40 protein-coding genes, 1 other RNA gene and 1 pseudogene are annotated in these 44,329 nt (G+C 33.7%); 17 read left to right on the forward strand and 25 right to left on the reverse strand.

The window, feature by feature from the left end; all coding sequences use genetic code 11:
- On the forward strand, window positions 1–192 hold a 192-nt coding region (locus ACYSNW_RS17270), incomplete at its 5' end, for a transposase (RefSeq protein ID WP_461746632.1).
- Between the two features lie 372 nt (window positions 193–564).
- Here the strand turns inward: ACYSNW_RS17270 and ACYSNW_RS17275 are convergent.
- From ACYSNW_RS17275 to ulaG, 7 genes are read right to left on the reverse strand one after another with little or no spacing between them, the layout of a single operon-like run.
- A complete protein-coding gene (locus tag ACYSNW_RS17275) occupies window positions 565–1,269 on the reverse strand; it encodes an L-ribulose-5-phosphate 4-epimerase (RefSeq protein ID WP_461746634.1) in 705 nt (234 codons plus the stop codon).
- Complete coding sequence (locus tag ACYSNW_RS17280; RefSeq protein WP_461746636.1) at window positions 1,259–2,122, reverse strand: L-ribulose-5-phosphate 3-epimerase; 864 nt, start codon at window positions 2,120–2,122, stop codon at window positions 1,259–1,261. The genes ACYSNW_RS17275 and ACYSNW_RS17280 overlap by 11 nt, the downstream gene beginning before the upstream one ends.
- A 3-nt stretch (window positions 2,123–2,125) precedes the next feature.
- Window positions 2,126–2,767 (reverse strand): 3-keto-L-gulonate-6-phosphate decarboxylase UlaD, encoded by a 642-nt coding sequence (locus tag ACYSNW_RS17285; protein WP_461746638.1) that lies wholly within the window; start codon window positions 2,765–2,767, stop codon window positions 2,126–2,128.
- Between the two features lie 21 nt (window positions 2,768–2,788).
- Window positions 2,789–3,091: a PTS sugar transporter subunit IIB gene (locus ACYSNW_RS17290; RefSeq protein WP_461746640.1), complete on the reverse strand. Its 303-nt coding sequence runs from the start codon at window positions 3,089–3,091 to the stop codon at window positions 2,789–2,791.
- Between the two features lie 37 nt (window positions 3,092–3,128).
- Complete coding sequence (locus ACYSNW_RS17295; RefSeq protein WP_461746642.1) at window positions 3,129–4,628, reverse strand: PTS ascorbate transporter subunit IIC; 1,500 nt, start codon at window positions 4,626–4,628, stop codon at window positions 3,129–3,131.
- Window positions 4,629–4,643: 15 nt separating this feature from the next.
- On the reverse strand, window positions 4,644–5,102 hold the full coding sequence (locus ACYSNW_RS17300) for a PTS sugar transporter subunit IIA (RefSeq protein WP_461746644.1): 459 nt from the start codon (window positions 5,100–5,102) through the stop codon (window positions 4,644–4,646).
- A 15-nt stretch (window positions 5,103–5,117) separates the two neighbouring features.
- Complete coding sequence (ulaG, locus tag ACYSNW_RS17305; protein WP_461746646.1) at window positions 5,118–6,182, reverse strand: L-ascorbate 6-phosphate lactonase; 1,065 nt, start codon at window positions 6,180–6,182, stop codon at window positions 5,118–5,120.
- 374 nt (window positions 6,183–6,556) lie between these two features.
- Between ulaG and ACYSNW_RS17310 the strand changes: the two genes are divergently transcribed.
- Window positions 6,557–7,324 carry a DeoR/GlpR family DNA-binding transcription regulator gene (locus ACYSNW_RS17310; RefSeq protein WP_461746648.1) on the forward strand — a complete coding sequence of 256 codons (768 nt, stop codon included), beginning with the start codon at window positions 6,557–6,559 and terminating at the stop codon, window positions 7,322–7,324.
- A gap of 193 nt (window positions 7,325–7,517) precedes the next feature.
- A complete protein-coding gene (locus tag ACYSNW_RS17315; protein ID WP_461746650.1) occupies window positions 7,518–8,450 on the forward strand; it encodes a LysR family transcriptional regulator in 933 nt (310 codons plus the stop codon).
- Window positions 8,451–8,851: 401 nt separating this feature from the next.
- Here ACYSNW_RS17315 and ACYSNW_RS17320 read toward each other — a convergent pair whose 3' ends face one another.
- A complete protein-coding gene (locus tag ACYSNW_RS17320; protein WP_461746652.1) occupies window positions 8,852–10,624 on the reverse strand; it encodes an oleate hydratase in 1,773 nt (590 codons plus the stop codon).
- 335 nt (window positions 10,625–10,959) lie between these two features.
- Between ACYSNW_RS17320 and ACYSNW_RS17325 the strand changes: the two genes are divergently transcribed.
- Complete coding sequence (locus ACYSNW_RS17325; protein WP_461746654.1) at window positions 10,960–11,787, forward strand: LPXTG cell wall anchor domain-containing protein; 828 nt, start codon at window positions 10,960–10,962, stop codon at window positions 11,785–11,787.
- A gap of 245 nt (window positions 11,788–12,032) precedes the next feature.
- On the opposite strand, the gene ffs is transcribed toward ACYSNW_RS17325, so the two are convergent.
- Window positions 12,033–12,117: signal recognition particle sRNA small type (ffs, locus tag ACYSNW_RS17330), an RNA gene on the reverse strand.
- Window positions 12,118–12,157: 40 nt separating this feature from the next.
- A complete protein-coding gene (tadA, locus tag ACYSNW_RS17335; protein ID WP_461746656.1) occupies window positions 12,158–12,670 on the reverse strand; it encodes a tRNA adenosine(34) deaminase TadA in 513 nt (170 codons plus the stop codon).
- Between the two features lie 80 nt (window positions 12,671–12,750).
- On the opposite strand from tadA, the gene ACYSNW_RS17340 reads away from it, so the two are divergent.
- The gene (locus tag ACYSNW_RS17340; protein ID WP_461746658.1) at window positions 12,751–13,602 is read left to right on the forward strand and encodes a helix-turn-helix domain-containing protein; all 852 of its coding nucleotides are present in this window, start codon (window positions 12,751–12,753) and stop codon (window positions 13,600–13,602) included.
- 330 nt (window positions 13,603–13,932) lie between these two features.
- On the opposite strand, the gene ACYSNW_RS17345 is transcribed toward ACYSNW_RS17340, so the two are convergent.
- Together ACYSNW_RS17345 and ACYSNW_RS17350 are read right to left on the reverse strand one after the other, a co-directional pair.
- Entirely contained in the window at window positions 13,933–14,268 is a 336-nt protein-coding gene (locus ACYSNW_RS17345) for a hypothetical protein (RefSeq protein ID WP_461746704.1), read from the reverse strand.
- A 91-nt stretch (window positions 14,269–14,359) separates the two neighbouring features.
- The gene (locus ACYSNW_RS17350; RefSeq protein WP_461746660.1) at window positions 14,360–15,061 is read right to left on the reverse strand and encodes a zinc metallopeptidase; all 702 of its coding nucleotides are present in this window, start codon (window positions 15,059–15,061) and stop codon (window positions 14,360–14,362) included.
- Window positions 15,062–15,328: 267 nt separating this feature from the next.
- Here ACYSNW_RS17350 and ACYSNW_RS17355 point away from each other — a divergent pair, with 267 nt between their 5' ends.
- Window positions 15,329–15,688: a YxeA family protein gene (locus tag ACYSNW_RS17355; protein ID WP_461746662.1), complete on the forward strand. Its 360-nt coding sequence runs from the start codon at window positions 15,329–15,331 to the stop codon at window positions 15,686–15,688.
- 116 nt (window positions 15,689–15,804) lie between these two features.
- Here the strand turns inward: ACYSNW_RS17355 and ACYSNW_RS17360 are convergent, their stop codons facing one another.
- From ACYSNW_RS17360 to ACYSNW_RS17370, 3 genes are all read right to left on the reverse strand, one after another.
- The gene (locus ACYSNW_RS17360; RefSeq protein WP_461746664.1) at window positions 15,805–16,809 is read right to left on the reverse strand and encodes a nucleoid-associated protein; all 1,005 of its coding nucleotides are present in this window, start codon (window positions 16,807–16,809) and stop codon (window positions 15,805–15,807) included.
- Between the two features lie 145 nt (window positions 16,810–16,954).
- The gene (gene alaS, locus ACYSNW_RS17365) at window positions 16,955–19,594 is read right to left on the reverse strand and encodes an alanine--tRNA ligase (RefSeq protein ID WP_461746666.1); all 2,640 of its coding nucleotides are present in this window, start codon (window positions 19,592–19,594) and stop codon (window positions 16,955–16,957) included.
- Between the two features lie 387 nt (window positions 19,595–19,981).
- A complete protein-coding gene (locus ACYSNW_RS17370) occupies window positions 19,982–21,076 on the reverse strand; it encodes a DUF7278 family profilin-like fold-containing protein (protein ID WP_461746668.1) in 1,095 nt (364 codons plus the stop codon).
- Window positions 21,077–21,153: 77 nt separating this feature from the next.
- Here ACYSNW_RS17370 and ACYSNW_RS17375 point away from each other — a divergent pair, with 77 nt between their 5' ends.
- A complete protein-coding gene (locus tag ACYSNW_RS17375; protein WP_461746670.1) occupies window positions 21,154–21,603 on the forward strand; it encodes a GNAT family N-acetyltransferase in 450 nt (149 codons plus the stop codon).
- A 62-nt stretch (window positions 21,604–21,665) separates the two neighbouring features.
- Here ACYSNW_RS17375 and ACYSNW_RS17380 read toward each other — a convergent pair whose 3' ends face one another.
- A complete protein-coding gene (locus ACYSNW_RS17380; protein WP_461746672.1) occupies window positions 21,666–23,015 on the reverse strand; it encodes a DEAD/DEAH box helicase in 1,350 nt (449 codons plus the stop codon).
- A gap of 79 nt (window positions 23,016–23,094) precedes the next feature.
- A complete protein-coding gene (locus ACYSNW_RS17385) occupies window positions 23,095–24,258 on the reverse strand; it encodes a VanZ family protein (RefSeq protein ID WP_461746674.1) in 1,164 nt (387 codons plus the stop codon).
- A 153-nt stretch (window positions 24,259–24,411) separates the two neighbouring features.
- On the opposite strand from ACYSNW_RS17385, the gene ACYSNW_RS17390 reads away from it, so the two are divergent.
- The 3 genes from ACYSNW_RS17390 (at window position 24,412) to ACYSNW_RS17400 (ending at window position 26,223) form a co-directional block, all read left to right on the forward strand.
- Window positions 24,412–24,744 carry a hypothetical protein gene (locus tag ACYSNW_RS17390; RefSeq protein WP_461746676.1) on the forward strand — a complete coding sequence of 111 codons (333 nt, stop codon included), beginning with the start codon at window positions 24,412–24,414 and terminating at the stop codon, window positions 24,742–24,744.
- An 881-nt stretch (window positions 24,745–25,625) separates the two neighbouring features.
- Entirely contained in the window at window positions 25,626–25,904 is a 279-nt protein-coding gene (locus tag ACYSNW_RS17395; RefSeq protein ID WP_461746678.1) for a hypothetical protein, read from the forward strand.
- Window positions 25,905–26,133: 229 nt separating this feature from the next.
- The gene (locus ACYSNW_RS17400) at window positions 26,134–26,223 is read left to right on the forward strand and encodes a putative holin-like toxin (RefSeq protein WP_461746706.1); all 90 of its coding nucleotides are present in this window, start codon (window positions 26,134–26,136) and stop codon (window positions 26,221–26,223) included.
- Window positions 26,224–26,481: 258 nt separating this feature from the next.
- Here ACYSNW_RS17400 and ACYSNW_RS17405 read toward each other — a convergent pair whose 3' ends face one another.
- The 4 genes from ACYSNW_RS17405 to ACYSNW_RS17420 form a co-directional block, all read right to left on the reverse strand.
- Window positions 26,482–26,826: a zinc ribbon domain-containing protein YjdM gene (locus tag ACYSNW_RS17405; RefSeq protein ID WP_461746680.1), complete on the reverse strand. Its 345-nt coding sequence runs from the start codon at window positions 26,824–26,826 to the stop codon at window positions 26,482–26,484.
- 544 nt (window positions 26,827–27,370) lie between these two features.
- Window positions 27,371–28,327 carry a DHH family phosphoesterase gene (locus ACYSNW_RS17410; protein ID WP_461746682.1) on the reverse strand — a complete coding sequence of 319 codons (957 nt, stop codon included), beginning with the start codon at window positions 28,325–28,327 and terminating at the stop codon, window positions 27,371–27,373.
- 12 nt (window positions 28,328–28,339) lie between these two features.
- Window positions 28,340–29,671: a DRTGG domain-containing protein gene (locus tag ACYSNW_RS17415; RefSeq protein WP_461746684.1), complete on the reverse strand. Its 1,332-nt coding sequence runs from the start codon at window positions 29,669–29,671 to the stop codon at window positions 28,340–28,342.
- A 411-nt stretch (window positions 29,672–30,082) separates the two neighbouring features.
- Entirely contained in the window at window positions 30,083–30,511 is a 429-nt protein-coding gene (locus tag ACYSNW_RS17420; RefSeq protein ID WP_461746686.1) for an ArpU family phage packaging/lysis transcriptional regulator, read from the reverse strand.
- A gap of 369 nt (window positions 30,512–30,880) precedes the next feature.
- Between ACYSNW_RS17420 and ACYSNW_RS17425 the strand changes: the two genes are divergently transcribed.
- From ACYSNW_RS17425 to ACYSNW_RS17445, 5 genes and pseudogenes are all read left to right on the forward strand, one after another.
- Complete coding sequence (locus ACYSNW_RS17425) at window positions 30,881–31,255, forward strand: helix-turn-helix domain-containing protein (RefSeq protein ID WP_461746688.1); 375 nt, start codon at window positions 30,881–30,883, stop codon at window positions 31,253–31,255.
- A 7-nt stretch (window positions 31,256–31,262) separates the two neighbouring features.
- Complete coding sequence (locus ACYSNW_RS17430) at window positions 31,263–31,940, forward strand: ImmA/IrrE family metallo-endopeptidase (protein WP_461746690.1); 678 nt, start codon at window positions 31,263–31,265, stop codon at window positions 31,938–31,940.
- Between the two features lie 295 nt (window positions 31,941–32,235).
- Window positions 32,236–33,366, forward strand: coding sequence for a baeRF6 domain-containing protein (locus tag ACYSNW_RS17435; protein WP_461746692.1), 1,131 nt, complete (start codon window positions 32,236–32,238; stop codon window positions 33,364–33,366).
- A 472-nt stretch (window positions 33,367–33,838) separates the two neighbouring features.
- Window positions 33,839–34,039 carry a cold-shock protein gene (locus ACYSNW_RS17440; RefSeq protein ID WP_069698145.1) on the forward strand — a complete coding sequence of 67 codons (201 nt, stop codon included), beginning with the start codon at window positions 33,839–33,841 and terminating at the stop codon, window positions 34,037–34,039.
- Between the two features lie 140 nt (window positions 34,040–34,179).
- Window positions 34,180–35,582: pseudogene (locus ACYSNW_RS17445) on the forward strand (IS3 family transposase).
- Between the two features lie 112 nt (window positions 35,583–35,694).
- On the opposite strand, the gene icd reads toward ACYSNW_RS17445, so the two are convergent.
- The 3 genes from icd to acnA form a co-directional block, all read right to left on the reverse strand.
- Window positions 35,695–36,972 carry an NADP-dependent isocitrate dehydrogenase gene (icd, locus tag ACYSNW_RS17450; protein WP_461746694.1) on the reverse strand — a complete coding sequence of 426 codons (1,278 nt, stop codon included), beginning with the start codon at window positions 36,970–36,972 and terminating at the stop codon, window positions 35,695–35,697.
- The gene (locus ACYSNW_RS17455) at window positions 36,969–38,114 is read right to left on the reverse strand and encodes a citrate synthase (protein ID WP_461746696.1); all 1,146 of its coding nucleotides are present in this window, start codon (window positions 38,112–38,114) and stop codon (window positions 36,969–36,971) included. Before ACYSNW_RS17455 ends, icd begins: the two co-directional genes overlap by 4 nt.
- A 131-nt stretch (window positions 38,115–38,245) precedes the next feature.
- Window positions 38,246–40,957, reverse strand: coding sequence for an aconitate hydratase AcnA (acnA, locus tag ACYSNW_RS17460; RefSeq protein WP_461746698.1), 2,712 nt, complete (start codon window positions 40,955–40,957; stop codon window positions 38,246–38,248).
- 594 nt (window positions 40,958–41,551) lie between these two features.
- On the opposite strand from acnA, the gene ACYSNW_RS17465 reads away from it, so the two are divergent.
- Window positions 41,552–42,760, forward strand: a complete 1,209-nt coding sequence (locus ACYSNW_RS17465; protein ID WP_461746700.1) for a YdcF family protein — start codon at window positions 41,552–41,554, stop codon at window positions 42,758–42,760.
- A 16-nt stretch (window positions 42,761–42,776) separates the two neighbouring features.
- Complete coding sequence (locus tag ACYSNW_RS17470) at window positions 42,777–43,832, forward strand: AI-2E family transporter (RefSeq protein WP_461746702.1); 1,056 nt, start codon at window positions 42,777–42,779, stop codon at window positions 43,830–43,832.
- A 305-nt stretch (window positions 43,833–44,137) separates the two neighbouring features.
- Here the strand turns inward: ACYSNW_RS17470 and ACYSNW_RS17475 are convergent.
- Window positions 44,138–44,329 (reverse strand): transposase (locus ACYSNW_RS17475; protein ID WP_461746632.1); only part of this gene is annotated, 192 nt, incomplete at its 5' end.

Consider the following 44,329-nt stretch of genomic DNA (forward strand, 5'->3'; position numbering starts at 1 on the left):
AAACTCACCTTCTTTAAGAAACACAAACAAGGAATCACAAATGCGTTCTGTCATCCTTTTTCAAATGGCATTACAGAAGGACTAAACAACAAAATCAAGGGAATTAAAAGAGTGGCTTATGGGTATCTTAACTTCTATCATTTTCGTTCACGTATTTACATTATTCAAGGTCTTATTTTTTCACAAGAGTAAAGGAGGATATAGCCAACATCTTCGCAGCTACAAAGGCAAATCGGGAATTAGCAGCTGTTTTATAGGGTTAAGTACAGCTGGTTTGACTCGATTTAGGAATGGAATTGGCGCGGGTTTCGCCAAGTCGCTTCCGGCCAGCTGCTCTGATAATTGGCGAAATCTTCATATACTACTACAAAAGCTCAGAACAAAACCAGAAGGTCTCTGATTTTTATTCCAAGCTTTACGATTTTATTCAGTTGTTTATATCACCAACACAATTTGACATAGAACCAAAAGAATTCAGCACATAAAATAAATTTAGTGTGAATTCTTTTAAGGTTCAAAACTAGCATCTGACTGAGTTTGTACAACAATTATAACTCAACAATTTTATTGCCCGTAATATGCATTTGCACCATGTTTTCTAAAATAATGCTTGTCTAATAAATATTGAGGAATTGGTTGGATTGTTTGATTAATATTTTCTGTTATAAATGCCATTTCGGCAATTTCATCTAAAACAATACTGTTTTCAACCGCTTTTTTCGGTGTTTCTCCCCATGTAAAGGGCCCGTGTCCATAAACTAAAACACCAGGAACCGCTAATGGATCGATCGCTTGTTCCATAAAAGTTTCTACAATCACTTTTCCTGTCTCTAATTCATACGCTCGTTGAATCTCTTCATCCGTCAACTGACGTGTACATGGCACTGGTCCATAAAATGCATCTGCATGAGTGGTTCCATAAGAAGGGATTTCGCGCCCTGCTTGTGCCCACATTACAGCATTTTTAGAGTGCGTGTGTACTACTGAATTGATTTTAGGAAATTGTTTATAAAGCTCCACATGTGTTGCTAAATCTGAAGAAGGTTTTAAGCCAACTTCAATCAAATTACCATCTAAATCAGTAACAACCATATCTTCTGGTTTCATCGTTTGATAGTCAACGCCGCTTGGCTTAATCACGATAATCCCTAAATCACGATTGATTTCACTTACATTTCCCCATGTTAATTTAACTAAACCTGCTTTTGGTAAAGCCAAATTTGCATCAAAAACACGTTGTTTCATTTCTTGTAAAATCTCATTGTTCATTTAGATAACCAGCCTCCTTTAGATAGGGCAAGAGAAATTCTTTTGCCGCTTGGATTTCTTTTTCTGGTTCTGTACTAGTTTCGCTCCACATTTCGATTAAAAATGGACCATTATAGGCTAAGCGTTTTAGTGTTTTTAAACAGCCAAGAAAATCAACACAACCTGTCCCAAAAGGAACTTCTTTAAATTTCCCTGCAAAGTCATCTGTTACAGCTAACGTATCTTTTAAATGAATCGCAGAAATCTGATCAATTCCTTGTTCTAACTCAAAAACAACATCATTTTCAGGCCATGCTGACAAGTTTCCTAAATCAGGATATACTTGCAAATATGGTGAAGGGATTTGTTGTTTAATCTTTAAAAATTTACTAATGGAATTGATAAACGGATCATCCATGATTTCAATTGATAAAACCACTTCTTTTTCTGCTGCCATTGCTACAGCTTCTTGCAAGTTTTCAATAAATAATTCTCTTGATAGTACCGTTTTCTCTTCATAATAAACATCGTAACCAGCAAGCTGGATTGTTCGTACACCTAAATCTGAAGCTAAATCAATCGCTTGTCGCATAATTAACAAGGCTTTTTCTCTCTTTTCAGGATCCTTTGAGCCAAAAGGAAAACGGCGGTGACCACTTAAACAAATTGAATAAATTTTGACACCTGTTTCATAAATCGCTGCAGTAATTTCTTCTCTCTGATTTTGAGTCCATTTTAAACGAGCTAATCTTTCATCTGTTTCATCAATAGACATTTCAACAAAATCAAAACCTAATTTCTTGGCTAACATTAACCGCTCTTGCCAACTGATATTTTTGGGTAATGCTTTTTCGTAAATTCCTAAAGTAGCCACTATTTACTGCCCCCAAATACGAATGATTTCAGCTTGAAAATCTTTTGCTGCTTGCTTCGGATCTTTAGCTGCAGTAATGCCACGTCCTGTAATAAATGTATAGACTTCTACTCCTTCAAATAATTTAAGAGTATCAACATCTAAACCGCCAGTAACAGAAACTCTGAATCCCATCTCGATTAATTTTTTCACACGATTTAAGTCTTTTTCACCCCAAGTTTCTCCTGCAAGAAGTGCATCGCGACTTTGATGATAAATGGCTTGAGAAATGCCCGCATCTAACCATTGTTGTGCTTGTTCATATGTCCAATCACCATAAAGCTCAACCTGTAATTCTTTCACTTCTTGAGCCGCTGCTTTCATTGTTGGGATTGTTGCGCAACAAATGACTGTCATCCAATCTGCTCCAGCATCCGTTACATTTTTAGCAACAGTTCCACCTGCATCCGCACATTTTGTATCAGCTACAACTCGTTTATCTGGAAACATACTGCGAATACAACGAATCGCTTTTTGACCTTCTTGTAAACACAAGATGGTTCCTACTTCTAAAATATCAACGATATCACCAACATTCATGACATCTGCTAACGCACTTTCTAAATCATTGTGATCTAACGCAATTTGTAAATTAGGTTTTGCCATTTTTAACACTCCGTCATTCTTTTATTTTTTTTGTGATTTATATAATTCTGATTCAGCAAATTTTTCGCCAATTTCTTTGGCTGACATAACATTTTTAATTCCGATAACCGTCACGCCTTTTTTCTCTGCCTGTTCAAACATATTTAAGAAATTTACTGGTGTAAAAACAACATCATATTGTCCAGCAGAACTTTTCCCTTCAGAAATCGCACAGTGATGAATTTTGGTGATTGGTACACTTAATTCCTTCATTGCTTTTTCCACGCTTCTCATCATCATTAAGCTTGTTCCAGATCCATTCGCGCAAGATACTAAAATTCTCATTTACATTTCCTCCTAAATAATTTTATATTTTTGTTTTTTACTCTGCTTCAGCTTTCATTTCTTGGTATTTTTCATAATCTTCAACAATCATGAAGTAACCTTCTTTATTACTACGGTATTGTAGTTGTGGAATCAATAATAGTAAGATCACAACAACCGCAATTCCGACATAACCTAACACTTTCATAATAACTCCGAATACTGGCCAAACGGTTGCCCAATCAAACATTCCAATGTAACCGCCATATTTTGCTAAACCAATCCATGAAGCAAATAATGCTGACCCTCCGACTTGAATAATTCCTGATAAGAATGGGAACAAGCAAGCAGCTTTAAAGCCACCACGGTTATTTGCGTATACCGCAATAACTGCATTATCAAAGAATAGTGGAATAAATCCAGCAATGACAATAGTTGGTGAACGGAAAATAATCAATAATGCAATCATTAAGAATTGACCCAATGCTCCAAATAAGAAGCCAAAAGTTACTGCGTTTGGTGAACCAAAACCAAATGTAGCTGCCACATCAATCCCTGGTACAGCTCCTGGTAAAATCGTGTTTGAAATTCCTTGGAATGATTGTGTCAACTCATCAACGAACGTACGAACACCTAATTGCAAAATAGCTAAGTATACCGCAAAGTTTAAAGAAGTAGTCATAATATAGAATAAGAAACTCTGACCTGGTTTCATAAACTCAGCTTGAACTAAATAATCTTGTCCTAAAACTAATAAAATAATACCGAAAAAGAATAACATTAATAATGAAGTCGCTACCATATTTTCATTAAACATAGATAGAAATCCTGGCAATTCGATATCTTCTAATTTTCGATCTGCTTTTCCAGATTTAGATTTTCTTTGATCACGTTTTTTCATCCATTCAGCTAATTTAGCAAAAATGAATACACCAAACATTTGTTGATGGGCAATCGCAAAACCAGCTCCCTCAGTTAAGTCTTGAGTAATATCAACCGTCAAGTTAGAAGAAACAGCCCAGTAGCAACCTAAAATTAGACCCATACATACTAATACTTGTATTCTACCTAAATCAGGGAAACAAAATAGTAAAATCCAAAAGGCCGTTGCAGCTTGTTGTACTTGAACATTCCCTGTTGTAAATACGGCACGTAACTTGGTATATTTTTGAAAACGAACTAATAAAATATTTAGTACAAAAGCAATCAACAAAAGAATCATGACGTCTCCAAATGTTTTACCAAAAGTTTCCATTAAGCCTGCATCCACTGCATTTTGCCCAAAATAAGGATCGGTAACCATCGCATCTAAGTTAAAACGTTCTTTTAATCCAACTAAGATTGGTCTGAAGTTATTGACCAATCCGCCAGAACCAACACTCAAGATAAAATACCCAACAGTCGCTTTCAAAAAGCCTGCGATACACTCATGAACAGGCCTTTTTAATAAAATGTACCCTAACAATACAATAAATCCGATTAAATAAGCTGGTTGTGTTAAGATATTCGTCGCGAAGTATTCCCATGCGCTAACTAGAAAATCTAAAATCGTTGACATTCTCTCCCCTTCTTTCTATAAATCAAATTCCGCCATTACTTTTTCATAGTCTGTTTGATTTTCAACTTCATTTAAGGCTTCGATTAAACCATCTGTCATTAACATTTCAGATAATTTAGCGATATTTTCCATATGCTCTTCACTATTCTTAGCTGCTAGAGTGAAAAATAGACGAGCATTTTTTTCAGGATTGCCTTCTTCAAAAACAACATCTTCTTTCATTTTAGTAAAAGAAATCGCCGTTCCTAAAACGCCTTGACTATCTTCTGAAGAATGCGGCATTGCAACTCCTGGAACAATTACAATGTAAGCCCCATGTTTTTTCACACAAGCAATGATTTCATCAACATATTCTTGCGTGATATATTCTTTTTCTAGTAATGTTTGGCAACTCAATTGAATTGCCTCCTCCCAATTACTAGGGGTTTCATCGCAAAAACGAACCAATTCATTTTCATGGAAATACTTTAACATGTTAAAACTCCTTTCTTATAAGAACGATGGGAACGGGGTATCATTGTCTCTTGTAAAGACATCATCAAAACCACGGTAGAAATTAAATTCTAATTTATCTTTATCATTTGGATAAGTGAATTTTCCGCCGACTTGCCAAATAAATGGTTTGAATCGATAATCTAAACGATCTTTTTTAAATTTCCAAATTTCAGTGATTTCTTTTGGATCCGCCATAAAGTTAGCCCAAATATCATAATGAACTGGAATTACAACTTTAGCATTTAATGATTCAGCCATCCTCAACATATCAACCGATGTCACTTTATCTGTAATTCCTCTTGGGTTTTCGCCGTAAGCACCTAGACAAACATCGATTTTATATTCATTTCCGTGTTTTGCAAACATATTAGAGTAATGAGAATCCCCTGCATGATAAATATTTCCACCACTTGTTTCGAATAAATAGTTCACTGCGATTTCATCCATATCTTGTGGCATGCTTCCTTTTAAAATGACTGAAGGATCTTCACAAGTAACTAACGCTGTACGGTCGAAAGCTTCTAAAGCAACGATTTCTACATCATTTACTTTTACACGATCACCAGGTCTTACAATTGTTGTTTTTTCTTCTGGAATACCCCAGCCTAACCAAGTATTTACCACTTCTTTTGGTCCAATGAAACGAGCTTTCGGACAATTTTGGTGAACGGCTGCTGCTGTGTTGATATCTAAATGATCCGAATGAATATGCGTTACAACTAATGCATCAACATCTTTTACTGCAAACGGATCAATCACAAATGGTTGCGTTCTCAAGTTAGGTTGCATATTTTCACAACCACTCATACGCATCATTTGATGACCTTCTTTCATTTTGCCATTGCCATGTGAACGTTTACCAGTTCCACACCATAAATCACATAATATATTTGTATTTTCGTGAGATTTAAGCCAAATACCTGTACAACCTAACCACCACATAGATACCGTGCCTGCTTGTACCTCAGTTTGTTCGATTTCTTCGTTTAAATAAGTGCCCCATTCTGGAAATGTGCTTAAAATCCAACTTTCTTTTGTTACGTCATTAATACTTGCCATTGATAAATCCCTCCGTTTTGGTAATCTTTTTTACACTTTTAATTCTACCCCTTTTTAAACCGTTTTCAATCATATTTTAAGATCGTTTATGAACTTTTAAGAACGTTTATTTTTTTTTATACGATTATATATCGTTAAAAAATTTTTTTATGTTCATAAAACACTTTTTATGATATAGTTTTCATAAATGGTATACAACACTGTTGGCTTTTTCAGTAATAAATATTTTTAATATTTTGTCAATTATGATAGTATCTACAAAAAACAGAGCCTTTTTTCTATTGAAAAGCTATCTCTTCTCATTATTCGATAAACAAAGAATGTTATTATGGTTAATCAATTATTTTCATGCAAAATTATATAGGGGTGATTTTATGAAAAGTTCTGATAAAACAATCAAAGAGCGACGAGCCAAATTAATTGACCTGTTAAAAAAAGAAAATACTTTGCTCGTAAAGGAAATAAGTGAGCTTCTAATGGTATCTGAGATTACTATCCGAAGAGATTTGATCGCTTTAGAAAAAATGGGACAGGTTCGAAGACTTCACGGAAAAGCTCAGCTAGTAAAAGAAACAGGTACAGAGGATTTAAACGAAGAGCTAGAACTTTTAAAAGCGGCTCTTTCTAAAAAGGCGGCTGAATTCGTAAAAGAGGGAAATACATTATTTATCAACACCAGTTCTACTGCACTCTCTTCTCTAAAAAATTTAGAAGATAAGCGATTAACAATCGTGACTAACAATGTAAAAGTCGCTAATTTAGATCACAATCCAAATTCAACCGTCATTTTATCTGGCGGAGAAATTCGTTTTCCTAAAGAAGCACTTGTTGGTGATATTGCTATCGATTCTTTTTCAAAAATGTCTTCTGATATTTCGATTATTGGCTGTTCAGGCTTAAGCGTTGAAAACGGTATCACAACCTCTGTGCTCCATGAATCAAAAATCAATTCATTGATTATCGAACGAACAAATGGTTTGGTAATTGTTGTAGCTGATTATCGTAAAATCGGTTTTTCGTCAAATTTTACTAGTGGTGGAATTAAAACGATTAATTATTTGATTACTGATAGCTTTGCACCTTTAGAGGTCATTAGAGAAATTGAAAAACAAGGAGTTCAAGTCATTCAGGTTGAAATATAGAAAATGCTTTATCAAAATATTTTAATAATTTAAAAATTATTTTTCTCTGTTTTCAATAAAAACAATTGTAACGACGAATTTCGCGTTTTTACAATTGTTTTTTATTTATTTATCATAGTTATTCGGATTAAGCTTTATGCTATAATCAATTCAATTGAACTTGTTTGAAATTCAGACATAGGAGGAGGACACGATGAGAATCAAACAGCTAGATTATGTTGTTAAAATTGCTGAGCTAGGTTCGGTCAATGAAGCTGCGAAACATCTTTTTATCACTCAGCCTAGTTTGTCTAATGCCGTAAAGGAATTAGAACAAGAAATGGGTATTCAAATTTTCCAACGCACGCAAAAAGGAATGATTTTGACTTCAGATGGTGTTGCTTTTTTGGCCTATGCACGTCAAATTCTGGAACAAGTAGAGTTGATGCAAGAGAAATATAAAGGAACTCGTACAAGACGCCGTTTATTTTCAGTTTCTGCTCAACATTATGCCTTTGCCGTTCATGCTTTTGTTCAACTGATTAAAACTTATGGAAAAAATGAATATGAATTCACTTTTCGTGAAACTCAAACAAATAATATTATTGAAGATGTTAGTAGTCTGCAAAGTGAATTAGGTATCCTTTACTTAAATAATTTCAATGAACAAGTAATTCGCAAATTGCTGAAAGAAAAGCAACTAACTTTTTATCCTTTATTTATGGCTTATCCCCATGTTTTTGTTAGTAAAAGAAATCCGCTTGTCGGGAAAAAAACAGTTACTTTAAAAGATTTAGAAGATTTCCCTTATCTCTCTTTTGAGCAAGGACAATCTAATTCTTTTTACTTTTCGGAAGAAATTTTAAGTACTCGTTATCATAAAAAAAGTATTCGTGTAAGTGATCGAGCAACTCTTTTCAACTTTTTAATTGGTGTAAATGGCTATACAATCAGTTCAGGAGTTTTGAGTCGGGAATTGAATGATGAAAATATTGTAGCATTGCCTTTAGAGGTAGATGAATCGATGACGATTGGCTGGATTTGTCCGAATAATAGTTCCTTATCTTCGATGGCAAAACAATATTTAGAGTACTTAAAAGAACATATTATTGACTATGGTTTTCAAATTTTTGAAGACAAAGAATAAATTTGAAATGAGGTTGGGACAAAAGCGGTTAGCTCCGAGAAACAAGAAGAAATTTCCGAAAATGACAAGAAACACGAAAGGTTCCCTTTCGATGTTGAATGATTCCTACTTGGTGCTCTTCAAATTTTTGGTAAATTTCGGCTTGTTTCCGAAGGAGCTGCTTTTACAGCACCGTTTGTTCGGTTTTAAAAGATAAAACAAAAGTATTTTTTACTTTTGTCTCATCCATAATAAATACAGAACGAAATCTAAAAAAATAAGTTACACCTTACAAAAAGTTTAGAAACGCTAATTAGAAATTATTCAACATTGAATTTTTTCTTTAGATATTTCTTACTCTTATAGTGAGGTGTAGCTTATTTTAACTTTTAGCCTGTAACACTTAGGACAAATTTTTTATTTTAGAGTAATTTTGCATCCTGCAATAATTCTTCAATAAATGTATTTTTAATTTTCTTCAACTCATGTTTTTCAACCATTCCTGCAACTAATGGAACTTTTATTTCTGGTAATGTTTTTTGATCGTTTAAATAGTAGAATGCTTTTAGTAAAACTCGAACATCATAAGAAGAAGCAAAGACTTCTGGTACGCCACGATCAATTTCTAGAAGTGTATAAACAGCTTCCATCGCAGTTCTAACAGAGTATTCTGTTGTAAAAACAGTATCTCTTTCTGTTTCTGCAAAGTTACCAATAAAGGCAAGGTTTTTTGAGCCTTCAGGAATAACTAATGGACGATCACCAATTGCTCTAGGCATAAAATAAGAAGTAATGTAAGGCATATAGCATGGAACCGTGTTACAAGAGTTTGTTGCCAAATCTTCAATCTCATTTAATGGAACGCCCATATGATATAACCATTCTTGTGCGATTTCAATCCCAGTACATTCAGTGATTGGTTTTTTGATATAATTTCCTTCTTTATCTGATAAAAGAGCGTAAAACCAAACGACTAACTCATCTTTTGGTTGTTTCTTAAAATGCGGTTGTCTATTTAGCGTATAGCTCAATTTCCAATTTGAGTCTTCTGCATGGACAATTCCGCCAGTAACTACTTTACCAGCATAAGGATTTCTTTTACTGATTGCTTCAATGTAAGGAGCAATTTTTTCATCTAATGTTGTAATTGTTGCAGAAACAAACCAACTTTCAGCTGGTAGGTTTTCACAGAATTTTTCAGGATGACCAAAAGCTGAGTCTTGAGCAGCTAATTTCTTCCATAAATTCCAACTACCACCCAATTCATGACTAACAGGAGCTGGAGTATGATTATTTCCATAAGTTGAACTTTCTGTAATAGAACCATTTGTTACAAAAATCAAATCATTTTCTGAAACTTCAACCACTTTTTCTTCTCCGCTGACAGTTAAAATCAAGCGCTCTACAAGTTTTTCATTATCTTTGGTTGTGATCATAATATTTTCAACTTTTGTATCATATTGGAAATCGACACCTTGATTTTTCAAATAAGTTAACAACGGTAGAACAAGTGATTCATATTGGTTATATTTAGTAAATTTTAATGATGAAAAATCAGCTAAAGCATCAATATGATGTATAAAACGCATTAAGTAACGGCGCATTTCCATTGCTGAATGCCATGTTTCAAAGGCAAACATAGTACACCAATAGGTCCAAAAATTTGATTTAAAAAATTCATCAGTAAATACATCAGTAATTTTTTTATCTTGTAATTGATCCTCTTTCATTAAACATAAATCTAAAATTTCTTTGATTGCTTTTTCGCTTAATGTTAATTTTCCATCTGTTGGTAATTGTTTGCCTTGATTATGGATAATTCTACAGTGAGATGAGTTAGGATCTTCTTTATTCAACCAATAAAACTCATCTAATACTGAAGCATCTTCTACTTCTAAAGATGGAATCGAACGGAATAAATCCCAAAGACATTCAAAATGACTTTCCATTTCACGTCCACCACGGATTACAAATCCGTATTCTTGTTTATAAATTCCATCTAATGAACCACCTGCGATTGGTAATTCTTCAAGAATATGAATTTTTTTGCCGTCTACTCGTCCATCTCTAATCATAAAAGCTGCTGCTGCCAGTGATGCTAACCCTGATCCGACTAAATAGGCTGATACGTCATCTGATTTTGCTGGTTTCTTTGCTTTTGCAAATGCTTCATAGTTTCCATTACTTCTATACATGTTGTCTCCTCCTCTGGTTTACTCTTTTAGTTTAGTCCTTTATATAAAAAAAAACACATAAAAACTGTCGGATAAAACGACAATTTATGTGATTTGTCAAAAAAGTTCAATTTTATTATTTATCTGAGATTAATCTTATCACATTGAAGATTGAAGTTTATATTTCAAAATAGAACACTAAAATTACATATAAATATATAAAATAGTTCTCATATTGATAGTCAATAAATAGCAATTAAAAATAAATACAACTCATTCTTAAGTTATTCTTAAAGAATTTAATGTTACGAAAATATTTCTTTTGTGTTACAATTTCATTGAAAGGAATGATTATTATGAAAAAAATAGTGTTTGGGTTATCTTGCGGTATATTTATTATGTTACTGAGTTGCCCTATAGCTTCAGCAGAAGAGGCTGTTATCAAAAATACGTCTGAAAGTACTATAGAATCTTCTGATAATGATTCATCGACCAAATCTGAAAATAATAATGAGGCAATAACTGAAACAATTGATAGTTCTGCTGAAGATGATACGATAAAAACTATCAGACAATCTCTATTAGAATGTGTACCTGATTATGGTTTAACAAAAGAGTTGCTTGATAGTCTCTCAGATGAACAATTAGAAAATGCGAAAAACGTTTCATTAAATTTTGGAAGCCAACATATTTCAGGTACCGCAAAGTTTATCTTAAAAATATACGGATCCTCACCCATTCCAAAAGAATCTTATTCTTTAAACTACAGAGAGCTTACGGTTGAAGAAATGAAGCAGTACATCCCTCAAATAAGACTATCACTTATTTACGGATTTGATTTAGATGAAAATTTAGTAAATAGTATTACTAATCAACAATTTTTTAATATGATTAATGACTTTTCTAAAAGTAAACCTGAGTTTTGGGCTGATAATGGTATGTTTGTACTACTTTTCTTAAATCAGAATATAACTGAAGGTACTTACTATAATGATACTTCTGAAAGTTCTACAGAAAATGTTTCTGTATCAGCATCAACTGATTCAGAAAAAAAGGCTGAGAAAAAAGGTATTTTTCCTAATACTGGTGAACAGAGAAATAAACTATTAACAACAATAGGTATTAGTATAATTGCTCTTTTAATAGGAATCGTAGTCATTAAAAATAGAAAAAAGCACTCTTAATGGTTTATTCCTTCGAAAACTAAGTTTAAAACTTTTTACTACCTAAAATTAAATTGCAATAAATTTAATTTAATTTATAGAAAAATAAATAATCACGTACAAAATTTAGAAAATACAATTTTTGTACGTGATTATTTTTAATATGGGTACTTAAACACTATTTTTTTTATTTATATAGATGAATATCTGTCAGAAAATATTATCAAGACAAAATAAAAAAGACTTCACAGTCTTTTAATAATCAATTTTATTCAGACACATGGCGGCACCTGCTTAGTGCTGCTTCCTTCCAGATCTGACACAATTCACAAGCCCACCATTGTCCTAGCCTTTCGGCAAGATTTAGTATACCGCATTTTTATTCTCTTGGCTAGTCTTTATTTACATTTTTTTGCTTTTTCTTTTCGGTTCGTAATTTCCTAAAAAAATTAGTTAGCAATTCCCCACATTCTTGCTCTAAAATTCCAGCTTCAACATAAGCAATATGGTTGAACCGTTGATCGGTCAATAAATTCATTAAAGTCCCAGCCGTTCCACCTTTTGGGTCACTTGCTCCATAATAAACTTCTTCAACACGAGATAATAACATAGCTCCACTGCACATCGGACAAGGCTCCAGTGTAACGAAAAGTTGGGCTTGCTCTAAACGCCAATTTTTGATTCCTTGGCATGCTTCTCTGATTGCAATCATCTCAGCATGAGCCGTTGCATCTTGCGTTTTTTCTCTTAAATTATGTCCTTTTCCAATGATTTTCCCATCAAGTACAACTACTGCACCGATTGGTACTTCTAGTAACTCTTCAGCTTTTTTTGCTTCTTGTATAGCCACTTTCATAAATTGCTCTTTTTCTGCCTGTGTTAAGGAAGAATTTTTTTCATTCATCGTGCTTACACCTTCTATCTTAAATGTTCCCATAACTATTTTATCTTTTTCATGTTACAATAGTTTGGTGAGGTGTGTCTATGAAAATCGAGGAACTAATTCAACTTTATCCAACTGGTAGTATTTCAACAACTGCTTCAAAAGAGAAACTTTCTTTATTTATCGATGAAAAATACTATCTGATTGATGAAGAAATACTTTCGGAATCTGAAAGCAAATTACTAAAACACTTATTTCCTCTTAAGGAATTTGCAGTAAATCCAGATCAACACCCTTGGTATCTTTATCTTTTTAGCAACCAAACAGTAGACTACCAGGGTACTTTTCGTATTTTTCACTTCCATATTCAAAAACCAAAAGACTTTCTACAAAGTGAATGGCAACATAGTCTTAAAGAAATTTTTCAAAACCAACTTGACTTCTTCTTTTTTAGCGAAAATGATGGTGTGTTAATTGAAGAATATAATAAAAATCATTTTTCACTAGAAGAACTACAAAGTATTTTCTTAACTTTAGATGCCGATTTTGATTCATCTACAGCAGTATTTATCGGCAATTTCTTTGCTTTCGATCATTTTTCTACCGAAATTTTTTATGAAGAACAAATGATTTTTAAGAACGAAAGAAAATATCAAAAGCAACAAACAACTTTTTCACTTTCAGATGTAGCCTTACATTATTTTACTAAAGAAGCGGTCTCGAAAAGTTTAATCATGCAACATTGGAAGCAAAATGATGTAATTGACCAAGATATGCAAAATATTATTGTCTCACTCTGGAAAAACCAAGGGAATATTAGCTCTGCTGCAAAAGATTTATTTATGCATAGAAACACGCTTCATTACCGACTAGATAAATTTGGAGAACAAACTGGTCTCTCTTTAAAAAAAATGGACGATTTATTATTTTGTTACTTATTACTTTCAACCTAACAGTTTTAATTATAAAAAAAGTTTGTTTAATCTGTGAAAACTGAAGAGGTTGGGACAAAAGTGGGTAGCTTTGAGAAATAAGAAGGAATTTCCGAAAATTGTTCTTCAAATTTCTGGTAAATTTCGGCTTATTTCCGAAGAAGCTGCTTTTGCACCACCGTTTGTTCGGTTTTAAAGGATAAAACAAAAGTGATTTTACTTTTGTCTCACCCACTTCGGTAATAGTACCTTTAAAAATCGACAACAAATTAAAAGCTCAAAACATCGCTGCAACAGCTTTGTTCTGAGCTTTTAATTTGTTCGTACAGGACATTTAGTAGTCTATTGCGTTTAGATTAATTCTTCAATAAATGTCATAAAACGATTTTTCACATTTTCCGCACTATCTTTAACTGATTCACCATAATCGGCAATTTTTTCACGACTATCTTTAACTTTTGCTAGTACATTTAAAATAGAATCTAATTCATCATCGGATAAATCGTCTACGATACTTAATAGCTTTTCATTGCCATTAAATTTATCATTGACCAATTTTTTTGCTTTGCAACGATTTGACACATGATAAATTTTCTTAGCAATTTTTTCTGAAGCTAGCACAGCAACTGATACACTTGCGATTGCTGCAATTCCTAAACCAATACTAATTTTCTTTGTTGTTTCCATCATTATCAGCTCCCTAATCCATGTTTATTCTATCATAACACACTCTCTATTATTGAGGTAATAATATAACTTTCACTTAGAAAAAGACGGTTTATTTACGACGATCGTTCCCACCGAATAAAATAATTAAACGTAATAACTGTAAAAACGTCGATAGTGCTGCTGCCACATACGTAAGTGCGGCGGCAATTAAAACTTTTCTTGCCATCGGAACTTCTTCTGCCGTTAGCAAATTACCATCCGATAAAATTTTTAATGCGCGTCTTGAAGCATTGAATTCGACTGGTAAAGTTACTAGTTGAAAAATCAACGCTAATGAAAAAGCAAAAATTCCGACATTAATTAAGGTTTGATTCCAACTTAAGATAACACCTAAAATAATAATTGGAAAAGACATTGAAGAACCAATACTTGCAACTGGCGCAATCGCTGAACGAATTTTTAATGGGCTATAACCGGTGTGATCCTGTACCGCGTGCCCACACTCATGTGCAGCTACACCAATAGCAGCAACTGACGTAGATTGAGCCGTCGCTTGAGATAAACTTAACATTTTATTTCCAGAATTGTAATTATCTGTTAGGTTTCCTGCAATTTGTTGCACACCAACATCGGTAATATGTTCGGATTGCAAAATATACTGGGCAGCCGAGGTACCTGTCACATTATTTTTACTTCTAACTTTGTCATATTTTCTAAATGTACTATTCACGTAGGCTGATGCAGCCATTGAAATAACTAAGCCTAAAATAACTAGTAAATAGCTTGGATGTAAAACACCATATAAAGGCATTTGATAAACTCCCCCTTACTTTTCTTAGCTTTATTGTACCATGCTTAATAAAAAAAAGTGTTTATAGGATTTGAAAATTCCATGAATTCTTTATTTAAAGCTTGTTGAAATTTTTACATAGTATTCTTTATCAAGAAAAACGTTCAACTAATTGTGAGGATGTGCTTTTGTTGAAATTTTCTTCCTTATTTTATTCTTAAACAAATTAAGCACTTCAATAGCCAAATGAATCAAAAATTGGCATACTAGTATTCAGAGGTGAGACATATGAAAAAAATTCTAAAAATCGTTATTCCATTAATACTTCTTTTGGCTATCGCATGGTTTGGCTATAATTATTATTTTGGCGGTAAAGCATACTATACAAAAATCGAAACTGTTGGCGAAGAAAGCACTGACATTGCGGATAATGGCGAACAACATAAACAATTTACTTATTCGCAAATAGCTTTTGATGCAGATGGAAATAAAACCGAACAAAAACTGTATGAATATAGAGACAGTCCTTTGCGAATGAATGCTTATTTAAAACTAAAAGTAAATGCAAGAAAAGGCGTTTTAAGTTGGGAAGAAGTTGCTGAAAAAGAAGTACCTGAAAAAGCTCTTGACAAAATAAATCAAGAATAACAAAAAAAATGATCTATGACTGATTTAATTAAAAATTCAGTTCATGAATCATCTTTTTTTGTAAAACTATTTAATAGCTTGAATACCTGCTTATTAATAAATTATCTAGCTACTAGTTACAATTGATTACTAATTTTTTCGATATTTTTTAAGACGATTGAAACTGTTCCATCTGGATTATTCACAAATTCAATCAAATCACCATTTCGATAAACCTCAATTGGGACAATCAGTTCAATGCCATTACTCATTTTTAATTTTTGTTTGCCGAATTTTTTTTCTGAAATTTCTCTGGCTTCTCTAACTGGTGGAGTTTTATCGACAAACTTTGATTCATTGACTTCTTCTTGATAAGCCATTCTTGCTGAAATATTTTCTTTGAAAACTTGTTCAGCTATTTGTTCATTGTCAATGGTTCCAGTTTCCTCAATACTTTCGTACACCGCTTCCTTGACTGAAGCAATCAATTCAAACTCATCTTCATTAAACTTTTTGCCGATTCGTTTGACTGCTTTTTTGATCTCTTTCATATTTTCTTCAATGGATGGCGCAGGTTGAGATTCAATCACTTTATCCGAAAAATACCAAATTTTTTCGCCAGAAAATTCATAGCGTTTTTCCAATAATTCATAAGCTAATGAATCCAAATCTACAGTGATTCCTTCATCAGGTTTTTGTGATTTTGATGGTAAAATTGCACGATTGATAATCAATTTGTTATAAACTGCTTCATCTTCATAATCAACATAATGTGTATAGCTTTCTTTATAGTTCAATTTAATCATCGCTAAATGCATCACCGTATCTAATTCATAGAGAATGAATAAGACATCAGCGCTAGGTGCGTCTTCACTTCCAGAATAAACATCATACCAGTGTTGCGCCAAATCTTGACTTTTCTTTACAAAATCATTGGGAATTCCTCTTAATTTTTCAACAAACGAACTTTCTTGGGCTAAAATTCCCGTTTTTGTCTGTGCTGTTGAAAGTTTTGTTATTTTACTTGATAAATAGGTGCGAATAAATTCGGTAGTTAAATCCAATTCTTTTTCAGAGAATACCGGTGTTCCAGTTTCTCGATCGATAATATGCAAAATTGCTTTTTTTAAATAAATATCCATTTTACTAGGTTCCTCTTTTCTGGTTTCTTACTTTCACACCTATGTTTCAATTAGCAAAAAGAGAGCAATCGAAACTACTTATTAGTTAAGTATTGCTCTCTTAGAAATTAGGTTTCGTAAAATAAGAACTACTTATGAAAATTGATTATTTAGTTAACCAATTTCCAACTTCATTCAATGCTTCTGGAATTCCAGCAGGATTTTTCCCACCAGCTTGAGCCATGTCAGGACGACCGCCACCGCCACCGCCAACTAATGGTGCAATTGTTTTGATTAAATCGCCTGCTTTAAGTCCTTTTTCATTGGCTGTTTTAGTCATAGCAGCTAATAAATTAACTTTTCCATCTTGGGTTGTTGCTAAAACGAGTACATCTGAAAGTTCTTTTTGTTTCCATTGATCCGCCAATTGTCTTAATTGATTCATATCTTTTACATTCACTTGTGCAGCAATATAGGTAGAACCATTCGCTTCTTTAACCTCTTTAAAGATATCACCTGCTTGTTGGTTCGCTAATTTCCCTGCAAGTTGTTCATTTTCTTTTTGTAAATCACGCAATTGTTGTTGTAATTGTTCTGTTTTAGAAACAACTTCTTTAATTTGTGGTGATTTTACGATTGAAGCAATTGCTTTTAATTGTTTTTCTTCCTCGTTCATCAATTCATATGCTTCTTTACTTGTTACGGCTTCAATCCGACGAACACCAGCGCCAATTCCTGATTCAGATACAATTTTGAAAATACCAATATCTTCTGTATTGCTTACATGCGTTCCGCCACATAGCTCGATTGAATACTCACCAATATTGACAACACGAACTTCTTTACCGTATTTTTCACCGAAAAGAGCCATCGCGCCCATATTTTTAGCTGTATCAATATCCGTTTCCAAAGTAATAACTGGAATAGCTTCCCAAATTTTTTCATTGACGATTGCTTCCATTTGGACTAATTCTTCCGCTGTTACTTGACCAAAATGAGTAAAATCAAAACGTAAATGTCCTGGTGCCACTAATGAACCTGCTTGGTTCGCATGATCTCCTAGAATATCTTTTAATGCGCGATGCAATAAGTGAGTCGCTGTATGATTTTTCAAAATGCGATTACGCATTTTTTCATCTACTTGAAGATGATACTCCGTTCCTTCTTCAAGTTTCCCTAAAATTTCAACAGTATGCAAGAATTGACCATTTGGGGCCTTTTGAACCGCAGTCACTTGAGCTACCGTATTTCCTGTTAAATCTTTAATCACTCCATGGTCAGCCACTTGTCCACCCATTTCAGCATAAAAAGGCGTTTCAGCAAAAATCACTTGTGCTTGTCCATCAGATAATTCATTCACCAATGCTTCATCTTGTAAAATAACAAGGAGTTTACTTGTTGTTTCAAGAGTAGAGTAGCCAACAAAACGACTTTCAACTTTAAGATCAGTCAGAACGGCTGATTGAATTCCCATTGATGCTTCCTTACTACGTGCAGAACGTGCACGTTCTCGTTGAGCATCCATTTCTTTTTCGAATCCTGCATGGTCAACTTTCAAACCAGCATCTTCCGCTACTTCTTCCGTTAGTTCAACAGGAAATCCGTACGTATCGTAAAGTTTAAAAATATCTTTTCCATTTAAGGTATCTTCATTTGCTGCTTTTACTTTAGTAATTTGCTGATTTAAAATATCTAAGCCTTCATTGATTGTTTCGTGGAAACGTTCTTCTTCTGTCCGAACTACTTTTTCAATAAAGTCTTTTTGCTGTAACACTTCTGGATAATAACTAACCATGATTTCGCCCACTACAGGAACTAATTTATATAAAAAGGCTTCATTGATTCCTAGTTTTTTTCCATGCATCACTGCACGACGTAATAAACGTCTTAAAACATAGCCGCGACCTTCATTCGAAGGTAACGCACCGTCACCGATCGCAAACGATAATGCGCGAATATGATCGGCAATCACTTTAAATGAAATATCTGTTTCAGGATTTTCACCATATTTTTTATGATCACTCAATTTTTCAACTTCATGTATGATCGGCATAAATAAATCTGTTTCAAAGTTTGTTGGTGCGTCTTGAACGATGGAAACCATACGTTCAAGTCCCATTCCTGTATCAATATTTTTATGTGGAAGTGGTTCATAAGAGCCATCTGATTGATGATTAAATTCTGAGAAAACTAAGTTCCAGATTTCAAGATAGCGTTCATTTTCTCCTCCTGGATAATTTTCAGGATCGTCTTCAGCGACATCATTGAATGATTCGCCACGATCATAAAAAATTTCAGAATCCGGTCCACAAGGCCCAGCACCGATATCCCAAAAGTTATCTTCAATTTCAATAATATGGTCATTAGATAAACCTACTTCTTCATGCCAAATTCGTTTTGCTTCTGTATCTTTTGGATAAACGGTCACATATAACTTTTCTGGATCAAAAGCCATCCATTCAGGTGAAGTTAAGAATTCCCACGCCCAATGAATCGCATCTTCTTTAAAATAATCACCAATTGAAAAGTTTCCTAACATTTCAAACATTGTATGGTGACGAGCTGTTTTCCCTACATTTTCAATATCATTCGTACGAATTGACTTTTGAGCATTCGTGATTCTTGGATTTTCAGGTACGACAGAACCATCAAAATATTTTTTCAAGGTCGCAACACCAGAATTGATCCATAATAAGGTTGGGTCATTAACTGGTACTAATGAAGCACTCGGCTCGATTGTATGTCCTTTTGATTTAAAAAAGTCTAAATACATTTGACGTACTTGACTACTGGTTAATTTTTTCATCACTGATTCCTTCTTTCTTTACAAGTTAACTCATTTACACAATAAAAAAAGCGCCATCTATTGCAATACAAGAACGAAAATTCGCGGTACCATCTTGTTTGCAATGACGTCGCCAGTCATTACCTCTTTATTACCTGATAACGCTAGGCAACGGTGATATTTCTATCACTTCTTTCAGAAAGAGAGCATATTTCCTTACGAGTCATTTCTTTTCAGCCAAGAGAAATGTTTCTTTGAACTCACATCTTGAGGTCATATATTCTTTCAGACATTTTGAATTATAAGCATTTTTTCTTTGTTTGTCAATGATAGCTTCTCTATCTTTTATAAAATGCAGCCTATCCCTGTACAAGCAATGGCTACTTTTTAAGCTATTAATTGATCTGATTACTCGATAATGATTCCTTTTCGGTAAAGGTACTGATCTGGGTTTAAGATTGCCGTATCAGAAATTCTATGATCTGAACAATAGTACGTCGATAATGGCAACATATTTTCAATTAACTGTTCTGAACGATTTTCTTGCGGTCCTAGTTTAAAAGCGGAAGGATCCTTGGTCAATTCAAATCTTTTTTGTGTACTATCGATCACCAAGCCAAACATATTTGCTCCAGCTATTTTCCATTGTATTTTTTTGCCTAAAGTATTTTCAGGGATCAATAATTCATTCCCCCAACGAAAAAGTCTACGTGTTCCAGCGCCAACAGCAAACTCCCATTGATCTACGGTAAGTAGGTCAAAACCAGTATTTTTTACCGCTTGACTCAATTCACGATACGAACAAGTTCGTTGACTATAAACCAGATAATGATTTGACTCAGGTAATCCTTCTAAATAAAAATTGTTCGGTTCCAAAATCGTTTCTGGAAATGACCAATGTAAACTCTCGTCTAATGATAGTTTAGGAAACAGTAACTGATGAAGCCTTTCTTTGTGAATGTCAAAAAAGACTTCCGTTCCTTCAAAACTACCTGTAATTGTATCAAAAATCCCCATGAATTCTGTTCCTACTGGAAGTGCATATTTCTGTACAATCATCGGCGGAATAGGCGTTTTCCTTAACTCAGTAGTATGTTGATTAATATAATTAGAAATACCAGCAAGCGTCGTCAAATCAGTCGCGTCATTGATTGGTTGATCTTCACAATCATTAAACGTTTCTGAATTGACTATCTTTTCGTCACAATCATCGTTTTCAGAACAACAATTAATCAATTCGTGTCGTCTAAGACCTTCTACTCCTAAATCCCAGCCTAAAATCGCTTCTTGATTTCCAGGAATAAATAGATATAATTCATCATTTAATTCTAATTCAAACGTCCGACATTTAATTCCATAAAGTTCAAAATCTGCCAATATACAACTAGTTAGCTTCAGCTGGTTAGGCAAATACTGCTCTAAAACATTGGTTATGATTTTTTCTTTTTCACTATCTGAGCTATTTTTCCAATTCGTCCACTCTAGTTCCTCAAAAAATTTCAAAAAGCTTTCACCTCTCGTATCCTTTAATGAAATCTGTTACTATTATACCATTGATACCTCAAATAGGAGAAGATTATATGTATATTCATTTTGGAAACGAGCGCTGGAATCAGGCAGCCGCTTTTGCATTACGCTATGACGTTTTTGTTTTGGAACAAGGTATTTCTTTAGAGGATGAATTTGATTCCATTGATGCTTCTGAGAAAAAATATTATGTTGTTTATGAAAAATCAACGGTTTTAGCAACTGCCCGCTTTCAAATTATCGATGAACAAACCATTCAACCTGATCGTTTATGCGTCAAAAAAGAGTACCGAGGAACCGGAATAGGAACAAAATTATTACTCGAAATAGAACGTTGTGCCTCACAAGATGGATTTTCAAACGCAGTTCTTTCCGCTGAAAAGACTGCGGTAAACTTTTATCAAAAATTAGGTTATAAGATCAATTCTAAAGAATATTACGAAGATGGTATCCCATGCGTTCAAATGAAAAAAGACTTTGATACTGAACTGCTCACCTTTTGATAAAAAAATTAAGACCTTAGAAAAATACATACAATTTTTCTAAGGTCTTTTTTAGTTAAAGGCTATTTATAGCTATTTTTCTTCGCTTTTCTAGCGGTTCTTGTTTGTTGACGTTGTTCGATTTTTCTTTTTTGTTTATTACTAGCAGAAATCGCACGGTCAATTTTTTTCTTATAGCCAGGTTTAATATTTTTCTTTTTCTTCTTCACTAAACCAATCAAGGTTGGATCTAAAACATCTTTTGATTTTTCTCGTTTTTTCCGACGGTTACGATCGTAGGTATCCACAATCTCATCGCCTTTGATTTCTTTTGGTTGGAAATGAATACCCAAATTTTCCACCTCTGAAATAGCAGCTTCGTCCGCTGGTGAATACAATGTAATTGCAATTCCATCAAGTCCATTCCGACCCGTCCGACCCACACGATGAATGAAAAAGTCTAAATCAGAAGGAACTTCAGCATTAATCACATGAGAAACTCCTTCAATATCAATCCCTCGAGCAGCTAAATCAGTTGCAACTACATATTGAAATTCAAGATTTTGGACCTGTTTCATGACGCGTTTACGTTCTCTTGGTGTGATATCTCCATGAATTTTCGCAACTTTTAGTCCTTGATCTTTTAAATAATTAGTAATCTCATCTACCCGTTGTTTCGTATTGGCAAATACAATTGCCATATAAGGGTGCCCAATTGTCAACAACTGATAAATCAGTTTGTTTTTATCCTTCCCTTTAGTAGAAATCAGCCAGTTATCAATTGTTTCAGAAATAATATTTTTAGGCTTAATATGTTCAATAACAGGATTTTCCATATATTTCTTTAAAAACGGACGTAATTTCTCAGGAATAGTTGCCGAAAAGACTAACATTTGTAAACGCTCAGGCAAGCGAGCAGCAATTTGATCGACTTCTTCTAAAAAGCCCATATCTAAGGTCATGTCTGCTTCATCTACAACAAAAGCGAAAGCGGTATGAACTTTCAATGCTTGCTCATTCATCATGTCTAAAATTCTTCCTGGTGTCCCAATTACGACATGTGGTTGTTGATTTTTCAGTTTACTAAGTTGACGTTTTTTATCCGTTCCACCTACAAAATTTGTCACTCTAATTTCTGGCTGACTAAATTTTGCTAACTGAACTGCTTCTTGATAAATTTGATTAGCTAGTTCACGACTAGGCGCTGTCACCACGATTTGAACCTCATCAATCTGAGGATTCACTTTATTCATTAGTGGTAATAAGAACGTATGGGTTTTCCCACTCCCTGTCTGTGATTGCCCAACCACGCTTTTTCCTTTTTTAATCACAGGAATTAGTTTTTCTTGTACTTCAGTTGGTTGCTCAAATCCTTTATCTTTTAATGCTTCCATAATAAACTCGTTAAATTGAAATTGTTTAAATGAACTCATTTTCCTCACCTCTTTCAGTGTTCTTGTTCAAGTCCTTTTGCATTATAACATAGAATCAGGGATTGCTTCGTTGCTTTTGTCAATTTTTCTCTCTTTTTAATGTACTAATCGTATAAGTGTGGCTAGCATTCTCATAGAAAAGACGTTTTTTTCTGCGAATCAATACATAACAGATATTAAAGGCAAACAAGAATAGTAAAAATAAACAGAATAGAAACAGCATCAAACTAACTAATTGTAGTTGACGATTGGACGAATTAAGCAATCCGGCCGAATCACTAAGGTACAGACTAATCAAACCATACCCAATATATAGCCAGCCATATCGAACGAGTAGCGCTTTAAACCGGATTTTTTCATGTCCTTCTTCCACAACTTTAATCCGAACCACTTTTTTACCGATTGTTTCCCCGTTTGTCAAAGTAGGTAAAATCATAAATACAAGGATCACCATGATAAAAAACCAAGCTCTATCAGAAAGTTCTGGATAGCTCTTTGACCAGTTTTTATAAAATGGAAGGAAATTCGAACAGAAAATGGCAAATGATTGAACAATGGAAATCAAAAACCAGTCGATTGCAAACGCCACAAAGCGACGAATCAAGCTAACACTCTGCCCTTTTTCATAAGCAACTTCATCTATTTTATCCCTTGATGGTAGGAAGAATGTCAACATCGGCGCAATCCAATAACCAACCATCCCACCAAACGTATTGGTGATCAAATCATTGACATCTGCCAAACGATACGGCCTAGGATAAATGAAATAAAGACTACTCAATTGTGTCAATTCAAAAAAAAGCGATAATAAGAAACTAAATAGCACCGTTTTTTTAAATGAACATTTAAAATAATATCTTAGATAAATACCAAATGGTAAAAGCATCAAAACATTAAAAATAGGTTCTAAAACAACGCCTTGTTTCAGCGCTGGTAAATACGTATGAGGATTTCGTATATTTAAGACCGTATCATTCAAAAAACGAACCACAAAATAAAACGGTCGTAACTCTAAATATTGACTTGTATATTGAGCGACTTCCGCTCTTGGAGGTAGTGGTAAAATAACCAAGAAGTAGGCACATAATAAATAAAAAATAAATGAATAAATGATGATGGCTCTGCGAAATAAAAACGTTCCATACTTTCGGTACTCGTATACAAAAAAAATAAATGATAGTAAAAAAGCTACTATCGGAAAAATACTCAAAGCAATCTTGATTGGTTCTGCATAAGCTGACATTAAATTCCCTCCTTCACTAATTTAGTTTAGTTGAAAAACAAGCCTTTGTCATTTAAAAGCTCTGGTTACTCAACTTAATTTTGCAAAAAAACCAAAATAAAGTATGATTAGTATTAGAAATAAATGAATGAACTATTATTAAGGAGTGGTTTGATGCTTAATCCCTATTTTGCTTTTGGAGTACCACTTTTTTTATTGCTACTCTATGTTGTTTTTGCCTTTATCAGAAAAAAAACAAGTATTCATTATCTTGGCTTCGTCCTATTACTAATTGCAACCTTTATGATGAGTTTTAGTTTTCAAGTCTTACAAGAGTTTTGGACATTAGAAGAAAGCTCTTCAGTCAAACAATTAGACCAACTAAACTATGTGCCTCAGTTATTATGGTTGCCACTTATTTTAGGTAGTATTTTAGCAATAGTAAATTCTTATCGTGGCATTAAGAGAGTACAATCATTTAAGGAAGAAACTCCAAATAAAAACTGATGAATTAGCTTCCTAAATCGTTAAGGAGAAATAACATGGATATAATGATACTCAGATTATGGTCGACTATCAAACAAAGGAAATAGTCACATTAGATGAACTCGTTCCAAATTGGTGGGGTTGAACAAGATATGAACAATTGTAATTTTTATGTGAGTGATGTTTAAAAATACTAAAGATAGAATTCTTGCTTACTATTTTTATTTGTTACGCATTATTTGCGTTTTTCCACGAAAATAAAGTTTAGAAAATTTCAACTGTTCCCGTTGAGAAACGTTATTTCATTCGGTATACTTAGTGTGTAGAATAGAAAAAATAGAGCGGAAAATCTGCTTCAAGAATAATTAAATAATCATTGGCACTTTTCCATTTGACCGCCAATCAAATGAATAAAAGTATTGTAATGACAGCACACACTGCCGAAACAAATTGCCAATAGTGAGGAAACAAACTCGCTTGTTTTATTGTAGCTAACTTTTTAGTTGCAAAAGACAAGTCTATTTGTTGAACTATTGTCAACGGTATCGGTGAAAACTGATACCGTTTTTTCTATTCTACTATATTTAGATTAGAGGTGATATTTTGCACATTGTATAAAAAAACAAAAAAATAGGCACTCTATCAATTGGCGCCAACCGATTGATAAAGCCCTGCATAGACAGCACACACTATCTATACAAGTTGCCCATTGCTAGTTCCGAAGTTCTAGCTTCTTTATTGTACCGAACTTCTGTCTGAATTTCTAGACATGATTGTTATTTTTCGGTCAATTTGCTAAACTTCTCTCGTAACGGAAACGATATTGGTAGTTTTATGCTACTTGTATCGTTTTTTTGTATGTTTCACAAATTAATTTTGCACAAAGGAAAGGAAGATTTCTTATGGAAAAACCAGTAAAATGTATTAAAGCAATTCCTTATCAGGATATTTTAGATTTAAAAGAGGCTCTAGAGAGATTACAGTCATGGGAAAAACCACTATCATTGTTAAATGATTTTTTCGGTGATCGAAGTATCCCGGTCAATAAAAAGAAAATTATCCGAGAATACTATGCTTACGCAAAAATATATCAGAGCTACATTGCTGATACGGAAAATATATTGCAAATTTTAAATAAAAAGATTTGTGTGATCACTGAAAAACAATCATTTTATAATTAATTAAAAACAAAAAGACGTAAAAACAACACTCTAATTAATTAATATAATACAATAAAATAACAGAGAAGTTATGACGGTGGCTACTTCTGAAAGGTGGTGGTGCTTATGAATATAAGTGCTGAAAATACGGAGGAAGCAACGCTCCTAAAGTCGCCTTGTACTGTTCAACATCAGTTCATAAAATCATTCACTGTGTTTCTCAGCAAGAGAAGAATGCCTTTTGTCCGCATTGGAAACAATTCAGTTGATTATAAGTTTTGGTATATTTATCATTGCTTTGATCAAACTGATTGTGGACTTGCTTAAAGACAAAAAATAATTTAGTCTAGTTACCGTCTTAAACGGCTCTGCCGAAGAGGATATGTTAGCGCATATCCTCTTTACGGTTTTGTTATAGCATAGAAATGGATAAATTTACAATTCGTTTGACCATTTTTAATATCAAAAGGTAAATTATTTCAACGCACAGCTGATTTTCTTTTTCAGTAATGCAGAAAATCTAGTTTTATTATACAAAAAAGCCGAGCAATAGATTTCTCATCTAATCACTCGGTAAAATTTATAAAAAACTATCTTTCTAGTTCTTTTTCACAAATTCTGATTTTAGTTTCATCGGGCCAAAGCCTTCAACTTTACAATCAATATTATGACCATCAGCTGAATCTAGAACTAAGCGAATGCCTTTAACTTTCGTTCCTTGCTTGATTGCACCGCTTGCTCCTTTGACTTTCAAGTCTTTAATCACAGTCACATTATCGCCATCGGCTAAAACATTGCCATTTGAATCTTTAATGATTTCTACGCTTTCTTCTGCTACTTCTGACGGTGACCACTCATGTCCACATTCAGGGCAAATAATCATCCCTCGATCTTCATATGTATATTCCGAATTACATTCAGGACAACTTGGTAATTTTTCCATGCTTAATTGATTCTCCTTTTTTGTCTATAGAGGGAAATAAAAATACTTGATTTCTACTTCAAGACCAACTGTCTTTTTGACCACTTCTATTCATTTTACCGTACTTTCAAATGAAAGAAAAGGAGGTTGGGACAAAAGTGATTAGCTCTGAGAACCAAGTAGGTACGATGCATCATCGAATCACTACGTTCTTCGTGAGTTATCGCAATAAGAAGGAATTTCCGAAAATTGTTCTTTAAATTTTTGGTAAATTTCAGCTTATTTCCGAAAGAGCCACTTTTGCACCACCGTTTATCAGGTCATAAAACAATCGCTTAGAATTGAGCAATTGGACGAATCAGCAGTTATTGCGCTTTTTTGCAATGAATGCTGATTAGGAAATTGCCGAGATTCTGATTGTTTTATGCCGTTTGTTCGGTTTTAAAAGATAAAACAAAAGTGATTTTCACTTTTGTCCCAACTTCCTCAAAATTTCACTAGTTTTCTTAATTCTATAATCTTTTTTAACTTTAATTTATCAGAAAAGAATCATTCAAATCAACTTTTATTTATTTTTTTGATAATTTTGGCATGCTTCACGGATTTCTTGATAAATTTGCGCGATTTCTTCCATATTTTTCGCATTTGCCCCACTCGCTAAAGGATGACCACCACCATGATGTCGTTTGGCAATTTCATTAATAACTGGTCCTTTTGAGCGTAAACGAACACGATAATAGCCTTCAGGTTGTTCCACAAAGATTCCCCATGCTAGAATTTGATCGATTTGACCTGGAAGTGAAACAATCGCAGCCGTTTCAGCATCCGTTAATTGATATTCTTGTAAAAGCGACTGTGGCAATAATACGCTCGCTGAACCATCTGCTTCTACAACAACATTTTGATAAACATAGCCAGCCAATTTTGCAACATTCATCGTCATTTGTTCCAATTGACGATTCAATTCTGTTGCATCAAAATTATACATTCTTAATTTAGACGCGATTTCTAATGTTCTTGAAGTCGTAGCTGGATATAAGAAACGACCTGTATCACCAACGATTCCGCCATACAATAAACGTGCCGCATTATCAGTTAAGATTAATATCTCTTGATGATATAAAAACATATCAGCAATCATTTCACTACAGCTGCTTGCTTCTGTGTTGACCCAAGAAAGATCACCATAAGGCTCGTCGTCAGGATGATGATCAATTTTAATTAATTTAGCTCCTAATTTATAACGATCATCACTAATTCGAGGGGCATTTGCCGTATCTGTTGCAATAACAAGTGCTCCTTTATAAAAATGATCAGGAATTTCTTGCATCTCAGCTAAAAACTCTAATCCTTCAACAGGTCCACCTACTTGAAAGATTTCTTTTTTTGGAAAACTAGCTCGTAATATTTCAGCTAAACCAACTTGTGAACCCAGAGCATCTGGATCAGGACGCTGATGACGATGAATAATGATTCGGTCATATTGCTCGATTGTTTTTATAATTTCCTTCACTATGTTCACTACTATTTCCTCCTATGTCCGTTCCATTACTTGACAAACCACAATCGCTTTAGCCACAATTGCATTTTCAAGATAAACTTCAACATCTAATTTTGCAGAACGCCTGCCTATCTCTAAAATTTTCGGTCGAATATCCAATTCACTTTCTAATTGAATCAGACGCAAATAATGAAGATTCATTTGCTCGATTAACACATTTCGTCGTTGATGTACGATCATCGTCCGTTGGGTTACATTAGAAATGATTTCACTTAAAACACCAAATGAAATAGTTCCTACACTGTTAACCATTTGAGGAGCTACAGAAAATTTAAATGATGGTTCATCACTTTTTGCCCCTTCTTTTTGTTCTTCAACTGGCATCACTTCGCCTGAAATTTGATCCGAAATTGTATCAGCGATTTGCGGTTGACGTTGAACAAGCTGCATTGCTTTCATTACATCCTGCCTTGACACAAATCCTACCAAAGAAAGGTCATCTTCAACCACCGGCATCACTTCTAATCCATCCCAAATCATTTGATGACTAACACTGGCAACACTCATCATTTTCTTAACAACAATTGGATCTTTCGTCATCACTTTATCCATTGTTAAAAGATTGGATTTTCCGAGAATATCTTTTGCAGTAACAATACCGACCAAGCGTAAATTCTTATTTACCACTGGAAAACGAGAATGACGAGTTTGTTCTGCTAATTCATGGTATGCTTCAATCGTATCCGTTGAAAATAAATAATTTGTTTTTTCTAAAGTTGTATAAATATCACTCACTAACATGATATCTTTTTTGATCAATTGATCGCTTAATGCACGGTTGATCATAGTTGCTACTGTAAAGGTATCGTAGGTTGTTCTTAAAACGGGCATTTCAAGTTCATCAGCCAAACGAGCAATTTCTTCTTCAGCATCGAATCCCCCGGTAATCAAAACAGCTGCGCCATTTTCTAAAGCCAATTTTTGAGCTCCTTGACGATTCCCGACAATCATTAATGAACCAGGTGTAATGTAACGAATCATTGCTTTTTCAGTCATCGCACCAATCACAAACTTGTTTAATACTTTATCTAAACCGTTTGCACCGCCTAGCACATCTCCTTCGATAATTCGAACAACTTCGCCAAAAGATAATTTTTCTATATGTTTTTTTAATTTTCGTTCAATTCGAATCGTTCCAACTCGTTGAATCGTAGAGACTAAACCAATATTTTCAGCATCTTTGATTGCTCGGTATGCTGTTCCTTCACTAACACCTAAATTTTTTGCAATACTTCTAACTGAAATTCGATCTCCAATTGGTAATTCTTCTATATATTTTATGATTTGATCATGTTTTGTAGCCATAAGCCCCTCCTATGCTTCTCTAATCACTATTATTTGAAAATAAAATCATCCCACTTTTACAACTAACAATAATAACTATAGTGTATTCATGAATGACTTGCTGTATTACTTGTTAAGTTTTGTCCTATTATTAAATTAAACAGCTTAAATCGAACCAACTTCTTCTTTTAAAAGTATAACAGAAAAAGACATTTTTTAGTACAGTTATTCTTTATTTAAGACTAAATATGAACAATTTTCTATCTACTATTGCATAACAGTTCAAAATAATCGGCTTAGAAAACTCAAGGTTGCTAGTTCCACCCTCTATACAAGGTAACTAAGGTCTGTCCAAAATTATTTATACTTCGGAATTTTTCAAAACATTTTTTAGTTTCATGTAATTAATTCTATATTTATGATGAGCAATTTTTATTTTTCAACTATTAATTCGCCATTGTTATACGCTTCTGCAAAGCAAATAGTCGCTTTTTCCAAATCACGATAAAATGTACTCTCACTGATATGATATTTCATAAAAATCGAAATATTGGTTGGTCTATCTATATCTATATATTTATCATATATAATTTGGCGACTATGCTCATCAAGTCGATTAATCCCTTCTCGAATTTTTATAATTTCATATTTCGCTAATAGACTGCGATTCATATCATCAGTTTTAGTGACAAGAAAATCAAGATTTTCTTTTTCTTCTTCTACTTCAAATAGATAATTTGATGCCATTTCAGACATATCACTTTCTGCAGCTATTCTGATCAGCGTTCGATAATTACTTAACAGTTGATGCGCTTTCTTTTTTGTTGCCTTACGATCAAATTCGATCAATAGTAAATTCATTTTTTCACTCCTTTTTTCCTAACTAATAAATTGTTGTGTTTTATATTCATTCTATTTGAGCAAATTCGCTAACAGCAATTGACTTCAAATAGCTTTTACGCTATCATGAAGGTATCATTAATAACTTCAATTCCTTTAATATCAGATACTTAAAAGAAATTAAACGATTGAATCTTAACAAAATAGCAAATTTCCAAAGTAAAGCATTACTAAATGATAATTAATTCGTTACTAATTCGTTTTTAAAAAGTAAAAGTATGAAATAAGAATCATTAATTAAATGATAATAGCTTAAAAGCTATTTGTCAACACTTAAATAACTTTTAAACTATTTTAAGTTACTTATTTTTTTATGAAAGGTTGAAAAAAATGGGACTAACACAGAGAATAAAGGAATTAGCAGACAAGAAAAATATTACTTTCGCTGAAATTGAAAGAAGTGTCGGAATTTCAAACGGCCAAATTCGTCGCTGGGATCAGTCTTCTCCAAAAGTTGAAAATATTCAAAAAGTTGCTGACTATTTTAACGTCTCAACGGATTATCTTTTAGGAAGGAATTTGACTTCACATCCAAATGAAAAAAATGATGAACAATTATCCACTCAAATTATGTTTCGTATGGATACTAATGGTTTATCCTCAGATGAAGTAAATGAACTAAAAGATGAAGTGGATCGTTTTCTTCGTTTTAGAAAATCTGAAATCGAAAGAGAACGTGACTTAAAACAAGATGACAAGGCGTGATTAGTATATGTACGAACAAATTGAGGAGTATATTAATTTTTCTGAACAAATAAATGATTATATTTCAGCCATTATGGTCGCTAAAAATATTTGCTATAAAGAATATGACTCTGCCGTTGTTTGGGAATGTATTGAAGAAAAAGGCGTTGCTATTCGTGGATTTCCTTTTGAGGGAGTTGCAAAAAATCGAATTTCTGGCATGATTGTTCAAGATGGTGCTGAAACAACCATTGGATACAACCAAAACATGACAGCAAAAAGGATAAATTTTACCATTAGTCACGAAATGATTCATTTTTTATATCATATTGATGAGGAGAATCAAATCTTTACTGATACAGAAGAAAATCTCAGCTATTCTAAAAACGAAATGATTTGCGAATTTCAAGCAAATATTGGTGCTTCTGCTATTTTAATTCCTGACGTTGTTTTATTTCGTTTACTAAAAGAAGGATGGAATCTACCTCAACTTTCTACACATTATGGAATCTCAGAAAGCGCCCTTTATGTCCGCCTAGTTCAAACCATGCAGGCTCACTTCGGCGTCTCTTTTATTTCAGCCAAGAAGAATGCAGATACTATCAGATACAAATATTATAGCCAAGGAAAAAAAGCCGCGATTCGACTTGGAGAAAATCTGGAAAATCGTTTACTTAGAACAAATCGATTTATTGAAGCGTTATAAAGTTTATTTTGACAATAAAAAACCACCACAGCCGTCGCAAGTGGTGGAAATGAAGGTTGTTATTTACTCTTGGTAGGAGTAAGTATGAAAAACCAATTCGGGATAATTGGCATAAAATAATTATACAGCATCTAAATAAAAAATAAATGAACAGCTTATATGTATATGGTAAACTTTTTATGAGAAAGCATTAATAATCTTTTAAGTCCTTCTAAAATCATATCATTTTCTTGTTTTTTTAGTGTGTGCTACACTAAATCTAAAGAAGATATTAATGAATTTAGGAGGATTTACTATGACAAATCAAGAAAAAGATATTCTATCTATCCTGTTCTCTGAAAATATCCATGGTCCCTTCGTCACCTTTGTCTTAACAACACATATTGCCCATCAAGATATTAACCAAGATGTGCTTGCACTAAAAAATATGGCAAAGTCAGCGAAAAGTCGCTTTGAAAAAAAATATCCCGATCTTGCTTGGGCTCCTTTCCAAGAAAAAATTGATGAATTATTAAATACAGCAAGTTTTTGGCGTAGAGCGACTAAAAGTGTGACGATTATTTTAACTGAAACGGATACGTATATCAAACGATTACATGTCCCTATTGAAGACCAATATTACGTTGGAGATCGTCCTTATTTATTAGGTATCATCAAAAATAATCAATTTAATTACCATTATTATTTACTAGCTTTAAACAGAGATTCTATGCAACTTTATGAGGTAGATGGCATAAACGCTATTCCGAAACCATTACCTGAAAACGCTCCGACAACTTTAGTCAAGGCGTTAGGCGATGAACTAACTAGTAGCAGTTTGAATTATACAACTCAAGGTGGCAGTGGTTCTAATAGCGGTTCTAAAGAAGGAATTGCTTATCATGGTGTCAATACAAAAGACGAAGAAGTCGAAATTGATTGGACCAACTATTATCAAGCAATTGATAACTACTTCAAAGAACAGTTTGAAAACCCCGAAAAACTACCTATTCGTTTATATGCTTTAAGTGAAAACCAAACATTCTTTAAAAAAATTGCTAAGAACCCTTATTTTGATAGCAGCACTAGTTTTACTGCCTCTCCTGCTCAAGCTACTTTAACTGAAATTGAAAATGGCGCAAAAAAAATAAACGAGCAATTAGAACAGATAGAAACAAAAAGCTATAACAAATTACTTGATAAGAAATTTGTTGATCAATTGATTGACATTATCCCTGCTGCAAATGATGGCCGTCTATCCCACTTTTTCATTCCAACCTCTAATTTAGTTAAAGAAACCGACCTGATGTCTTCTGAAGAGTTTGATCGTCGAAAATTACTAAATAATATTGCTTACACTGTAATTGAAAAAGGTGGAAAGGTTTTTGTTCTTGACCAAAAATTAGCCCCCGATGAAAAATCATTAGTTGCTATTTTACGCTATTAACTCATCTAATGGACAAGAGCCATTCAAAAATTATCTTTTGAATGGCTCTTTAATTAAGTTATTAAATATTTTGTTAGCTATAAAACAAGTAAAACTATCTATTAGTATAAATCAAACTATTCTCATCTATACAATCTGAACCCTTCCTACTTTCAAATCTATGCAACTCCAAGGTTGCGCCTTCGGAATAGATTTCTACAATATAATCTAATCTATTACTTTCATATTTAATGCTCAATACTCTTATACTATAACACAAATATATTTTTTATAACAAATAATCTTTTATCCTTAACAATTTTTTATAATTTGTATTGGTTAATACTAGGCAAATCAAAGAAAATATGCTATAGTTATAAATGTAGTTTTTGTTCGGTAATATATGTGTAGCTGTTTCAAATAAACATCTTCCACATTTTCACCTTTCAAGTAATTGCAAAATATGTGTATATACACAAGGAGGATTTTTATTATGGAAACAGGTACAGTAAAATGGTTTAACTCAGACAAAGGTTTTGGATTTATCACTGCAGAAAACGGTAACGATGTATTCGTACATTTCTCAGCTATCCAAGGCGACGGATTCAAAACTTTAGAAGAAGGTCAAGCAGTGACTTTCGATGTTGAAGACGGACAACGTGGACCACAAGCTACTAACGTTAACAAAGCGTAATTAACTTTCGTTCATTCAACCTCTGACGATTTTTCGTCAGAGGTTTTTTATTACAATCTTAATTAAAAAGGACTGTACAAATCTCTGTACCGACCCCCAAAAGTTAGACCTGAAAATCTAACTTTTGGAGGTTTTTTTGCATGGCAAAACACACATTTGAATTTAAACTTAAAGTTGTCCGTGACTACTTATCTGGTCAAGGAGGTACACCATTTATCGCAAAAAAGTATGGTTTTAAAGATAATTCTCAAATAAGAAAATGGATTAATGCCTATAAAGAATTGGGTGAAGAGGGACTACTTCGTAGTCGAAAAAATAAGAATTACTCTGTTCAATTTAAGTTAGATGCGATAGAGTTGTATTTAACTACAGAGTTGTCCTATCAAGAAGTAGCCAATCTTCTCAAAATGAACAATCCACCATTGATTGCTAATTGGCTTAGAACGTATCGTAAGCTTGGTATAGATGGACTTTCTAAACAGAAAGGACGTCCACCCACAATGCCTAAGAAGAAACCCAATGAAACTCAGCCATTCCCAAATAAACACTCTCAATTAGAGAAACTAGAAAAAGAAAATAGAATGTTAAAAATTGAGAATGCCTATTTAAAAGAATTGAGGAGGCTACGTTTAGAGGACGAACAAAAAATGAAAGAATCGCACGAATCATTCATAGCCTCCGAGGACACTTTCGATTAAAAGATATTCTGGAAACCCTAAGGTTTCCAAAAGCCACATACATGTACTGGCAAAAACGTTTAGACAGAACAAATTCAACACAAATGATTGAAGAAGAAATTCAGGCGATTCGTAAAGAGCATCAACATTATGGCTATAGAAGAATGACGCAAGAATTGAAACGACGTGGATTTCAAGTAAATAAAAAGAAAGTGCAACGATTAATTCAAAAGTTACAGTTACAAGTCAATGCTTTTAATAAGAAATCTAGAAAGTACAATTCATACAAGGGAACAGTTGGAAAGGTAGCTGAAAATCTGATTCGTCGACGATTCAACACTTCTGTCCCCTATCAAAAAATCACTACAGATACCACTGAATTTAAGTACTTTGAAGCAGATAAAGCAGGCATTCTTCGTCAGAAAAAGCTATATTTAGATCCATTTATGGATATGTATAACAGTGAGATTCTAAGCTACAGCCTTTCTACTCAGCCAAACGGTAAAACAGTCCTAGCTGGTTTAGAAGAAGCGATATCTAAAACAAATGCTTGTCCTTATCGTCGCACCTTCCACTCTGATCAAGGCTGGGCTTATCAAATGAATAACTATGTGCAAAAACTAAAGGACAATCGTATCTTTCAAAGTATGTCTCGCAAAGCAACCTGTTTGGATAATTCTCCTATGGAGAATTTCTTCAGCATCCTAAAGCAAGAATTGTATTATGGAAAAGTCTATCAAAGTCAGAATGAGTTAAGACAAGCGATTGAGAACTACATTTATTATTATAATCATCACCGGATCAAAGAAAAACTTAACTGGAAAAGTCCAGTAGAATTTCGAGAATTCAATCAAAAAACTGCGTAAAAAATAGAGTGGACAATCCACTCTATAAAAAGTCTAACTTTTTGGGGTCACTACACTCTTTCGAATTTTGTACAGTCCTTTTTTTATATTATCCATAAGCTAAACTATAGTATTATTCTGAATCTATCAAGGAAACAAGTTCATCTCCAAAACCAGAACAACTTAATTGAGTTGCGCCTTCCATGTAGTCAGCAAAATCTTTAGTCACCGTTTTATTTTTAATCGCTTTTTCAATGCTTTTTACAATTACTTGACCGACTTCGTGCCATTCTAAATAATCAAACATCAAAACACCAGATAAAATAATAGAAGATGGATTTAATTGATTTAGACCAGCAAATTCTGGAGCTGTTCCATGTGTTGCTTCAAAAATCGCATGTCCTGTTTCTAAATTCAAATTTGCTCCTGGAGCAATACCAATACCCCCAACTTGAGCAGCTAAAGCGTCAGAAATGTAGTCACCATTCAAATTCAAGGTAGCCACAACATCATATTTACTAGGGTTTAACAAAATATCTTGTAAAAAGATATCTGCAATTCGATCTTTGATAATTACTTTCTCTTGTTTCTCAGCTTCTGCTAACTGTTTATCCGCCTGCTCTTTTCCATCGCTATCTTTAATTTTCAGATATTGTTCCCAAGTAAAAACTTTGCTTCCAAATTCTCTTTCAGCTAATTCATAGCCCCATTTTTTAAAGCCACCTTCAGTAAATTTCATAATATTTCCTTTATGAACTAAGGTTACTGATTTCCGTTTATTATCGATTGCATGCTCAATTGCAGCACGTACCAGACGTTCGGTTCCTTCTTTAGAAACAGGTTTAATACCAATTGCAGAGGTTTCTGGAAAGCGAATTTTTTCAACGCCGAATTCTTCTTTTAAATAATCGATGATTTTTTTCGCTTCGGTACTTCCAGCAGAAAACTCAATCCCCGCATAAATATCTTCCGTATTTTCTCTAAATATCATCATATCCGTTTCTTCAGGATGTTTTAACGGCGAAGGTACACCTTCAAAATAACGAACTGGCCGGTAACAAATATATAAATCTAATTCTTGGCGTAACGTTACATTCAACGAACGAAATCCTCCACCAATTGGAGTTGTTAAAGGACCTTTGATTGCAACCAAATGAGAGTCAATCACTTCCATTGTTTCATTTGGCAACCACTCACCCGTTTGATTAAATGCATATTCACCAGCTAAAACTTCTTTCCAGACTACTTTTTTAGTTGATCCATAAACTTTCTTTACAGCTGCATCAAACACATGACAAGCTGCTTCCCAAATTTCTGGTCCAATTCCATCTCCCTTAATATAAGGAATAATTGGAAAATCAACTGGTTGAATTTTTCCATCACTAAATTTTACTTTCTCGCCAACGGTCATGCTTCTGCCCCTCCAGTACTTCTATTGGTTGTTTTTTTTACATAAATCATATTTTCTGGTCCAACATAATGGGAACGAGGACGAATCAAACAATCTTCTTCTTTTTGTTCATAGATATGACCAATCCAGCCTGCCACACGACTCATAGCAAAAAGCATCGTAAATAAATCACTATCAATCCCTAAACAATGATAAACCGTCGCTGAATAGAAATCGACATTAGGGATCAAGCCTTTTTTCTCTTTCAGATATCGTTCTACTTGCCCAGATAAAAAGTACCATTGCTCTTTATTGGTAATCGTCGTCAGTTCTTTTGCTAATTGTTCTAAATGTTTTTTTCTTGGATCTTCAGTTTTATACACTCGATGGCCAAAACCCATCACTTTTTCTTTACGATCTAGTTTTCCATCTAAGTATTCTTCTACGGTCAAATCACCTGAATTTATTTCAGTCAACATATCAAAAACTTTTTCGTTTGCACCTCCGTGTAATGGACCTTTTAGGGAGCCAATCGCAGCCGTAATACATGAATAAACATCAGATAAGGTAGAAGCACAAACTCTCGCTGTAAATGTACTAGCATTTAAATCATGATCCGCATGTAAAACTAGCGCTTTATTCATCGCATCTACATAAATGTCATCCGCTTCTTGTCCAGTGACCATGTAAAGAAAATTCGCAGCAATTGATAGACCTACTTTTGGTGGAATCGGATCTAACCCTTTTCTCAAACGTGCATAGGCTGCTATAATCGTTGGCATCTTCGCTTGGAGCGCAATACTTTGGTGATACGTAGATTGTTCATCTGTTTCTTCGGCATATAAATCAAAAACACCTAAGAGCGAGACGGTCGAGCGTAAGACACTCATCGGATGAAGATTTTCACGTGTTTGAATTTTTAAACACGTAATAATTGTATCCGAGATAGTCATATCGCTGTATAAATCCTGTTTAAATTCATTTAATTCTTCTTCGTTGGGTAAATGTAAGTGCCATAATAAATAGATAACTTCTTCAAAAGGAATATTTTCTTCAACTAAGTTATCAATGTTATAACCTGCAAATAGTAGTTGATTATTAACAATCGAACTTATTTTGGTTTCAGACACAATAACGCCATCAAGTCCTTTATGGATTTCCATACTGTTTCCCCCTTCATGATTCATTTCCCGAAAATTTATATCTCTTAAATTGACTGTTCCAATAAAATTTCAATAGAATTTCGTCTTCTTTTTCTTAACGCTAAACTCATCAAAAAATCTTCAATTAAGTCTTAGTCAGTCGCTAATTTTTTACGAATAACCATTGGCAAAATACCACCATGTTGATAGTATGTAATATCCACTGCCGAATCAAAACGAAGCGTTGTATCAAACGAAACTTGCTCTCCGTCTGATTTTGTTGCTACAACCGTCACTGTATCTAGAATCCCTTTTGACTCGTCAATAGCAATATCAAAACGTTCAGTCCCATCAAGCCCTAAGCTATCCGCATCTTCTCCCGGTTTAAATTGAAGTGGTAAAACACCCATCATTACTAAATTCGAGCGATGAATCCGTTCATAACTTTTAGCAATAACTGCTTCAACACCTAGTAGCTGTACTCCTTTAGCTGCCCAGTCTCTAGAAGATCCCATGCCGTAATCATCACCAGCTAAAATCACTAATTTAGTTCCTTCTGCTTGATAACGCATTGCAGCTTCATAAATAGGTAGTTGCTCTTTTTCAGGCCCATAGATTGTATAGCCACCTTCAACGCCTGGCACTAATTGATTTTTAATCCGAATATTCGCCAATGTTCCTCGCATCATTACTTCATGGTGACCACGTCTAGCCCCATAAGAATTAAACTCGCGAATAGAAACGCCATGATCCGTCAAATATTGCCCTGCTGGACTATTTTTTTGAATATTTCCTGCTGGAGAAATATGATCTGTTGTTACCGAATCACCAAATTTTGCTAAAACAGCCAATTTTTCGAGTGGTTTTCTTTCCGTTCGTTCTTTACTCATTCCCAAGAAATAAGGTGGATTCGCAATATAAGTAGATTCTTCATCCCAATTGTAAAGTGGTTCAGAAGATGTTTCGATGGCATTCCAATCCTCATTATCTGTAAAGACACGTGCATATTCTGCTTGATAAAGTTCTGGTGTCACGCAACTAGCAATCAATTCTTCGATTTCAGCTCTTGTTGGCCATAAATCTTTGAAGAAGACGGGGTTCCCCTCGTTTGACAAACCAATCGCCTCATTCAGAACATCTAAATCAACAGTTCCAGTTAATGCGTATAGCACAACTAATGGTGGTGAAGCTAGGTAATTAGCTTTAACAAACGGGTGGATTCGACCTTCAAAGTTTCGGTTTCCACTTAAAACACCCGCAGTTAACAAATCTGTTTTTTGAATCAACTCTTCCATTTCAGGTCTCAAATTACCAGAATTCCCAATACATGTCGTACAGCCATAACCTACTAAATGAAAGCCTAGATTTTCTAAATAAGGAAGTAAGCCAGATTTTTTCAAGTAAGCCGTTACTACTTTTGAACCTGGTGCTAATGAAGTTTTTACATATTTCGGTACTTTTAAACCAAGTAAAGAAGCTTTTTTAGCAATTAAACCTGCACTTAGCATTACAAATGGATTTGACGTATTGGTACAAGACGTAATCGCAGCAATTGCAACTGCTCCTGGCTTCAGTTCGTAAGTTTCGCCATCTAATTCAAGTGAAACAACTTCGACTTTTTGTTCTTTTGTTAGACCGAAGCCTTGATGTCCTTCTGGTTCATCCACCGCAGTTTCAAAAGCTTTTTTCATATTTGATAAAGGAATCAAGTCTTGAGGACGTTTCGGCCCTGCTAAATTTGCTTCAATTTGACTTAAATCAATCTCGATTACATTTGTATATTCTGGTTCAGGGGCATTTTTCGAATCATAGAACAATTGATTTTCTTTTAAATAGCTTTCAGTAACTTCAACCGCCGCTTCTTCTCTACCCGTCAAACGTAAATAACGAATTGTCTCCTCATCTATCGGGAAAAAACCACAAGTTGCACCGTATTCCGGCGCCATATTGGCTACCGTCGCTCGGTCAGCTAAACTAAGACTTGAAAATCCTGAACCAAAAAATTCTACAAACTTGCCTACTACTTTATGTTCTCTTAATACTTGGGTAACTTTTAAAGCTAAATCTGTAGCCGTCGCACCGCTTGATAATTCATTTATTAAACGAACCCCAACGACTTCTGGAATCGGAAAATAAGAAGGTTCTCCTAACATGCTAGCTTCCGCCTCGATTCCTCCCACACCCCAGCCTAATACACCCAGTGCATTAACCATTGTTGTATGAGAATCTGTTCCAACAACCGTATCAGGGAAAACGAGTACATTTTCAGGATCAATTTCCTTTTGAATAACTACTGGAGCAAGATATTCAATATTTACTTGATGAATGATTCCCGTCGCTGGCGGTACAACACGATAGTTATCAAATACTTTTTGTGCCCAGCTAAGAAATTTATAACGTTCTTGATTGCGTTGGAATTCCATCTTCATATTTAATTGTAGTGCTTGTTTAACACCAGCGACATCTACTTGTACTGAATGATCTACAACTAAGTCTACTGGAACTTCAGGATTAATTTTAGTAGGATCCCCACCCAAATCAGCTAATGTCTTTCTTAAAGAAGCTAAATCGACTACCGCAGGAACACCCGTAAAATCTTGCAAGATAACCCGAGCAGGTTTGAACGGAACTTCCCCTTCATTTTTTTGGGCTGGTGTCCAATTTTTAAGCTGTTCGATATGTGCTTCTGTGATTCCATTTTGATTCACTTGGCGCAATAAAGATTCCAAAAGAACACGAATACTAAATGGTAATCTTTTTATGTATTTTTCGTTTGTAGATTCTAATGAAGCAAGAGCATAATAATGATATCTTTTATGATTCAATTCAAAATATTTTTTTGTTTCTTCTTTTTTGTTTGTCAAAACATTCCCTCCTCAATCTAACCATTCAACTACAAGCAAAAACCCTTATATTTCTGTCATTATACCTAGATAACGATTAAATGTAAATATGTAGTCACAAGATATAGGTCATATTAACTTACATGGATATGTCAGTATAATATTTTTATTAAACTCTTAAAAAACATTGCTACAAAGCGATTACTCTGGAATAAAGCGATTTCTAAATGAGGTTTCCAAATACGTTTACACATTTTTTTTTAATCCAAATGCAATACTTATCTTATCAAACAAACTAACATCTTAAAAACACGAACAAATGACCATTACAGTCTTTTCAATATTAATTTATTGATTTGATGTCATCTTACTAAAAAAATTTTTTTCACTCATTTTTTTATAAAAAAGTCTAATCAATCTTCGCTTTACAGTTAAAATACTAAAAAAAACAATCAAAATTTTCAGTAAAAAAACCATGTAACCTTTCATGACATTATCGTTTTTTTCTTAATTTCCTCTTTTGTTTCATTTAATAAGTTAAAAATCGTACTTTTTAGTATTTTTTTTCCTATATATTCGCTATACTTTAAGTAACTGTTTTTAAGGAGCGTTTGTATGAATATCTATTTAAATGTTTTAATGGCAATCATTTATATCGTCGGTTTATTTTCGATTCCAAAATGGCGTGAAAAAAAGGGACAAAAGGATTGGAAATTTTACGATTTAGCTTGGACCTTTTTGAATTTTGTAGCTTATTTACTATTACTTGAGCTCCAAATAGGAACTTATTACTTTTTAATTCCTTTAGCATTTTTCGGGTTATTTTTTTTCGTCTATCGCAGAGAAAAAAGACGTTTAATCAATGGATTGTTTTTTAACCTTTTTTTGATTAGTGGTGGAGTTTATCTAACCTTTTTGGTTTTCAGAGTTCAAAATTGGCTATTAATAGGAATTTTAGGCGCACTAGCTGTTTTATTGATCCTATTATTACTTTTTGGTTTATATGCACTGATTATCTTTCTATACTGGAATGGCTTTACAATATTAAGAAAAGAAGGGCACTCTTTTGCAAATCTACTAACTCTTTTGTTAGCAATCGCTTTAACGATATTTTTAATTATCAGTACTTTTTATGCAAGATTTTTACCTGATTGGGCTGGTACCCTGTTTCTATTCATCCCAATGATGTTGCTTTATTTTTTCGTTGTATTTTATAATTTCTTAACTATTTCAGTTATTTATCAATTTAATAAACCTAAATATGAGCAAGACTTTATTATTGTTTTAGGCTCAGGTTTGATTGATGGAAAAATTGTTCCTCCGTTATTAGGGAAAAGAATTGACAAGGCAATTCAGTTTTATAAAGCACAATCACGTGCAACCTTACATCCACTCAAACTAGTTATGTCTGGCGGTAAAGGAGATGATGAGCATTTGGCAGAAAGTGTGGCCATGAAAAATTACGCACTTGAAAAAGGAATTCCAGATGAAGACATTTTAGTTGAAGCAAATTCGAAAAATACATTAGAAAATATGCTATTTTCAAAAGAAATTATTGAAAACAGCAGTGATAATAAAAACTATAAAGTAATTTTTACTACTAATAATTTCCATCTTTTCCGATCTGGAATTTTCGCTAGGAAAGCTGGTTTAAAAGCAGATGGTATTGGGGCAAAGACTGCCTTCTATTTCCTACCGAATGCATTTTTAAGAGAGTTTATTGCTATTATCGTGATGTACAAAAAACGGCATCTAGTGGTAGCTGGGTTAGTTGCTATGATGCTAATCGCCCTAGCACTTATCCAGCTACTAGTTATCCAATAATAAAGGAGTTATTATCATGAGTATTTATGAGAAATTTATTCACAATGAACGTTTAAGGCGATTTTTCGTTTTATTCTCAATTATTATCGTTCTCTATCTTGCAAGAGTAATGATTACGACTATCTTATTAACATTTATTTTTACTTTTCTATCGCTGCATTTAGTTAAATATATTCAACGATTCCTTAAGATTCCTTCATTAATAATCGTGATAGTTACCTATGCCTTGATTGTCTTTTTAGTTTATTTTGCAATCACGAAGTACGTGCCTGTTCTCATCAATCAAACCGTTCAAATGTATAATTCTGTATTGCATTTTTATCAAAATCCTAATGATCAAAACAACCAAATTCTGATGTTGATTGACTCTTACTTAAATAAAACTAATTTAATTTCCCAAATCCAAAATGGCGCGACTATTGTACTACGCTACATTCAAGATATTGGTGGCATTGGTATTTCATTTGTTTTTTCATTTATCTTAAGTTTCTTTTTTATGATTGAAAAAAATCAAATGGCCTCTTTTTCTAAATTATTTTTGAAAAGTGATTTTGATTGGTATTTTAAAGATGTTTATTATTTTGCCGATAAATTTGTCAATACTTTCGGAGTTGTTATGGAAGCTCAATTTTTCATTGCTTTAGTTAATACAGTTATTACAACGTTAGCTCTTGCTATTATCGGATTTCATCAATTACCTAGTTTAGCGATTATGATTTTCATTTTAAGCCTGATTCCAGTTGCCGGGGTAATCATTTCTTGTATTCCCCTTTGTTTTATAGCTTATTCGCAAGGTGGGATTAACGATGTGATTTATGTATTATTGATTATTATCGTCGTCCATTTATTTGAGTCGTATATTCTAAATCCTAAATTTATGTCTAGTAAAACTGATTTGCCAATTTTTTACACCTTTGTCATCTTACTTGTCAGTGAACATCTTTTCGGTGTTTGGGGATTAATAGTGGGGATTCCAATTTTTACCTTCTTTTTGGATATTCTAAAGGTAAAGCCTATAGCTGGAACGAAGAAAGTTATCCGAATAAAAAAGGGGCAAGAACATTCAGATTAGTATTAGTTCAAAACTAAGGTAATATAAATAAGGTTCTATGTCAAATTGTGTTGGTGATATAAACAACTGAATAAAATCGTAAAGCTTGGAATAAAAATCAGAGACCTTCTGGTTTTGTTCTGAGCTTTTGTAGTAGTATATGAAGATTTCGCCAATTATCAGAGCAGCTGGCCGGAAGCGACTTGGCGAAACCCGCGCCAATTCCATTCCTAAATCGAGTCAAACCAGCTGTACTTAACCCTATAAAACAGCTGCTAATTCCCGATTTGCCTTTGTAGCTGCGAAGATGTTGGCTATATCCTCCTTTACTCTTGTGAAAAAATAAGACCTTGAATAATGTAAATACGTGAACGAAAATGATAGAAGTTAAGATACCCATAAGCCACTCTTTTAATTCCCTTGATTTTGTTGTTTAGTCCTTCTGTAATGCCATTTGAAAAAGGATGACAGAACGCATTTGTGATTCCTTGTTTGTGTTTCTTAAAGAAGGTGAGTTT

The organism is Enterococcus sp. LJL99 (genome assembly GCF_054871725.1).

Coding starts and splice junctions, on each gene's coding strand:
- ACYSNW_RS17300 (WP_461746644.1), bottom strand. CDS start 5,102: ATGTTAAAGTATTTCCATGAAAATGAATTGGTTCGTTTTTGCGATGAA.
- ACYSNW_RS17385 (WP_461746674.1), bottom strand. CDS start 24,258: ATGTCAGCTTATGCAGAACCAATCAAGATTGCTTTGAGTATTTTTCCG.
- ACYSNW_RS17440 (WP_069698145.1), top strand. CDS start 33,839: ATGGAAACAGGTACAGTAAAATGGTTTAACTCAGACAAAGGTTTTGGA.
- ACYSNW_RS17320 (WP_461746652.1), bottom strand. CDS start 10,624: ATGTATAGAAGTAATGGAAACTATGAAGCATTTGCAAAAGCAAAGAAA.
- ACYSNW_RS17470 (WP_461746702.1), top strand. CDS start 42,777: ATGAGTATTTATGAGAAATTTATTCACAATGAACGTTTAAGGCGATTT.
- ACYSNW_RS17380 (WP_461746672.1), bottom strand. CDS start 23,015: ATGAGTTCATTTAAACAATTTCAATTTAACGAGTTTATTATGGAAGCA.
- ACYSNW_RS17315 (WP_461746650.1), top strand. CDS start 7,518: ATGAGAATCAAACAGCTAGATTATGTTGTTAAAATTGCTGAGCTAGGT.
- ACYSNW_RS17325 (WP_461746654.1), top strand. CDS start 10,960: ATGAAAAAAATAGTGTTTGGGTTATCTTGCGGTATATTTATTATGTTA.
- ACYSNW_RS17435 (WP_461746692.1), top strand. CDS start 32,236: ATGACAAATCAAGAAAAAGATATTCTATCTATCCTGTTCTCTGAAAAT.
- ACYSNW_RS17405 (WP_461746680.1), bottom strand. CDS start 26,826: ATGGAAAAATTACCAAGTTGTCCTGAATGTAATTCGGAATATACATAT.
- tadA (WP_461746656.1), bottom strand. CDS start 12,670: ATGAATGAAAAAAATTCTTCCTTAACACAGGCAGAAAAAGAGCAATTT.
- ACYSNW_RS17290 (WP_461746640.1), bottom strand. CDS start 3,091: ATGAGAATTTTAGTATCTTGCGCGAATGGATCTGGAACAAGCTTAATG.
- ACYSNW_RS17345 (WP_461746704.1), bottom strand. CDS start 14,268: ATGGAAACAACAAAGAAAATTAGTATTGGTTTAGGAATTGCAGCAATC.
- ACYSNW_RS17455 (WP_461746696.1), bottom strand. CDS start 38,114: ATGGAAATCCATAAAGGACTTGATGGCGTTATTGTGTCTGAAACCAAA.
- ACYSNW_RS17420 (WP_461746686.1), bottom strand. CDS start 30,511: ATGAATTTACTATTGATCGAATTTGATCGTAAGGCAACAAAAAAGAAA.
- ACYSNW_RS17415 (WP_461746684.1), bottom strand. CDS start 29,671: ATGGCTACAAAACATGATCAAATCATAAAATATATAGAAGAATTACCA.
- ACYSNW_RS17350 (WP_461746660.1), bottom strand. CDS start 15,061: ATGCCTTTATATGGTGTTTTACATCCAAGCTATTTACTAGTTATTTTA.
- ulaG (WP_461746646.1), bottom strand. CDS start 6,182: ATGGCAAGTATTAATGACGTAACAAAAGAAAGTTGGATTTTAAGCACA.
- ACYSNW_RS17430 (WP_461746690.1), top strand. CDS start 31,263: ATGTACGAACAAATTGAGGAGTATATTAATTTTTCTGAACAAATAAAT.
- icd (WP_461746694.1), bottom strand. CDS start 36,972: ATGACCGTTGGCGAGAAAGTAAAATTTAGTGATGGAAAAATTCAACCA.
- ACYSNW_RS17375 (WP_461746670.1), top strand. CDS start 21,154: ATGTATATTCATTTTGGAAACGAGCGCTGGAATCAGGCAGCCGCTTTT.
- ACYSNW_RS17310 (WP_461746648.1), top strand. CDS start 6,557: ATGAAAAGTTCTGATAAAACAATCAAAGAGCGACGAGCCAAATTAATT.
- ACYSNW_RS17425 (WP_461746688.1), top strand. CDS start 30,881: ATGGGACTAACACAGAGAATAAAGGAATTAGCAGACAAGAAAAATATT.
- ACYSNW_RS17295 (WP_461746642.1), bottom strand. CDS start 4,628: ATGTCAACGATTTTAGATTTTCTAGTTAGCGCATGGGAATACTTCGCG.
- ACYSNW_RS17390 (WP_461746676.1), top strand. CDS start 24,412: ATGCTTAATCCCTATTTTGCTTTTGGAGTACCACTTTTTTTATTGCTA.
- alaS (WP_461746666.1), bottom strand. CDS start 19,594: ATGAAAAAATTAACCAGTAGTCAAGTACGTCAAATGTATTTAGACTTT.
- ACYSNW_RS17285 (WP_461746638.1), bottom strand. CDS start 2,767: ATGGCAAAACCTAATTTACAAATTGCGTTAGATCACAATGATTTAGAA.
- ACYSNW_RS17465 (WP_461746700.1), top strand. CDS start 41,552: ATGAATATCTATTTAAATGTTTTAATGGCAATCATTTATATCGTCGGT.
- ACYSNW_RS17395 (WP_461746678.1), top strand. CDS start 25,626: ATGGAAAAACCAGTAAAATGTATTAAAGCAATTCCTTATCAGGATATT.
- ACYSNW_RS17275 (WP_461746634.1), bottom strand. CDS start 1,269: ATGAACAATGAGATTTTACAAGAAATGAAACAACGTGTTTTTGATGCA.
- ACYSNW_RS17340 (WP_461746658.1), top strand. CDS start 12,751: ATGAAAATCGAGGAACTAATTCAACTTTATCCAACTGGTAGTATTTCA.
- ACYSNW_RS17355 (WP_461746662.1), top strand. CDS start 15,329: ATGAAAAAAATTCTAAAAATCGTTATTCCATTAATACTTCTTTTGGCT.
- ACYSNW_RS17360 (WP_461746664.1), bottom strand. CDS start 16,809: ATGGATATTTATTTAAAAAAAGCAATTTTGCATATTATCGATCGAGAA.